43 protein-coding genes, 11 tRNA genes, 4 rRNA genes and 1 other RNA gene (2 of these 59 cut by a window edge) are annotated in these 57,671 nt (G+C 35.6%); 44 read left to right on the forward strand and 15 right to left on the reverse strand.

From position 1 onward, the window contains the following. From QJV49_RS07255 to lepB, 3 genes are all read left to right on the forward strand, one after another. Positions 1-521: the 3' portion of an ABC transporter ATP-binding protein gene (locus QJV49_RS07255; protein ID WP_225513086.1), read on the forward strand. The gene continues 151 nt to the left of window position 1, outside the view; the window shows 521 of its 672 coding nt (coding positions 152-672); the start codon falls outside the window, past its left edge; it ends in the stop codon at positions 519-521. A gap of 144 nt (positions 522-665) precedes the next feature. After that, complete coding sequence (gene rnhC, locus QJV49_RS07260) at positions 666-1,544, forward strand: ribonuclease HIII (protein WP_225513085.1); 879 nt, start codon at positions 666-668, stop codon at positions 1,542-1,544. Positions 1,545-1,555: 11 nt separating this feature from the next. After that, a complete protein-coding gene (gene lepB, locus QJV49_RS07265; RefSeq protein WP_225513084.1) occupies positions 1,556-2,182 on the forward strand; it encodes a signal peptidase I in 627 nt (208 codons plus the stop codon). Positions 2,183-2,229: 47 nt separating this feature from the next. On the opposite strand, the gene purR is transcribed toward lepB, so the two are convergent. The 4 genes from purR to rpsL all read right to left on the reverse strand — a co-directional run bounded on the left by purR (position 2,230) and on the right by rpsL (position 6,688). Next, complete coding sequence (gene purR / locus QJV49_RS07270) at positions 2,230-3,045, reverse strand: pur operon repressor (RefSeq protein WP_010906422.1); 816 nt, start codon at positions 3,043-3,045, stop codon at positions 2,230-2,232. A gap of 349 nt (positions 3,046-3,394) precedes the next feature. Further along, positions 3,395-5,524: an elongation factor G gene (fusA, locus tag QJV49_RS07275; RefSeq protein WP_225513082.1), complete on the reverse strand. Its 2,130-nt coding sequence runs from the start codon at positions 5,522-5,524 to the stop codon at positions 3,395-3,397. Positions 5,525-5,788: 264 nt separating this feature from the next. After that, positions 5,789-6,256 carry a 30S ribosomal protein S7 gene (gene rpsG / locus QJV49_RS07280; protein WP_003129876.1) on the reverse strand — a complete coding sequence of 156 codons (468 nt, stop codon included), beginning with the start codon at positions 6,254-6,256 and terminating at the stop codon, positions 5,789-5,791. 18 nt (positions 6,257-6,274) lie between these two features. Further along, positions 6,275-6,688 carry a 30S ribosomal protein S12 gene (gene rpsL / locus QJV49_RS07285; RefSeq protein ID WP_003129874.1) on the reverse strand — a complete coding sequence of 138 codons (414 nt, stop codon included), beginning with the start codon at positions 6,686-6,688 and terminating at the stop codon, positions 6,275-6,277. A gap of 326 nt (positions 6,689-7,014) precedes the next feature. Here rpsL and QJV49_RS07290 point away from each other — a divergent pair, with 326 nt between their 5' ends. Further along, positions 7,015-8,322, forward strand: coding sequence for a serine hydrolase (locus tag QJV49_RS07290; RefSeq protein WP_225513081.1), 1,308 nt, complete (start codon positions 7,015-7,017; stop codon positions 8,320-8,322). Positions 8,323-8,396: 74 nt separating this feature from the next. On the opposite strand, the gene QJV49_RS07295 is transcribed toward QJV49_RS07290, so the two are convergent. The 9 genes from QJV49_RS07295 to QJV49_RS07335 all read right to left on the reverse strand — a co-directional run bounded on the left by QJV49_RS07295 (position 8,397) and on the right by QJV49_RS07335 (position 16,309). Beyond that, positions 8,397-9,284: a GRP family sugar transporter gene (locus QJV49_RS07295; protein WP_225513080.1), complete on the reverse strand. Its 888-nt coding sequence runs from the start codon at positions 9,282-9,284 to the stop codon at positions 8,397-8,399. Positions 9,285-9,409: 125 nt separating this feature from the next. Beyond that, on the reverse strand, positions 9,410-10,000 hold the full coding sequence (locus tag QJV49_RS07300; protein WP_225513079.1) for a class I SAM-dependent methyltransferase: 591 nt from the start codon (positions 9,998-10,000) through the stop codon (positions 9,410-9,412). A gap of 130 nt (positions 10,001-10,130) precedes the next feature. Then, a complete protein-coding gene (locus tag QJV49_RS07305; protein ID WP_225513078.1) occupies positions 10,131-11,072 on the reverse strand; it encodes a TIGR01212 family radical SAM protein in 942 nt (313 codons plus the stop codon). Positions 11,073-11,167: 95 nt separating this feature from the next. Continuing rightward, positions 11,168-11,241 (reverse strand) — tRNA-Asn (locus QJV49_RS07310). Between the two features lie 36 nt (positions 11,242-11,277). Next, positions 11,278-11,349: transfer RNA gene (locus QJV49_RS07315), tRNA-Glu, on the reverse strand. Positions 11,350-11,358: 9 nt separating this feature from the next. Then, positions 11,359-11,474 (reverse strand): 5S ribosomal RNA (rrf, locus tag QJV49_RS07320). Between the two features lie 83 nt (positions 11,475-11,557). Next, positions 11,558-14,458: ribosomal RNA gene (locus tag QJV49_RS07325) — 23S ribosomal RNA — on the reverse strand. 138 nt (positions 14,459-14,596) lie between these two features. Further along, positions 14,597-14,669 (reverse strand) — tRNA-Ala (locus QJV49_RS07330). A 93-nt stretch (positions 14,670-14,762) separates the two neighbouring features. Then, positions 14,763-16,309: ribosomal RNA gene (locus QJV49_RS07335) — 16S ribosomal RNA — on the reverse strand. 840 nt (positions 16,310-17,149) lie between these two features. Between QJV49_RS07335 and dnaA the strand changes: the two genes are divergently transcribed. The 5 genes from dnaA to QJV49_RS07360 all read left to right on the forward strand — a co-directional run bounded on the left by dnaA (position 17,150) and on the right by QJV49_RS07360 (position 27,061). After that, entirely contained in the window at positions 17,150-18,517 is a 1,368-nt protein-coding gene (gene dnaA, locus QJV49_RS07340; RefSeq protein ID WP_010905022.1) for a chromosomal replication initiator protein DnaA, read from the forward strand. A 156-nt stretch (positions 18,518-18,673) separates the two neighbouring features. Then, positions 18,674-19,816 carry a DNA polymerase III subunit beta gene (dnaN, locus tag QJV49_RS07345; RefSeq protein ID WP_225512480.1) on the forward strand — a complete coding sequence of 381 codons (1,143 nt, stop codon included), beginning with the start codon at positions 18,674-18,676 and terminating at the stop codon, positions 19,814-19,816. Positions 19,817-19,920: 104 nt separating this feature from the next. After that, positions 19,921-23,220, forward strand: coding sequence for an ATP-dependent nuclease subunit B (gene rexB, locus QJV49_RS07350; RefSeq protein WP_225512479.1), 3,300 nt, complete (start codon positions 19,921-19,923; stop codon positions 23,218-23,220). Then, on the forward strand, positions 23,213-26,824 hold the full coding sequence (gene addA, locus QJV49_RS07355) for a helicase-exonuclease AddAB subunit AddA (protein WP_225512478.1): 3,612 nt from the start codon (positions 23,213-23,215) through the stop codon (positions 26,822-26,824). Before rexB ends, addA begins: the two co-directional genes overlap by 8 nt. Before the next feature lie 36 nt (positions 26,825-26,860). Beyond that, positions 26,861-27,061 (forward strand): DUF951 domain-containing protein, encoded by a 201-nt coding sequence (locus QJV49_RS07360; RefSeq protein ID WP_003132155.1) that lies wholly within the window; start codon positions 26,861-26,863, stop codon positions 27,059-27,061. A 9-nt stretch (positions 27,062-27,070) separates the two neighbouring features. Here QJV49_RS07360 and QJV49_RS07365 read toward each other — a convergent pair whose 3' ends face one another. Next, positions 27,071-27,628, reverse strand: coding sequence for a helix-turn-helix domain-containing protein (locus QJV49_RS07365; protein ID WP_225512477.1), 558 nt, complete (start codon positions 27,626-27,628; stop codon positions 27,071-27,073). A gap of 281 nt (positions 27,629-27,909) precedes the next feature. Here QJV49_RS07365 and ychF point away from each other — a divergent pair, with 281 nt between their 5' ends. The 30 genes from ychF (at position 27,910) to QJV49_RS07515 (ending at position 52,284) form a co-directional block, all read left to right on the forward strand. Next, complete coding sequence (gene ychF, locus QJV49_RS07370; RefSeq protein WP_015425597.1) at positions 27,910-29,025, forward strand: redox-regulated ATPase YchF; 1,116 nt, start codon at positions 27,910-27,912, stop codon at positions 29,023-29,025. A 111-nt stretch (positions 29,026-29,136) separates the two neighbouring features. After that, positions 29,137-29,460, forward strand: a complete 324-nt coding sequence (locus QJV49_RS07375) for a helix-turn-helix domain-containing protein (RefSeq protein ID WP_225512476.1) — start codon at positions 29,137-29,139, stop codon at positions 29,458-29,460. A gap of 254 nt (positions 29,461-29,714) precedes the next feature. Further along, positions 29,715-30,059 (forward strand): hypothetical protein, encoded by a 345-nt coding sequence (locus tag QJV49_RS07380; protein WP_012896907.1) that lies wholly within the window; start codon positions 29,715-29,717, stop codon positions 30,057-30,059. Between the two features lie 12 nt (positions 30,060-30,071). Then, positions 30,072-32,063 carry a bacteriocin-associated integral membrane family protein gene (locus QJV49_RS07385; RefSeq protein WP_225512475.1) on the forward strand — a complete coding sequence of 664 codons (1,992 nt, stop codon included), beginning with the start codon at positions 30,072-30,074 and terminating at the stop codon, positions 32,061-32,063. 1 nt (position 32,064) lies between these two features. Beyond that, entirely contained in the window at positions 32,065-32,700 is a 636-nt protein-coding gene (locus QJV49_RS07390) for an ABC transporter ATP-binding protein (RefSeq protein WP_167593264.1), read from the forward strand. 162 nt (positions 32,701-32,862) lie between these two features. Next, on the forward strand, positions 32,863-33,429 hold the full coding sequence (gene pth, locus QJV49_RS07395; RefSeq protein ID WP_003132167.1) for an aminoacyl-tRNA hydrolase: 567 nt from the start codon (positions 32,863-32,865) through the stop codon (positions 33,427-33,429). Further along, positions 33,430-36,915: a transcription-repair coupling factor gene (gene mfd / locus QJV49_RS07400; protein WP_225512474.1), complete on the forward strand. Its 3,486-nt coding sequence runs from the start codon at positions 33,430-33,432 to the stop codon at positions 36,913-36,915. Positions 36,916-37,073: 158 nt separating this feature from the next. After that, positions 37,074-37,544, forward strand: a complete 471-nt coding sequence (locus tag QJV49_RS07405) for a hypothetical protein (protein ID WP_003132169.1) — start codon at positions 37,074-37,076, stop codon at positions 37,542-37,544. A 118-nt stretch (positions 37,545-37,662) separates the two neighbouring features. Then, positions 37,663-37,932: an RNA-binding S4 domain-containing protein gene (locus QJV49_RS07410; protein WP_003132170.1), complete on the forward strand. Its 270-nt coding sequence runs from the start codon at positions 37,663-37,665 to the stop codon at positions 37,930-37,932. A 28-nt stretch (positions 37,933-37,960) separates the two neighbouring features. Then, positions 37,961-38,335, forward strand: coding sequence for a septum formation initiator family protein (locus tag QJV49_RS07415; RefSeq protein ID WP_003132171.1), 375 nt, complete (start codon positions 37,961-37,963; stop codon positions 38,333-38,335). Next, positions 38,335-38,658 carry an RNA-binding protein gene (locus tag QJV49_RS07420; protein WP_225512473.1) on the forward strand — a complete coding sequence of 108 codons (324 nt, stop codon included), beginning with the start codon at positions 38,335-38,337 and terminating at the stop codon, positions 38,656-38,658. The genes QJV49_RS07415 and QJV49_RS07420 overlap by 1 nt, the downstream gene beginning before the upstream one ends. Before the next feature lie 137 nt (positions 38,659-38,795). After that, positions 38,796-40,145: a class A beta-lactamase-related serine hydrolase gene (locus tag QJV49_RS07425; RefSeq protein WP_225512484.1), complete on the forward strand. Its 1,350-nt coding sequence runs from the start codon at positions 38,796-38,798 to the stop codon at positions 40,143-40,145. Next, positions 40,142-41,413 carry a tRNA lysidine(34) synthetase TilS gene (gene tilS, locus QJV49_RS07430; protein WP_225512472.1) on the forward strand — a complete coding sequence of 424 codons (1,272 nt, stop codon included), beginning with the start codon at positions 40,142-40,144 and terminating at the stop codon, positions 41,411-41,413. The genes QJV49_RS07425 and tilS overlap by 4 nt, the downstream gene beginning before the upstream one ends. Continuing rightward, entirely contained in the window at positions 41,394-41,945 is a 552-nt protein-coding gene (gene hpt, locus QJV49_RS07435; RefSeq protein WP_225512471.1) for a hypoxanthine phosphoribosyltransferase, read from the forward strand. The genes tilS and hpt overlap by 20 nt, the downstream gene beginning before the upstream one ends. 205 nt (positions 41,946-42,150) lie before the next feature. Continuing rightward, positions 42,151-44,238, forward strand: a complete 2,088-nt coding sequence (gene ftsH / locus QJV49_RS07440) for an ATP-dependent zinc metalloprotease FtsH (RefSeq protein ID WP_225512470.1) — start codon at positions 42,151-42,153, stop codon at positions 44,236-44,238. 221 nt (positions 44,239-44,459) lie between these two features. After that, positions 44,460-44,531 (forward strand) — tRNA-Glu (locus QJV49_RS07445). 5 nt (positions 44,532-44,536) lie between these two features. Continuing rightward, positions 44,537-44,626 (forward strand) — tRNA-Ser (locus QJV49_RS07450). 10 nt (positions 44,627-44,636) lie between these two features. Continuing rightward, positions 44,637-44,710 (forward strand) — tRNA-Met (locus tag QJV49_RS07455). Between the two features lie 3 nt (positions 44,711-44,713). Next, positions 44,714-44,786: transfer RNA gene (locus tag QJV49_RS07460), tRNA-Phe, on the forward strand. A gap of 11 nt (positions 44,787-44,797) precedes the next feature. After that, a tRNA-Gly gene (locus QJV49_RS07465) sits at positions 44,798-44,868 on the forward strand. A gap of 14 nt (positions 44,869-44,882) precedes the next feature. Further along, positions 44,883-44,956, forward strand: a tRNA-Ile gene (locus QJV49_RS07470). A gap of 2 nt (positions 44,957-44,958) precedes the next feature. Then, positions 44,959-45,074 (forward strand): 5S ribosomal RNA (gene rrf / locus QJV49_RS07475). A gap of 6 nt (positions 45,075-45,080) precedes the next feature. Beyond that, positions 45,081-45,154 (forward strand) — tRNA-Asn (locus QJV49_RS07480). A gap of 149 nt (positions 45,155-45,303) precedes the next feature. Beyond that, positions 45,304-47,127: a PTS transporter subunit EIIC gene (locus QJV49_RS07485; RefSeq protein ID WP_225512469.1), complete on the forward strand. Its 1,824-nt coding sequence runs from the start codon at positions 45,304-45,306 to the stop codon at positions 47,125-47,127. Positions 47,128-47,186: 59 nt separating this feature from the next. Beyond that, positions 47,187-49,124, forward strand: a complete 1,938-nt coding sequence (locus QJV49_RS07490) for a transcription antiterminator (RefSeq protein WP_225512468.1) — start codon at positions 47,187-47,189, stop codon at positions 49,122-49,124. A 47-nt stretch (positions 49,125-49,171) separates the two neighbouring features. Then, the gene (locus tag QJV49_RS07495; RefSeq protein WP_225512467.1) at positions 49,172-49,603 is read left to right on the forward strand and encodes a PTS sugar transporter subunit IIA; all 432 of its coding nucleotides are present in this window, start codon (positions 49,172-49,174) and stop codon (positions 49,601-49,603) included. Positions 49,604-49,740: 137 nt separating this feature from the next. After that, complete coding sequence (locus QJV49_RS07500) at positions 49,741-50,898, forward strand: mannitol-1-phosphate 5-dehydrogenase (RefSeq protein ID WP_225512466.1); 1,158 nt, start codon at positions 49,741-49,743, stop codon at positions 50,896-50,898. Between the two features lie 105 nt (positions 50,899-51,003). Next, positions 51,004-51,196: non-coding RNA, 6S RNA (gene ssrS, locus QJV49_RS07505), on the forward strand. A gap of 319 nt (positions 51,197-51,515) precedes the next feature. Then, the gene (locus QJV49_RS07510; RefSeq protein ID WP_225512465.1) at positions 51,516-51,965 is read left to right on the forward strand and encodes a GNAT family N-acetyltransferase; all 450 of its coding nucleotides are present in this window, start codon (positions 51,516-51,518) and stop codon (positions 51,963-51,965) included. 76 nt (positions 51,966-52,041) lie between these two features. Continuing rightward, a complete protein-coding gene (locus QJV49_RS07515) occupies positions 52,042-52,284 on the forward strand; it encodes a TM2 domain-containing protein (protein ID WP_225512464.1) in 243 nt (80 codons plus the stop codon). Between the two features lie 80 nt (positions 52,285-52,364). Here the strand turns inward: QJV49_RS07515 and QJV49_RS07520 are convergent, their stop codons facing one another. Next, positions 52,365-53,987, reverse strand: a complete 1,623-nt coding sequence (locus QJV49_RS07520) for a SulP family inorganic anion transporter (protein ID WP_225512463.1) — start codon at positions 53,985-53,987, stop codon at positions 52,365-52,367. 209 nt (positions 53,988-54,196) lie between these two features. Between QJV49_RS07520 and QJV49_RS07525 the strand changes: the two genes are divergently transcribed. The 5 genes from QJV49_RS07525 to QJV49_RS07545 form a co-directional block, all read left to right on the forward strand. Then, the gene (locus QJV49_RS07525; RefSeq protein ID WP_225512462.1) at positions 54,197-54,718 is read left to right on the forward strand and encodes a GNAT family N-acetyltransferase; all 522 of its coding nucleotides are present in this window, start codon (positions 54,197-54,199) and stop codon (positions 54,716-54,718) included. A 241-nt stretch (positions 54,719-54,959) separates the two neighbouring features. Then, positions 54,960-55,032 (forward strand) — tRNA-Lys (locus QJV49_RS07530). Positions 55,033-55,182: 150 nt separating this feature from the next. Then, a complete protein-coding gene (locus QJV49_RS07535; RefSeq protein WP_225512461.1) occupies positions 55,183-56,358 on the forward strand; it encodes a pyridoxal phosphate-dependent aminotransferase in 1,176 nt (391 codons plus the stop codon). 98 nt (positions 56,359-56,456) lie between these two features. Beyond that, positions 56,457-57,212: a DNA repair protein RecO gene (gene recO, locus QJV49_RS07540; RefSeq protein WP_225512460.1), complete on the forward strand. Its 756-nt coding sequence runs from the start codon at positions 56,457-56,459 to the stop codon at positions 57,210-57,212. 113 nt (positions 57,213-57,325) lie between these two features. Then, positions 57,326-57,671, forward strand: the 5' portion of a protein-coding gene (locus QJV49_RS07545; RefSeq protein WP_225512459.1) for an Rgg/GadR/MutR family transcriptional regulator. 536 nt of this gene lie beyond the right edge of the window; only the first 346 of its 882 coding nucleotides appear in the window; the start codon lies at positions 57,326-57,328; the stop codon falls past the right edge of the window.

Genomic DNA, 57,671 nt, shown 5'->3' on the forward strand with positions numbered 1-57,671 from the left:
CTATTGCCGGCGGACTACAAAGTCCTTCTTCTGGAGAAATTTGGATAAATGGGCGAGCTTTAAATGAAAAAAAGGAGAAATCACGCGCTAAGGTTCGTTTTGAAGAAATTGGTTTTATTTTACAAGCCTCTAATCTCGTGCCCTTCTTAACGGTTAAGAAACAACTTCAATTGGTCGACAAGGTAAATAAGGTAAAAGAAAATGAATCAGGCTTAGACTTACTCAAGCGTTTGGGGCTTGAAAAATTGGTGGATAAATATCCTGAGGAACTTTCTGGTGGAGAACGGCAACGGGTAGCTATTGTTCGTGCTTTATATAATGACCCTACAATCATTTTGGCTGATGAACCAACGGCAAGTTTGGATACTGAAAAAGCATATGAAGTGGTTAGAATATTAGCTAAGGAAGCAAAAGAAAAAAATAAGGCAACAATTATGGTCACTCATGATTTACGTTTGGTTGATTATTGTGACAAAGTTTATCTGATGGAAGATGGGCGTTTAAGTGAGAAAGTTGACTAACTTTGAGGTCTTCGTATTTAGAATATGAAGACTTTTTTCATTATTTTACAACATGTTTGCTATAATAGATTTTAATAAGAAATTATTTTTAATAAATGGTCGGATTCTTATTCGAGAATAGCCAATTTATGGTAGAATGTTCTTATGAATATTGTTCTAAAATTAGAGACTAAAGAACGCCAACAACTCGCTGAAAAATACAAATCCTATGAGCAAGTTTCCAAAAATCCTTACATCACTTTTTTTGCTAAGGTTGGGAAAACTTCTATCTCGGTTTATACTTCTGGAAAAGTTGTTTTTCAAGGAAACGAGGCTGAAAAATTAGCGAGTGACTTTGGTCATATTGCTCAAGTCGTTCCTCAAAAACAAACAAATCTTATTGGGACTGACGAGGTGGGCAACGGGTCATATTTTGGTGGTTTAATGGTTACTGCTAGTTTTGTCAGTGAAGAAAACTTGAATTTTCTAAAGGAAATTGGAGTCGCTGATTCTAAAAAATTAACTGACGAAAAAATTTGTCAAATTGCTCCAAAATTGATTGATAGAATTCCACATGTTGCTTTAGTGGTTGAACCTGCCAAGTATAATGAGGTGATTGCTTCTGGTTATAATGCTGTCAGCATTAAAGTTGCCCTCCATAATCAAGCCATTTATCTTCTTGAAAAAAAGTTAGGTCATAGGCCCGAAAATATTGTTATTGATGCTTTTACAACGGAAGCAAATTATAAAAAATATGTTAATAAAGAGCAAAATCGTCCGCTGACAAAAGTAACTTTACTGACAAAAGCTGAAGATCAATTTCTGGCTGTAGCTGTCAGTTCGATTATTTCTCGCTATCTCTTTTTAGAAAATCTAAAAAAATTATCTAAAGCATCAGGTTTCAGATTACCCAGTGGGGCCGGAAATTTGTCTGACAAAATCGCAGCACAAATTATCAAAAGTCAAGGAATTGATGCTCTGAATCATTTAGCAAAACTTCATTTTGCTAATACACAAAAAGCGATTAAAATCGCTCAATTATAGAAAGTAAAATTATGATGAAATTTTTAAAAGAGTGGGGATTGTTTCTCTTTATAATTGTCGCTATTCTTCTCTCCCGTGTCTTTCTTTGGTCACTTGTTGTTGTCGATGGTCATTCAATGGACCCAACTTTAGCTGACAAGGAACGTCTGGTTATTGTAAGAAAATCAACGATTAATCGTTTTGATATTGTTGTTGCCAAAGAAGAAACAGCCGATGGTTCAACTAAAGATATTGTGAAACGTGTCATTGGAATGCCCGGAGATACTATAAAATTCGATCACGACCAACTCACGATCAACAACAAAGTCTATCCAGAAAACTATCTCAAAGATTACCAAAAGCAGCTTGCTGATGGACAACTTGAAAAAACTTATGGTAACTATCCTTTAACAAATGGGCTCAGTGAACAAAATCGCAGTTTATTTGTCAGTTTAGCTCAAAGCACTAAAGCATTCACAACCGACAGCACTGGTAATCCAACCTTTACAGTAAAAGTTCCTGAGGGACAATACTTCCTGATGGGGGATAATCGTGTAGTTTCTCAAGATAGTCGAGCAGTTGGAACTTTCAAACGTTCAGCAATTGTTGGCGAAGCAAAATTACGAGTGTGGCCACTCAATAAAATTTCTTTCTTTTAAGAAATTGATAGAAAAAGTTACTGACAGATATTCTGTCAGTAACTTTTTTATTTGTCATTAAATATATTTCCCAATTGAACATCAATTGAGCGGTTAGCAATGTCAATTCGGTCAACTTTCAAAATTGATTTGTAATCATCAATCAATCGCTCACCTTTAAATGGTCCTTCAAGAAAAACGGCAACACCGGCAAGTAAACAATCAAATTCATGAACAAGACTTCTCATTCCATTGATTGTTCCTGCGCCTTTCATGAAGTCGTCAACGATCAAAACATTTTGACCAATTGAAAGGCTCCGTTTGGATAAAGTCATATTTTCAACACGAGAGCTTGAGCCTGACATATAATTTACATTAAGCGTTGCCCCTTCAGTCACTTTAGGGTCACGACGAACAATTACGAAAGGAACATCTAGAATCTCAGCAACTGACTGAGCAATTGGAATCCCTTTTGTGGCAATAGTCATAACGACATCAACTTGCTTTTCATGATACTCATGAGCAATAATTTGACCGATTTTACGAAGATTTGATGGAGTACCCAAAATATCTGACAGATAAATATATCCTCCAGGTAAAATTCGATTTTCTTCACGTAAAAGTTCAGCAATTTCCTGACTCATTTCCAACGAACGTTCGTCAGTAATGTAAGGCGTAAACCGAACTCCTCCAAGGCTACCTGGAAAAGTTTCAACCAGACCTACTCCTTGGTTTTCAAAAACACGTTTGATAAATACTAAATCTTCTGAAATAGAGGATTTGGCTACCTCATAGTGCTTACTTAATTCATTTAAATTTAGCATTTGATTGGGATGATTAATTAAAAAATTTGTAAAATCAACTAAACGTTCGTTTCTTTTCATTTATTATCTCATCTCCTATTTGATAAGCTTATTATAGCATGCCATTTCCGAACATTCAAGTTTCACATGAAACAATTTTACTGTCAGTTTTCAGATTCATAAAATATTTTTCTGTCAGTAACGTTTTATTTTAAAAGTAAATAAAAAAAGCAGTACCACTTAGATACTACTTTCTCACTTTTAGGAGTAAAGTTATGAAAAAATTTTTTTGGAATAAATATATTATAGCTTCACTGACTTAATGGTTCATTAAGTCAAGATAAAGTGAAACTAAACCAAAGAAAATCTTGTCAGTAAAAAAATAACCTGTCAGTACTGACAGATTATCTCATATTTTTAAAATTAGAGCTTAGTCAGCGTTACGGCCGTTTTTAGCAATAATTTCTTCTTGTACTGATTTAGGTACGTCTGAATAGTGGTCAAATACCATCATGAAAGTACCACGTCCTTGTGTAGATGAACGGAGAGTAGTTGCGTAACCGAACATTTCAGCAAGTGGAACGAAAGCATTAACGATTTGTGATTTACCGTGAGCTTCCATTGAGTTAACTTGACCACGACGAGCAGTCACGTGACCCATGATATCTCCAAGGTTTTCTTCAGGAACAGTGATTGTAACTTTCATCATTGGTTCAAGAATTGCTGGTTTCGCAGTTTTAGCAGCTTCTTTCATTGCAAGAGAAGCGGCAACTTTGAAGGCAGTTTCTGATGAATCGACATCATGGTATGAACCATCATAAAGTTTAGCTTTAATGTCAACCATTGGGTATCCAGCAAGGACACCATTAGCCATAGTTTCTACCAAACCTTTTTCAACGGCTGGTACGAATTCACGAGGAACGACACCACCGACGATAGCATTTTCAAATTCAAATCCAGCGCCTTCTTCGTTAGGTGTAAATTCGATCCATACGTCACCGTATTGACCTTTACCACCTGATTGACGTTTGAAGAATCCACGTGCTGAAGTTCCAGCACGGAATGTTTCACGGTAAGCAACTTGAGGAGCACCAACGTTTGCTTCAACTTTGAATTCACGTTTCATACGGTCAACAAGAACGTCCAAGTGAAGTTCACCCATACCAGAGATAACTGTTTCACCAGTTTCTGGGTTTGTTTCAACACGGAAAGTTGGATCTTCTTCAGCCAATTTTTGAAGGGCAACACCCATCTTATCTTGGTCAGCTTTAGTTTTAGGTTCAACCATCAATTGGATAACTGGTTCTGGAACTTCAATTGATTCAAGGATGATTTTAGCTTTTTCATCTGTCAATGAGTCACCAGTTGTTGTATTTTTCAAACCAACAGCAGCAGCGATATCCCCAGCGTAAACTGTTTGGATTTCTTTACGAGTGTTAGCGTGCATTTGAAGAATACGTCCGATACGTTCACGTTTACCTTTTGAAGTATTCAAAACGTATGAACCAGCATCAAGTGTACCTGAGTAAACGCGGAAGAATGAAAGACGTCCAACAAATGGGTCTGTCATGATTTTGAAAGCAAGAGCTGCAAATGGTTCTTCATCTGAAGCTGGGCGTTCGTCTTCTTCGTCTGTATCTGGGTTAACACCTTTGATTGCAGGGATATCAAGTGGGCTTGGAAGGTAGTCAATAACTGCATCAAGCATCATTTGAACACCTTTGTTCTTGAAGGCAGAACCAGCAAGCATTGGGTAGAAGTCAACATTGATTGTTGCTTTACGGATAGCAGCTTTAAGTTCTGCTTCTGGAATTTCTTCACCAGCAAAATATTTTTCCATGATATCTTCATCGAAATCAGCAATTGCTTCGATGAGTTTTTCACGCCATTCGTTTGCAAGCTCTGTGTATTCTTCTGCATTGAAATCCAAAGCTGCTAATTCAGCGTTAAATTCGTCTGAACCTACAACAGTTTCTTTAATATCTGTACCAAGGTCATTAGTGTAGATTTCAGATTTCATAGTTACCAAGTCAATGATACCGATGAAGTCATCTTCTGCACCAATTGGAATTTGGATTGGATGAGCATTAGCACCCAAACGATCTCCCAAAGTAGAAAGTGAGTAGTAGAAATCAGCACCGATTTTGTCCATTTTGTTAGCAAAAACGATACGTGGAACACCGTATTCAGTCGCTTGACGCCATACAGTTTCTGTTTGTGGTTCAACACCTGATTGAGCATCAAGAACGGTAACAGCACCATCAAGAACACGGAGTGAACGTTGTACTTCGATTGTGAAGTCCACGTGACCTGGTGTGTCAATGATATTTACGCGGTTACCTTTCCATTCAGCAGTTGTTGCTGCAGATGTGATTGTGATACCACGTTCTTGTTCTTGCTCCATCCAGTCCATTTGTGATGCACCTTCGTGAGTTTCACCGATTTTATGGATTTTACCAGTGTAGTAAAGAACACGTTCAGTTGTTGTTGTTTTACCAGCATCGACGTGGGCCATGATACCGATATTACGTGTATTAGCAAGTGAAAATTCGCGAGCCATTTTGTTCTCCTATTTGATTTTAGTCATGAGAATTTCTCATTAGTTTTATTGTATCAAATTTATGTTAAAAAATTAAAACAAAACCGAGCAGGCGAGGAGCCCAAGCCCGGTAATGTTCGTTTTTACATCAATTCGATGTTTTTCGCAATCTTTTTTTAGATTGTAAAATTGGAATTGCTAAATGGATACGAGGACAAAGGTTCCGAAACGTACTGAAGTACGCGAGGGTTCTTTCGACGAAGTAGCCATGACGCAATTACGATTTTACCAGCGGAAGTGAGCGAACGCACGGTTAGCTTCAGCCATTTTGTGAGTATCTTCACGTTTTTTGACTGCTGCACCTGTGTTGTTAGCTGCATCCAAGATTTCTTTTGCAAGACGATCTTGCATTGTGTGTTCACCACGGTTACGAGCGATTGTTACCAACCAACGAAGTCCAAGAGTTGTACGACGTTCTGGACGAACTTCAACTGGGACTTGATAGTTAGAACCACCGACACGACGAGCACGAACTTCAAGAACTGGCATGATGTTTTCCATAGCAGTTTCGAAGACTTCGAGTGGGTTGTTTCCAGTAGCTTCTTCAATTTGTTTGAAGGCACCGTAAACGATTTGAGCCGCAACACCACGTTTACCATCAAGCATAACGCGGTTGATAAGACGAGTTACGACGATTGAGTTGTACATTGGATCTGCCAAAACTTCACGTTTTGGGGCACGATTTTTACGCATTCTTACTTATCTCCCTTCTTAAGCTTTTGGTTTTTTAGCACCGTATTTAGAACGGCTTTGTTTACGGTCAGCGACACCTGCTGTATCAAGTGCACCACGAACGATATGGTAACGTACCCCTGGAAGGTCTTTTACACGTCCACCACGAAGAAGTACAACACTGTGTTCTTGGAGGTTGTGTCCGATACCTGGAATGTACGCTGTTACTTCCATAAGGTTTGAAAGACGTACACGCGCGAATTTACGAAGCGCTGAGTTAGGTTTTTTAGGAGTCATAGTACCAACACGAGTTGCTACTCCACGTTTTTGTGGGCTTGCAAGTTTAGTTTGTACTTTTTTACGGCTGTTGTAGCCAACGTTCATTGCTGGTGATTTAGATTTAGTCACTTGAGCACGACGTGGTTTGCGTACCAATTGGTTAATTGTAGGCATTTTACTGTCTGCTTTTTGTATTTTTCCACATTTTATGCGAAGCGATGAGAAATACAAAAGCATTCCTTTCTTTTTATTGGATGGCGAATCGCCAATTTTTTAGTCAGTATATGGTCGCTTAAGCCAAGTTCTGACAAGAAGTTTAGCAACTTATACAAGTTCTCCTGAGAGTCCAAAGTAAAAAGTACCGTTTAATATAATATCATTTTTTATAACAATTGTCAATCTATTTTCTAGAATTGATTTTGAAAAAATAAAACTATTTAATCATCTATCAAATTTTGAATCTATTGTACCTTACGATTAGACTATGGTATAATCGAGTCATGAAAAAAATTGCAATTATTTTTTGTAGTTTCCTGATTAGTTTGTCAGTCCTTTCGGGCTTTTCTGTCAGTGCCGCTACGACTCCAACGACAAATGACTTTACGGTTGCTGCTAAATCAGCGATTGCTATTGATGCCTCAAGTGGTAAAATTTTATACGCGCAAAATGCTGATGATGCAAGCACTCGGATTGCCTCTATCACTAAATTACTGACAGCTTATTTAGTTTACAAAAATGTAGCTGAGAATAAATTGACTTGGAATACTAAAGTTCCTATTTCAGACTACGCTTATGAATTAACTCAAAATTCTAATGCTTCCAATATTCCCCTTGCTCAAAATGGTCAATATACTGTCAAAGATTTATTGAATGCTTTACTTCTTCCGTCAGCAAATTCTGCTGCTGTCGCTTTAGCTGAAAAAATTGCTGGTTCAGAACCAAAATTTGTTGATATGATGACAAAACAAATGAAAGAATGGGGAATTACTGACAGCCATCTCGTCAATGCTTCTGGCTTACCAAATGATGATTTAAACGGTCATATTTATCCAGGGTCTGGTGCCTCAGCAACAAACACAATGAGCGCAAAGGCCGTAGCAACACTCAGTTATCATCTTATTAAAGATTTCCCAGAAATTCTTCAAATAACTAAAAAAACAGAAATTCCTTTTGATACCGGCAATGAAGCAAAGATGACCTTAACTAATACCAATCAAATGCTTAGTGGTTTTTCTACTTCAAGAACTGGTGTGGATGGCTTGAAAACAGGTTCAACAAGCTTTCAAATTGACTGTTTTGCTGGAACAACAAATCAAAATGGCTTTAGAATCATAACGGTTGTTTTAGAAGCTACAGATCCTGCTGCTGACAACTCAACTCCTTTCACCCTCACAAATCAACTGATGAACTATGTTTATGGTCATTGGCGTACGACAAGTCTTGTACAAAAAAATCAATCCTTAGATGATTTTAAAGAAATTGCTGTGACTGATGGAAAAGAAAAATCTGTTCAACTCGTTGCTCCACAAAATATCACTCCCGTTGTTCCTTATGCTACAGATGGTAGTGCAGATACAAAATCACTGACAGTCAAATTCAGCAAGAAAAAAACAGCCTCAGTTGAAGCAACTGTGACTAAAAACCAAAAACTTGTCACTCTTTCTACTACGGTAAAGGATAGTTTAGGTTATCTTCCAAATTGTACCGCAGAGCAAATTCCATTGGTTGCCAAGAAAACTGTCCCTCGCAGTAGCGCTCCAAAGGTTTTTTGGAATCATTTTGTAAATTTTGTTAATGAAAAACTCTAAAATTTTACTGACAGAAAATCTGTCAGCAAAATTAGCTCACAAAAAAAGCCGTCAATTTACTGACAGCTTTTTTGTTATCCTTTAGATTTTACAATTGCAAGTAAAATTGCACCTGTTACGAATAGAACAATCCCAATCCCAACATAAACCAATTCTTTTTTGGTTTTCTTTTCACCAAGGAAGAGAATTCCTCCAATAGTTGAAATGATGACACCTAATTGTGAAAATGAAAAGGCAATTGCGTTACCAGCAGCGCTTGCAGCCATAAGCATGAAGATATTACCTACACCCCACATTGCTCCAACAATCATATTTTGATAAACATATTTTTTCATTTTAATTTTGAAACGCCCCATCACAAGTGCTCCAAAAATCATTCCAACTGACATTGGTAAGATAATTGTCAATGTATCAAAATGAACATTGAACCAAAGTACTGCTAAGTTATTGAAAAGAATAACATAGATAACATATCCCAATGTTGAGTAAGTTAAAGCAGTCAATCCTTTAGTGTAATTACGTCCTTCTTCAACAACTGCATTTTCTGGGTCACGCTTAGCTGAGAAATAGAACCCAATTACCAAAACAGCCATCGCAATAAATCCGAGAATAAATTGAATTTGTTTTGTCCATTCGTGGAAAGCAAAAACCCCAATCAATCCACCAATTACTAATTGACTTCCTGATGAAAGTGGACTTGCTACTGAAACACCCATGTATTTCATTGAATTAAACTGACCAAATTGTCCAATTGCCCAAAGCAATCCACCAATAAATCCAATTAAGAAAATTTGCCATGTCAACGTTGGCATGCGGAATAAGAAAACAATAAGTGCAAAAACAAAAGCGCCCAAAGTCATTCCAAGTGTTTGTTGTTTAGCATCACCACCAAATTTATTAGCTACAAATCCGATAGAACCCCAAGCAAACATTGGAACAAGCGCGAGAAGAACTCCTTGCATGTGTATATTTACCTCTTTAAAATAATTTTTTACTTAAAAAATTAAGCATTTCTCTATTTTACTCTTTTTTTTGGAAAAAACAAGAGATAAAAGAATACATAAGATTCATAACTGTTCAAGTAAATTTATTTTCTTTTTTCTATTAGGACTAAAATTGGCGGCGTATGAATTTGGTTAAGAGGTGCATAAGAAGTCACTTCCCAGTCCTTTTGTGGCAAACTAGAAGTCCACTTAATAACGGCATCTTTTTCTTCCATTCCCCCCTCATGACCGTAATAAATCATAATCGCAATTCTTCCACCTACAACTAACTGATTAGTCAAAGCATCTAGAGCAGTCAAAGTGGTATCAGCCTTTGTAACCACACTTTTATCAGTTTTTGGTAAATAGCCAAGATTAAAAATAGCTGCTTTGATTGGCTCTTTGACATATTCAGAAAGATTTTCATGACCAGACAAAACTAAATTTACTGACGGCTCTGTCAGTAAATTCGAGAGATTTTTTTCAAATATTTGATTCTTTATTCCAGCATCATCTAAACGTTTTTCAGTTGCATTTAACGCTTCTTCTTGCACATCAAAAGCATATACATTCGCCCCTAATTCCGCTAAAAATTGAGTATCATAACCATTACCCATCGTTGCATCTACCACAACATCATTAGTTTTGATGATATCTTTCAACATCCAGTGAGCCATTTCTAACTGTTTTAACATTTATTCCCTCATTACTTTCTAATTATTTTTATATACCAATTTCAGTTTTACTAACAGATTTTCAATTTCTTTCCTATTATAACACCAAATTCAATAAAAAAGAGATGAATAAAAATTCATCTCCTGTTAGTTAAAATGTAATTAGATCACTAATCCGAACATCTTTACAACCTTGAACACTTCCTCGCCGTTCCATTTCAGCATCAATACTATTCAAAACTTCCCACTTTTTTAGAGACCACATGGGTCCGATAATTAAATCTCGCGGAGCATCTCCTGTTAAACGATGAATAACAATTTCTTTTGGAATCATCTCTAGTTGGTCACAAATCACTTTTACATATTCTTCTTGTGACATCAGCTGTAATTTTCCTTCATGATAATCACGCTGCAAACGAGTTTGTTTCATCAAATGAAGTAAATGTAATTTCACACCTTGAATATCAGAATCTAAAACCATTCGTCGAACATTTTCTAACATCATCTCACTAGTTTCACCAGGTAAACCATTGATTAAGTGAGTACAAACATTAATATTATGAACCCTCAATCGCTTCACCGCATCTACATATGTTTCATAATCATGAGCTCGATTAATCAAATCTGATGTTTCTTCATAAGTTGTCTGCAGACCCAAATCAATCCAAACTTCCATTCGGCGATTTAATTCTGCCAAGTAATCTACAACGTCATCTGGTAAACAGTCAGGACGAGTACCAATTGAAATACCTACAACATCTGGTTGGTTTACCGCTTGTTCAAAACGCTCTCTCAGTACTTCAACAGGGGCGTGAGTATTAGTGAAATTTTGAAAATAAACAATATATTTTTTAACTCCAGGCCACTTTTTATGAAATTGAGCCACTTCGGCAGCAAATTGGTCCGCAATTGGAGCTTCTGGCTCCAAAATCATGTCCCCTGAACCAGATACTGTACAAAAAGTACATCCACCATGAGCAACCGTACCATCCCTATTAGGACAGTCAAAACCAGCATCAATAGGAACTTTAAATATTTTTTCTCCAAAATTATTTCGCAAATATTCATTCCAAGTTGTATATCTCTTTTGCATTCTATATCATCTCTCCGTTTATCAAATTATATCAAAATTTCTTAAACAATTTCTATATTTATAATAAAAAAAGAGACCCGTAGGTCTCTTAAAAGCTGCGGATGTCAGACTCGAACTGACGACATCATGATTAACAGTCATGCGCTACTACCAACTGAGCTAATCCGCAATAACATAAAACTCGGTTCCCCGAGTTTTAATAATATAGTCCGTACGGGATTCGAACCCGTGTTACCGCCGTGAAAAGGCGGTGTCTTAACCCCTTGACCAACGGACCATACTTTAAACTTGGCCACTTGCCTATCTCCCAGGGGGCAACCCCCAAGTACTTCCGCCGTAGATGGACTTAACTTCTGTGTTCGACATGGGAACAGGTGTATCTCCATCGCAATGATGACCAAATCATTAAATGTTACCTTGAACATTCAAAACTAAATAACAATTCTTCTAACTTCTAAACCTTAAGCTTTTTATATTTGACTCTTTTGGTAAAGTCCTCGAGCGATTAGTACTGGTCCGCTCCAAGTCTCGCAACTCTTCCACTTCCAGCCTATCTACCAGATCATCTCTCTGGGCTCTTAATTCTTACGAATGGGTAATCTCATCTTGAGGTGGGCTTCGCACTTAGATGCTTTCAGCGCTTATCCCTTCCCTACATAGCTATCCAGCCGTGCTCCTGGCGGAACAACTGGTACACCAGCGGTAAGTCCATCCCGGTCCTCTCGTACTAAGGACAGATCCTCTCAAATTACCTACGCCCGCGACGGATAGGGACCGAACTGTCTCACGACGTTCTGAACCCAGCTCGCGTGCCGCTTTAATGGGCGAACAGCCCAACCCTTGGGACCGACTACAGCCCCAGGATGCGACGAGCCGACATCGAGGTGCCAAACCTCCCCGTCGATGTGAACTCTTGGGGGAGATAAGCCTGTTATCCCCAGGGTAGCTTTTATCCGTTGAGCGATGGCCCTTCCATGCGGTACCACCGGATCACTAAGTCCTAGTTTCCTACCTGCTCGAGTTGTAGCTCTCGCAGTCAAGCTGGCTTTTACCTTTACACTCTACGATTGATTTCCAACCAATCTGAGCCAACCTTTGAGCGCCTCCGTTACTCTTTAGGAGGCGACCGCCCCAGTCAAACTGTCCGTCAGACACTGTCTCCCTGGCCGATTATGCCAGCGGGTTAGAGTAACCATAAGTCAAGGGTAGTATCCCAACAACGCCTCAATAGAAACTAGCGTCCCTATTTCAATGGCTCCTACCTATCCTGTACATGACTTACAGGTACTCAATATCAAACTACAGTAAAGCTCCATGGGGTCTTTCCGTCCTGTCGCGGGTAACCTGCATCTTCACAGGTACTAAAATTTCACCGAGTCTCTCGTTGAGACAGTGCCCAAATCATTACGCCTTTCGTGCGGGTCGGAACTTACCCGACAAGGAATTTCGCTACCTTAGGACCGTTATAGTTACGGCCGCCGTTTACTGGGGCTTCAATTCATACCTTCGACTTACGTCTAAGCACTCCTCTTAACCTTCCAGCACCGGGCAGGCGTCACCCCCTATACATCACCTTGCGGTTTAGCAGAGAGCTGTGTTTTTGATAAACAGTTGCTTGGGCCTATTCACTGCGGCTGGCTTTTACACCAGCACCCCTTCTCCCGAAGTTACGGGGCTATTTTGCCGAGTTCCTTAACGAGAGTTCTCTCGATCACCTGAGGCTACTCGCCTCGACTACCTGTGTCGGTTTGCGGTACGGGTAGATATGACTTTACGCTAGAAGCTTTTCTTGGCAGTGTGACATCAGAGAGTTCGCAACCGTAGTTGCTTCCCCATCACAGCTCAATGTTAGAGAGAAATGCATTTGACACATCTCACACCTCACTGCTTAGACCAGAATCCATTAACTGGCATCTCTTAGCCTACTGCGTCCCTCCATCACGATCATATCTAGTACTGGAATATCAACCAGTTGTCCATCGACTACGCCTTTCGGCCTCGCCTTAGGTCCCGACTAACCCAGGGCGGACGAGCCTTCCCCTGGAAACCTTAGTCTTACGGTGGATAAGATTCTCACTTATCTTGCGCTACTCATACCGGCATTCTCACTTCTTAACGCTCCAGCACTCCTCACGGTATACCTTCTTCGCGGTTAAGAACGCTCTCCTACCATTGATAAAATATCAATCCAAAGCTTCGGTAATATGTTTAGCCCCGGTACATTTTCGGCGCAGGGTCACTCGACTAGTGAGCTATTACGCACTCTTTGAATGATAGCTGCTTCTGAGCTAACATCCTAGTTGTCTGTGCAACCCCACATCCTTTTCCACTTAACATATATTTTGGGACCTTAGCTGTTGGTCTGGGCTGTTTCCCTTTCGACTACGGATCTTAGCACTCGCAGTCTGACTGCCGAACATGTGTATTAGCATTCGGAGTTTATCTGAGATTGGTAATCCTAGACGGACCCCTCACCCAAACAGTGCTCTACCTCCAATACACTTACATTTCGACGCTAGCCCTAAAGCTATTTCGGAGAGAACCAGCTATCTCCCAGTTCGTTTGGAATTTCTCCGCTATCCACAAGTCATCCAAACACTTTTCAACGTGTCCTGGTTCGGGCCTCCAGTGCGTCTTACCACACCTTCACCCTGCTCATGGATAGGTCACTAGGTTTCGGGTCTACATCATGATACTAAGTCGCCCTATTCAGACTCGGTTTCCCTACGGCTCCGTCTCTTCAACTTAACCTCGCATCATAACGTAACTCGCCGGTTCATTCTACAAAAGGCACGCTCTCACCCATTAACGGGCTCGAACTTCTTGTAGGCACACGGTTTCAGGTGCTATTTCACTCCCCTCTCGGGGTTCTTTTCACCTTTCCCTCACGGTACTGGTTCACTATCGGTCACTAAGGAGTATTTAGGGTTGGGAGATGGTCCTCCCGGATTCAAACTGGATTTCGCGTGTCCAGCCCTACTCAGGATACTGCTAGGTATAAGCGCTATTTCGTCTACGGGATTATTACCCTCTTTGATTAACCTTCCCAGGTTATTCGACTATAATGCTTAAGTCCACGTTGCAGTCCTACAACCCCAAGAAGCAAGCTTCTTGGTTTGCCCTTCTTCGCGTTCGCTCGCCGCTACTTACGAAATCGTTTTTACTTTCTCTTCCTGCAGGTACTTAGATGTTTCAGTTCTCTGCGTTACCTTTACATGAGCTATGTATTCACTCATGAATAACTGCTAGTAGCAGCTGGGTTTCCCCATTCGGAGACCTAGGGATCAATGCGTACTTACTGCTCCCCCTAGAATATCGTCGTTAGTCACGTCCTTCTTCGGCTCTTAGTGCCAAGGCATCCACCGTGCGCCCTTATTAACTTTGCCATGATGATTTAAAATCATCGTTTTTCAAGTATAAGTTTGTAAATTCTTTAAAATTCACAGCTTTTGGTTTATTTATCGTTATTAGATATTGTTATTTAGTTTTCAATGTTCAAGTGATTTTAACGTCTTGTCTGACAATGGAGCCTAGCGGGATCGAACCGCTGACCTCCTGCGTGCAAAGCAGGCGCTCTCCCAGCTGAGCTAAGGCCCCACAATCAAGAAGTTGATTCTTGCTTAGGTTTATGACTAAACCCCTCAAAACTGAATAAAGTTGAATGCTCACGTCTTTGTATATATTCCTTAGAAAGGAGGTGATCCAGCCGCACCTTCCGATACGGCTACCTTGTTACGACTTCACCCCAGTCATCGGTCTTACCTTAGGAAGCGCCCTCCTTGCGGTTAGGCAACCTACTTCGGGTACTCCCAACTCCCGTGGTGTGACGGGCGGTGTGTACAAGGCCCGGGAACGTATTCACCGCGGCGTGCTGATCCGCGATTACTAGCGATTCCGACTTCATGTAGGCGAGTTGCAGCCTACAATCCGAACTGAGAATGGTTTTAAGAGATTAGCTAAACATCACTGTCTCGCGACTCGTTGTACCATCCATTGTAGCACGTGTGTAGCCCAGGTCATAAGGGGCATGATGATTTGACGTCATCCCCACCTTCCTCCGGTTTATCACCGGCAGTCTCGTTAGAGTGCCCAACTTAATGATGGCAACTAACAATAGGGGTTGCGCTCGTTGCGGGACTTAACCCAACATCTCACGACACGAGCTGACGACAACCATGCACCACCTGTATCCCGTGTCCCGAAGGAACTTCCTATCTCTAGGAATAGCACGAGTATGTCAAGACCTGGTAAGGTTCTTCGCGTTGCTTCGAATTAAACCACATGCTCCACCGCTTGTGCGGGCCCCCGTCAATTCCTTTGAGTTTCAACCTTGCGGTCGTACTCCCCAGGCGGAGTGCTTATTGCGTTAGCTGCGATACAGAGAACTTATAGCTCCCTACATCTAGCACTCATCGTTTACGGCGTGGACTACCAGGGTATCTAATCCTGTTTGCTCCCCACGCTTTCGAGCCTCAGTGTCAGTTACAGGCCAGAGAGCCGCTTTCGCCACCGGTGTTCCTCCATATATCTACGCATTTCACCGCTACACATGGAATTCCACTCTCCTCTCCTGCACTCAAGTCTACCAGTTTCCAATGCATACAATGGTTGAGCCACTGCCTTTTACACCAGACTTAATAAACCACCTGCGCTCGCTTTACGCCCAATAAATCCGGACAACGCTCGGGACCTACGTATTACCGCGGCTGCTGGCACGTAGTTAGCCGTCCCTTTCTGGGTAGTTACCGTCACTTGATGAGCTTTCCACTCTCACCAACGTTCTTCTCTACCAACAGAGTTTTACGATCCGAAAACCTTCTTCACTCACGCGGCGTTGCTCGGTCAGACTTTCGTCCATTGCCGAAGATTCCCTACTGCTGCCTCCCGTAGGAGTTTGGGCCGTGTCTCAGTCCCAATGTGGCCGATCACCCTCTCAGGTCGGCTATGTATCATCGCCTTGGTGAGCCTTTACCTCACCAACTAGCTAATACAACGCGGGATCATCTCTGAGTGATGCAATTGCATCTTTCAAACTTAAAACTTGTGTTTAAAGTTTTTATGCGGTATTAGCATTCGTTTCCAAATGTTGTCCCCCGCTCAAAGGCAGATTCCCCACGCGTTACTCACCCGTTCGCTGCTCATCCAGTCGGTACAAGTACCTTCCTTCAGCGCTCAACTTGCATGTATTAGGCACGCCGCCAGCGTTCGTCCTGAGCCAGGATCAAACTCTCAAATAAAGTATTTAAGTCACCGTAGTGACTGGCTTGTCTTTCATTATTGATTGACAGATTTTTGATGTCCTTAGACATCACATGAGTCATTCTTCTTTATTCAGTTTTCAATGGTCTAGCTTGTCGCTCTTCGACTCACGTCTCTCGCGACAACTATTATATTCTATCAAACCTACTCCGACTTGTCAACAATTAACTGTCCCTTTTACGGTTTTTTTTATTCTACGTTCGTTTTTTCCCTCCCCTGTATTCGCTTTATTTCATGCCACCATTGATTTTCATTACTTTTTATTTTTTCTTATTTTTAGTAAGATAAGGTACTTATTTTAGTCTTTCTTACCTTCTGAGAATAAAATTCTTTGATTTTTAACGTAGAAATGATGTTTTTAAGCTTAACTAAATTTTTATTATAAATAATAGAAAATTGAATTCTCTTTTATTTTGTAGCAAATAGTTCGTCTCTATATTCCGTCTTTATATAGTAGAAAACTTAAAATTTAACAATTTATTTTCAAATTCTTGGATTTTATTACATTAGAGATAAAATATCCCCAAAGATAGAACTGACTGTCTAAAAGCTGTGGTAAATTTTTCTTAATTTTTTCTTTTTCCACAGTAAATAATCTATAAATTTGACTTTTTTTGATTTGTGGATAAGTCTGTATTCATTTGATATTACTTATTTTTTTCTGTGGATAAGAAAAATTATACACATTATCCACAGTTTTGTTAATAACTTTTTCTTATGGTGGAAAACTTTCTTTTGTTAATTTCAACAGACTGTGGAAAAATATAATGTGAAATGATATAATGAGTTATCAACAAACTAAAAAGTAAAGGAGTAATATGGCATCCCTTAATGAAAATCAAAAATTTTGGGCCCGTGTAACCGAACTAGCTCAGCAGAGTATCGGGAAACAAGCTTATGATTTTTTTATTGAGCCTGCTCAATTAATGTCTGTCGAGCAAGATACTGCCAATATCTTGCTTGATAGTGGAATGAAAAAAGATTATTGGAAAAAACAGTCCGATTTGATCACAACGGCGGGATTTGAGGTCTTTGGTCGGATGATTGATTATGAACTCTATGCAAATGATGAGTTAACTGAACTGGAACTTCATCGTTTAAATAATCAATCTTCTATTGAAGAGCAGCCGCGTTCTACTGCTAAACCCGCTTCTCCTTTGGTTAGTGGTCTCAACGAGAAATATAATTTTGAAAATTTTGTGCAAGGTCCTGGTAACCGTTGGACTTTAGCTGCAGCAATTGCTGTTGCCGATAAACCTGGTGATACCTATAATCCACTATTTATTTATGGTGGAGCTGGTCTAGGTAAGACGCATTTAATGCATGCAATTGGAAATCAGATTTTGACTGACAATCCGACGGCTCGAATTAAATATGTTTCTTCGGAGAATTTCGTTAACGACTATGTTAATGCAACGCGAAAAAACCAAATGGAGAATTTTGAAAATACTTATCGTAATTTAGATTTACTTCTATTGGACGATGTGCAATTTTTCAGTGATAAAGAGGGGACGAAAAATGAATTTTTCAATACCTTCAACGCACTCTATGATAAAGGTTCCCAAATTGTTTTAACTTCTGATCGTATTCCGCAAGAATTAAATAATTTGGAAGATCGCTTAGTTTCACGCTTCTCTTGGGGTTTGACTACTGATATTACGGCTCCTGACTATGAAACTCGGATGGCTATTCTTTTGATTAAATCTGAATCAAGTCGTTTAGAATTTCCGAGTGAAACTCTATCTTATATTGCTGGTCAGATTGATTCAAACGTTCGAGAACTCGAGGGCGCTCTAAATCGAGTCGAATTTGTGGCTCGAGCAAATGGCATTGCCGTGGTCGATATTGAGACAGCAAGTCAGGCTTTGCGTTCTTTAAAAAATGCAACTCAGCAATCTTTATCAAATCTTACTATTAAAAAAATTCAAGATGAAGTTGCTAATTATTATCATATTTCATTCTCAGATCTTGTTGGTCCTAAGCGCCCTAAGGAAATTGCCTTTCCAAGACAGATTGCGATGTATCTTGTCAGAGAACTTTTAGGTACAAGTCTTCCGGCAATTGGAACTGCTTTTGGCGGCCGTGACCACACAACGGTAATGTACGCTTATAAACAAATTTCGGATAAGATGAAAAATGATATGGATGTTCAAAAAGACATCGATAGCATTAAACGTAAATTTTAAACCTGTGGAAAACTCAAGAACTTATAAAATGTTTATTCTTTAATTATCCACAGGGGAAAAGCTTATACTTCTAAGTGGATTTGTCTTATACAGATTATCCACAGGACCTACTACTATTACTATTATATTTATAAAAAGAAATTATAAAGGAATCTCATGATTAAATTTTCAATTAATAAAAATGCGTTTCAAAATGCTTTGAGAATTACCAAACAAGCAATTGGTTCTAAAGTAACAATTCCTGCTTTAACAAAGTTAAAAATTGAAGTTGAAGAAAATGGAATTACTTTAATTGGTTCAAATGGTCAAATTTCAATCAAGAATTTTTTACCTGTTGATAATAAAGATGCAAGTATGCTTATTTCAGGGACTGGTTCAGTTTTGTTAGAAGCTGCTTTCTTTGAAAATGTGGTAAGTCAATTACCAGAAGTCACTCTTGAATTTACTGAAAAAGAACAAAAGCAAGTTTTGTTAACTTCTGGTAAGTCAGAAATTACTTTAAAAGGCCTGGATTCAGAAATCTATCCGCATTTACAAGAAATTTCCGAAGGCTCTTCATTGAAAATGAAAGTTAAAGTACTTAAAGAAATTTTTACAGAAACAGTTTTTGCTGTAAGTACTCAAGAAAATCGTCCAATTTTTACAGGTGTTCATTTAGAAACCTTAGCGACTGGCGAATTAAAAGCAGTCGCAACTGACTCACATCGTATGAGTCAACGTTTATTGCCTTTAGAAGATTCAGAATTAAAATTTGATGTTATTTTGCCAAGTAAATCAATCAATAGTTTTAAGAATGTTTTCACGAATGATGAAGAAGAGATTGAAATTTTCATTAGTGGAAGCCAAATGCTTTTTAGAAATGAAACAATTAGTTATTATAGTCGTTTGATTGAAGGATCTTATCCTGATACTAATCGTTTGATTCCAAATGAAGCTGATTATACTTTAGATTTAGTTTTTGATGCTGCGCAATTGCGTCATACAATGGATCGTGCTCGTTTGTTGACAGTAATGACAACTAATGGAACTGTAAAATTGACGGTTTCTGGTGATTCTGTAGTAACCACAGCCAACTCTCCTGAGGTAGGTTCTGTCCATGAAGAATTGACAGCCTTATCAAAAGAAGGAAATGACTTAGCAATCAGCTTTAATCCTGAATATTTGATTGATGCTTTGAAAGTGATTAAAGCACCAGAAGTTCGCATACGCTTTATTTCTAACGTTCGTCCCTTCACTTTGCAACCACGTAATGAAGAATCTGGATTTGTTCAATTGATTACACCAGTACGTACAAATTAAATTTACTGACAGCTCTTTTGTCAGCTTAGATTTACTAACGAAAATGTCTGTCAGTAAATTTAGATTTTGTTATAATGGACTTAACGAAAGTTAGGTCTATTTTTATGGAAATTTTATATACTGAAATTACACAAGATTTAACAGAGGGACTATTAGAGATTTCTCTTGAAGAACTTGGAAAAAATCGAAAAGTTTATTACATTGTGCCTTCTTCAATGTCATTTGAGAAGGAGAAAGAAATTTTAGAGCGCTTGGCTAAGGGAAGTGATGCAGCAGTTTTTGACTTACTCGTCACTCGTTTTAAGCAATTGCCTTATTATTTTGATAAGCGGGAAAAAGCGACAACAAAGACAGAGTTAGGCACAGCAGGCCTTTCAATGCTTTTTCGACGTGTTTTGAGGAGTTTTTCAAAAGAAGAAATTCCGCTGTATTTTTCTCTACAGGATTCTGCTGGTTTTTTGGAAATGCTAATTCAGTTAAGAACAGAGTTACTGACAGCAAATCTGTCAGTAGAAAATTTACCTGACAGCCCTAAAAATCAAGAATTAAAAAAGATCTTAAATAGATTTGAAGAAAAATTAGCAAATGACTATGCCAACTACTCAGAATTTGGTGATTTTACTAGTCGTCTTGCTGCAGGGGAATTTGATTTTCAACTCAAAGATGTGACAATTGTCATTGATGGCTATACTCGATTTTCTGCGGAAGAAGAGCTTTTTATTGAAAGTATTCAAGATAGAGTGGCACGTTTTGTCATTGGAACGTATAGTGATGATAATTCACTGACAGCCGGATCTGAAACAATTTATATCAGTACGAGTCAAATGATTGGGCGTTTTCGCAGTAAATTTCCAGTAGAACTAAGAAAAATGGCTTCTTCATCTGTCAATGAAGTTTACAATAAGTTGACAAAATTACTTGATTTAGATTCACGATTTGCCATTTCTGATCAAAATATTGAAATAAATTCTGCTGATGCAAAATATTTCAGAATTTGGGAAGCTGAAAACCAGAAAGTTGAAATTGAAGGTGTCGCAAAGGAAATTAGACAAAAAATAAGTCAGGGAGCTTTTTTCAAAGATTTTACAGTTTTAGTAGGCGATCCAGCTGCTTATGAAATTACTTTGAAGGAAATTTTTGAACTTTATGAAATTCCATTTTTCTATGCCCAAGAAGAAACAATGAGTCAGCATCCTTTGGTTATTTTTTTTGAAAGTTTACTTTCAATTAAAAAGAATAATTATCGGACAGATGATGTTGTCAATCTTCTAAAAAGTAAGGTTTACACTGATGTAAACCTTGATGAAGAAGTTACTGATTACTTTGAATACTATGTTCAAAAATATAAAATTTCTGGTCGAAAAAAATTTACGGAAGCATTCAATGAAAGTGAGTTTTCTAAAATTGAATTAGTGAATCAACTTCGTGAAAATTTATTGGGAAATGATTCTCCTTTACAAGTCTTTTTAGGAACAAATCGGCAAAAAACAGGAAAAAAATGGGTTTCTGATTTACAAGTTTTACTTGAAAATGGAAATATAATGGCCAATATGAATACTTATTTTTCAGAAGCAGAATCTGAAAATAAGCACCAAATGGCTGATAAACATGAACAAGTTTGGCAAATGCTCATTTCAATATTGAATGAGTTTTTGGCCGTTTTTTCTGATGAAAAATTGAAAAGTCTGGAGTTTTTAGATATTTTATTAGCCGGATTGAAAAATGCGAAATATCGACAAATTCCAGCAAACGTTGATGTTGTAAACATCAAAGATTATGAACTTGTTGAACCTAAAACTAATAAATATATTTATGCCATTGGTTTGAGTCAAACTAATTTTCCAAGAATAAAGAAAAATTCAACACTTTTATCCGATGAAGAACGACTAGAAATTAATCAAACAACTGATGAAAATCAGTTTATTGAACAGTTGAATGTTGTCAACTATCAAAAAAATCAGTTTACAGTCCTTTCTTTAGTAAATTCAGCAAAAGAAAGTTTAGTGTTATCCATGCCACAAATTATGGCAAATGAGCAAGGAGAATTTTCACCAGTTTTCCAATTATTTTTGAATCATGCGGATGAAAAAATTCTTCAAAAAATTCAAGAAGTCAATCTTTTTGAAAGCTTAGAGCACATTGGAAACAGTCGTTCAGTGATTTCTATGATTGGAAAAATTGAGCGTGAACTTGTTGAAACTGAAGAAAAAAATGATGACAAAAGAGTTTTTTGGTCTAGTATTTTCCGAATCTTAGTTAAGTCAAATCCTGATTTTCAAAAAATATTATTGGATTTAGCTAAAGATATTGATACGGTCAATTTATCAAAAGAAACCTTAGACCAAATTTATGGTGATAAACTGTATGCTTCTGTCAGTTCTTTTGAACGCTTTTATAACTGTGAATATCAGTACTTTTTAGAGACCACTTTGGGTCTGGAAACTTTTGAAAATATTGATATAAATTCCAAAATTGTTGGTAACTTTTTCCATGAAGTTTTTGAAAAAGTCATGCAAGAAAAAGCCTTGTCAGCTGAAAATTTTGATGAAAAATTGACAAAAGTTTTACATGATGTTGACAGTAATTACTCTCGTTATTTTACTCAGGATGCAACAGCAAGATTTACTTGGACCAATTTAGAAGAAATTGTTAGACAGACTGCAACAGTTTTAAAGGAAACAGTTTCTACTGATGAACTTAAAACTTTACTGACAGAAAGTAGTTTTGGCTTACCAAAAAGTGAATTGGGTAATTTTTCTGTTGATGATATTTATTTACGAGGAAGAATTGACCGTTTGGACCAACTTTCTTCTGATTATTTAGGAGCTATAGATTACAAATCAAGTGCTCATTCTTTTAAATTACAGGATGCTTATGACGGTCTGAGTTTACAATTTATGACCTATTTAGACGTGATTAAAGAAGCTTTTCCTAATCAAAAAATATGGGGTGCTCTTTATTTACAATTTAAAAATCAACCAATTAACTTATCAGAAATTAATCATTTATCAGAGATTTCTGGCTTATTGAAAGAATCAATGCGTTATGATGGTTTAGTTTTGGAAGAGGCAGCTGACCAAATTAAAGCAATAGAAAATATTGCTGTAAAAAAATCTAATATTTATAATCAAGAAGAATTTGAACAGCTTTTAAAACTAAATGAAAATCATTATCAGCATGCTGGTCAGCGACTTAAAAGTGGTCAGATTGCAATAAATCCAATTATGAAATGTTCCGAAGGGATTGACCAAACAGGTAATGTTCGAGGTTGTCGCTACTGTCCGCTCAAATCTATTTGTCGATTTGAAGCAAACGTGCACATGAATGAGCATAGTCGTGAAATTGGTCAAAAATCCCAAGCAGAAATCTTAGCAGAATTAAAAGGAGAAGGGCGAAATGAGTGAAGTAAAATTAACTCCAGAGCAAAATGAAGCCATTCATAGTTCTGGTAAGAATATTCTAGTTTCAGCGAGTGCTGGTTCCGGAAAAACTTTTGTTATGGCTCAAAGAATTGTCGAGAAAGTCAAACAAGGAATTGAAATTGATCGACTTTTCATTTCCACATTTACAAAAAAAGCAGCAAGCGAATTACGGATGCGGCTTGAGCGAGATTTGAAAAAAGCCAGACAAGAAAGTTCTGATGAAGAACAAGCTCGTAGGTTGACACTTGCTTTACATAACCTATCAAATGCTGATATTGGAACTATGGATAGTTTCACCCAAAAATTGACAAAAACGAATTTCAATCGAGTAAATATTGACCCGAATTTCCGAATTTTAGCTGATCAAACAGAGAGTGATTTGATTAGACAAGAAGTCTTTGAACAATTGGTTGAGTCTTATTTATCAGAAGATGAAGCAATGAATATTTCAAAAGAAAAATTTGAAGAACTTATAAAAAATTTTTCTAAAGACAGAAATATTGCTGGATTTCAAAAAGTAGTTTACACTACTTACCGTTTTGCGTCAGCAACCGAAAATCCAAAAAAGTGGTTAGAAAATCAATTTTTAAAAGGTTTTGAAACATATAAATCACTGAAAGACTTGTCAGCAGATTTTTCAGCAGATATAAAAGAGAATTTACTGATATTTTTTGAACTTCTAGAAACTTCATTAACTAATGGAGTAATTGCTAAAAAAGGGGCTGGACGTGATAAGGCCAACCTTATTTTAGATAATAAAAATGAACTCTTAGAAGCAATAACCACTAAAGATTTTGCAACTTTCACAGAACTATTTTTATCAATAGATACAGATATTCGAGTGGGCTCTTCAAAAGATGAAATACTTTCGGCTCTGAAAAAAGATTTTTCAGCACAAAAGCAAGACTTAATCGGCTCAAAATCCAAACCTGGAGAAATTCGGAAGTTTGTTGATAAAATAAAACATGGTCAGTTGATTGAAAAATATCAAAATCAAGCATTTGAAATCGCAGAAAACTTACAAAAATTTGTTATTGAGTTTTACCAAAGTTATTTAGAACGTAAAAAGAATGAAAATGCCTTTGAGTACTCTGATATCGCACACTTTGCCATTGAAATTTTAGAGGAAAATCCAGATATACGTGAAACTTTAAGAGAACATTATGATGAAATCATGATTGATGAGTATCAGGATACCAGCCACACTCAGGAGCGAATGCTGGAACTTTTATCAAATGGACATAATCTCTTCATGGTTGGTGATATTAAGCAATCAATTTATGGCTTTCGTTTAGCTGACCCTGGCCTCTTTTTAGAAAAATATAAAGACTATGTAAAGGTAGAAAATCCAAATCAATTAATTCGCTTAAAAGAAAACTTTCGTTCACGCGGTGAGGTTTTAACATTTACAAATGATATCTTTAAACATCTGATGGATGAAAAATTAGGTGAGATGACTTATGGCAAAGAAGAAGCTTTAGTTCAAGGAAATATTAATGATTATCCAGTTGAATCTGAGAAATATTTTTATCCAGAACTTCTTTTATACAAAGAAAATACAAGTGATGAAGAAACAGATGAATCCGAAGTAAGAATTTCGGATGGAGAGATTAAAGGAGCAGCTCAAGAAATAAAAAAATTGATTGAAGCTGGAGTTGAACCAAAAGATATAGCAATTTTGGTTCGTTCTAAATCAAATAATAATAAAATTGAGGATATTCTGCTTAGTTACGATATTCCAGTGGTTCTTGATGAAGGTCGAGTTGATTTTTTGAAATCAATGGAAGTCTTAATTATGCTAGACGTTTTACGAGCAATTGATAATCCACTCTATGATTTGTCATTGGTTGCGATGTTAAGGTCTCCATTATTTGGATTTAATGAAGATGAATTAACGAGAATCAGTACTCAAGGAAGCCATGACCTTCGATTTTGGGATAAAATTCTTTTGTCACTTAATAAAGAAGGACAAAATCCAGAACTTATCAATCCTTCCTTAGAGAACAAGCTTAAAGCATTTTATAATAAGTTTACAGAATGGCGTAAACTTGTAAACCAAGTTGCAATTCATGATTTACTTTGGAAAATATATACAGAAACCTACTATTTTGACTATGTTGGTGCCTTAAAAAATGGTGAAATGCGCCAAGCGAACTTACAAGCCTTAGCGGTTCGAGCAGAATCATATGAAAGTTCTGGTTATAAAGGATTATTTAAATTTGTAAGATTGATCAACAAATTTATGGAACAAAATAATGATTTAGCTTCTGTTAATATAAAACTCCCTCAAAATGCTGTTCGAGTAATGACCTTCCATAAATCAAAAGGATTAGAATTTGATTATGTCTTTTTAATGAATTTACAATCTCGCTTCAACGATCGTGATTTGAAAGAAGATGTTATCCTAAGTCGTGAAAATGGCTTAGGAATGAAGCTTATTGCTGATTTAAAGGATGAAGCAGATGTTATAACTGATTTCCCTTATGCTTTAGTGAAAATGGAAACATTCCCTTATATGGTGAATAAAGACTTAAAACAAAGAGCAGCTCTCTCAGAAGAAATGCGTGTTTTATATGTTGCATTTACACGAGCAAAGAAAAAACTTTATCTTGTCGGAAAAATAAAAGAAACAGATAAAAAATCAGGACTTGACCTTTACGATAATGCAAGTTTAGAGGGAAAGATTTTAGAAGATAAATTTCGTAATTCAAGTCGTGGTTTTCAACACTGGATACTGGCGCTTCAAAATGCCACAAAACTTCCGATGAAACTCAATGTCTACACAAAAGAAGAATTAGAAGCAGAAAAACTTGAATTTACAAGTCAACCTGATTTCAAAAAATTGGTCGAAGAATCGGAAAAATTTGATAATATCATGGCTTATTCTGATGAAATACAAAAAGCTCAAAAAATTATGAATTATGAATATCCACATCAAGCAGCAACAGAGCTCTCAAGTATTCAAACACCAAGTCAGGTTAAAAAGCGAAGCTACGAGAAACAATTACAAGTGGGTGAGATTCAACCGATGAGTGAATTTACTCGGGTCAAAAAACTAGATTTTTCTGATTTTGGTCCTAAGAAAATTACTGCTGCAGAAATCGGTTCGGCAACACATAGTTTTATGCAGTATGCAGATTTTTCTCAAGCAGATTTATTTAGTTTTCAAGCGACACTTGATGAAATGGGATTTGATGAAAAAATAAAAAATCAGATTGATATTGCTAAAATTTTAACTTTGTTTGATACAGAGTTCGGTCAGTTTTTGTCAGAAAATGTTGATAAAACAGTTAAAGAAGCACCATTTTCAATGTTGAGAACAGATGAGTTTGCTAAAGAGCAGTATATTGTTCGGGGAATTTGTGATGGATTTGTTAAACTTACTGATAAAATCGTCCTATTTGATTATAAGACAGATAGATTTACAAATTCTTCAGCTATTACTGAAATAAAAGAGCGTTATAGAGATCAGATGAATCTTTATAGTGAAGCTCTGAAAAAAGCCTACGATGTCAACCAAGTTGACAAGTATCTCATTTTATTGGGAGGCCCTCAGCAAGTTTTTGTTGAAAAACTAGATGATTAGATTATAATGACAGGAATTGTATAGAAAGGATAGATAATGCTGGAATATGAATTAGGTTCGATTGTCGAGATGAAGAAACCTCATGCCTGCACTGTTAAGGCGACTGGTAAAAAAGCAAATGCTTGGGAAATCACTAGATTGGGTGCAGATATCAAGATAAGATGTACAAACTGCAATCATGAAGTGATGATGAGTCGTTTTGACTTTAATAAAAAAATAAAAAAGGTGCTCAAGTGAGCCCTTTTTTTAATTATAAACCGATTTGAGATTAAATTTGAGGTATTTAATAAGGCAAAAGTAAAGTAACTTTGTAAAGCGCCAAATCAAAGGGCTAACAAGAATCATCAGCGAACAAGCGATAATTGCAACTAGCCAATACCACCAGTCAAAACCTGTTGCTCCATTCGCATTGCCAAAAGTAATATGTGGATTATGAGTAGCAACAGCGAAAATCATAATAAATGGAGCAATGAATAAAGCAAATATAATAGCATAAAGGGCCAAAAGAATCAAAGCAGTAGTAATTATCAACCAGAAACCAAGAACGAAGTTAAAAAAGACTAAGCCAAAACCAGCAAATAGGTTGATATGTTTCTTTCTTTTTTGTGGTTCAATTCCTTGAGCAAAAGCTGATAAATCTGATTCATATAATTCGGCTAGGGCAATCAATGTTTCAAAATTTGGTTCAGTTTTATTGGATTCCCAACGTGAAATGGCTTGTCTACTAAAATAAAGTTCTTTTGCAACTTCTTCTTGTGTGAGCTTCTGGGCAAGACGAGCTTTTTGTAAATTTTCTCCGAGCATTTTTTCTCCTTAAATTTAAATGGGTAATTTAGTGATTTATTTCTGATTTCATTATCAACTAAAGCGAAGTTAAAAGCAAGAACATAGGTGGTATTTTAGGGTAACATTTTGTGGCAAGCCTTTAAAATAAAGGCTAGTGATGACATGCTCTATTGTTTACGAGCCTTGTGTAAACTTGTAAACTTAGAGATTTTCTATGATTTTCCTTGCCTTTATTGTGTTTTTAGGCGATTTACAGTATAATTAAAACTAATTAATCTTAATTTTGGAGAATATAAAACATGGCTTTAACAGCAGGTATCGTTGGTTTACCAAACGTTGGTAAATCAACTCTTTTTAATGCAATTACAAAAGCAGGCGCAGAAGCTGCAAACTATCCTTTTGCAACAATTGACCCAAATGTTGGGATGGTAGAAGTACCGGATGAACGTTTAAACAAGTTAACAGAGTTGATTAAACCTAAGAAAACTGTTCCGACAACTTTTGAATTTACAGATATTGCTGGGATTGTTAAAGGGGCTTCACGCGGAGAAGGTCTAGGAAATAAATTTCTTGCCAATATTCGTGAAGTAGATGCCATCATTCACGTTGTTCGAGCTTTTGATGATGAAAATGTAATGCGTGAAAATAATCGTGAAGATGCTTTTATTGATCCAATGGCAGACATTGAAACAATTAATCTTGAACTAATTTTGGCCGATTTAGAATCAGTCAATAAACGTTATGCGCGTGTTGAAAAAGTTGCTCGTACAGCAAAAGATAAAGATGCGGTCGCAGAATTTAATGTTTTGAAAAAGCTCAAACCGGTTCTTGAAGATGGTAAATCAGCACGAACAATTGACTTTGACGAAGATGAAACAAAGGTTCTTAAAAGCTTGTTCTTATTGACAAGTAAACCAGTTCTTTATGTGGCTAATGTTTCAGAAGATGAAGTTGGTGAACCTGATAATATTGAATACGTGAAACAAATTCGTGAGTTTGCGGCGACTGAAAATGCTGAAGTGGCAGTGATTTCTGCTCGTGTTGAAGAAGAAATTTCAGAGTTGGAAGATGATGAAAAAGCAGAATTCTTGGAAGCAATTGGCTTAAAAGAATCTGGTGTTGATATGTTGACTCGTGCAGCTTATCACCTTCTTGGCCTAGCCACTTACTTTACTGCTGGTGAAAAAGAAGTCCGTGCTTGGACCTTCAAACGTGGAATGAAAGCTCCACAAATGGCAGGAATTATCCATACAGACTTTGAAAAAGGCTTTATCCGCGCAGTAACTATGTCTTATGATGATTTGCTTAAATACGGTTCAGAAAAGGCTGTTCGTGAAGCCGGTCGCTTGCGTGAAGAAGGAAAAGAATATGTTGGTCAAGATGGCGACATTATGGAATTCCGTTTCAACGTGTAAACCTTGTAAATGAAATGAAGAAATGCACCGAATCGGTGCATTTTTGCAACCTAAAAATGCTTGAGTTGAAGAATAAAAAACGATACTCTTAAAGCATGAAAGGAAGGCAACATGGAAATCTCTCAGATAATCAAAGAAAATCGTAAAATGAAAAATCTCAGTCAGGAAGAATTGGCGAAAAAAATGCATATTTCTCGTCAATCAATTTCAAAATGGGAGACAGGAAAAGCACTACCAACAACAGACCAAATTATCTTACTTAGTGAAATTTTCGATTGTTCTTTGGACATGTTGCTCAAAGGTGACAAAAAGATGGAAGAAAAAGCAAAACATGAGATTGATGACAAACGGACTTTGAAGTTAATCTATAAGGTGGGTTGGGGATTTATCATTCCATTTCTCTTTACTTTAAAATTTATTTTACATTTATTTTGATGAAAATAAAAAGGCCATTTTGGTCTTTTTTTGTTTAGCGAAAGTAATTGATTGAATACTACACTTGTTCATAAATTACATTTAATAAATAAAAGTGTTTATAAAGTTAAAATATTGACAAACAAGTTAATTAAGACTATAATCACAATAAAGAAAGCGTAAACAAAAAGTGTTACATTGTCTTATCAGAAAAAAAGCACTAGCGCTCTGATGGAGACTTTAGCTAGCTTATTAATATTTAAAGGAGGAACACAATGGAACTTACAATGACACGCGCTCTGATTAGACGCAGAAATCTAAAGAGAAAAGTATCGGTTTTAGTACTGGGGACTGCACTTATCTCTGGAACAGCTTTTGCTTCGGCACAGGTTTTCGTTTCTGGTGGTTGGAATACGAATTATATCGAACGATTTAATCCGACGATTACTAAAGCTACTGCGCATGATAATGCCCAAATAAATCAAAGACATTATAGCTGGGCAAAAGTCGGAAAAAGTGCAACAGCTTTTAGTAATACCGTATCAGCTAACAAGATTGCACAGGCGAAAGCTATTGGGGCATGGAATGCTGGTTATAGTGGTTGGTTTGTCAAATTATAATAGGGAGTTAATATGAATAAGGTTATTAAGTTTGTTCTTCTTGTTCTATTTATTGTTATTTCAATATCTTCTGCCAATATAGTAAAAAATAATTTTGTAGATAAGCAAATTGAAAAAAATTATGATGTTCAAGATTTTACACAAATTTATCTTCCTTCATCCATTAGTAGCGACAAGAATTTAATTTCCCTTGTAGAAGGTGTGTCAGCTAAAACTGGGGCATCTTTTATTTTTAGGAGTACGTATGGTGGAGTAAAGAACGATGGGAAAGGTCATGCGGATTTGCTTAAAATGGATAGTAAAGCGGTGTTTTACAAGACAAACTATCAAACATCTGATAAAAAAACTTTTGTATCTCACGGTTTTAGCTGTCAATTATGGAGTGAGCCTCTTAAGAATATTACGACTGTAGAACAGGAAAATAGTGATGTTTATATAAAAAATAAAAATATCCAAACTTCTCTCCAAGACTTTTTAATAGCTCTTAATCAAAAATATGGGACTCATATTACTTCTAAAAAATTAACGACTCGTCCTAGTGATTTTTATCCTAATAATTATACTAGTTTCATTGGTTTAACTAATGATAATTTATCTTTATTTATAGGAATTTCGATAGTTTTCTTTGCTATCTTTTTATTTGTTTGGTTAGTTGGAAATAATAAAAAAATTGCTACTTATCGTTTGAATGGCGTCAGCGCTCATAGGATAGGCTTGCGTTTATTTTTGAAAGAATTTTTTATAGTGACATTGCTGGCTTATATATTTTCAAGTTTTTTAGTTTTCAGAGGATTTAATCTTCAATTTAGTTTGCAAATGTTTATTATGCTGTTACTTGTTATCATAGTTTCCTATATCTCCATAGTACTTGTATCTAGCTTTTCACTTGCCAATCAGATTAACTCTAAGTCATTTTTTAAGTATAGTCACTATGTTCTCTATGCGGTCAAAGCATTTGTATTTTTGATTACAGTTTCTACAACAGCAACTCTACTCTATTTTGTAAATGCTAAGCTAGAAATAACTTCCAAAATTGGGCAAGAATATGCCGTACTTTACCCAGAATTTTCAGGCTATGACGGAGGTCAGCCCCTAAATCTATCATGCATTGATTTATTTGTTTATGCTGAGGAACATGATGGACTTTATATTTCTGATTCAAGCATTGATATTGTAGAAAATGATAGTCTGAATGACTTACAAATTAATGATAACTATCTTTCAAAATTTGCTATATACTCCCAGGACAATCAAAGAGTAGAAATAAATCCTGATACAAATTCGGGGATTATTTTGGTTTCGGAAAAATATAAATCTCAACTTTCTAAGATAAAAAAATATTATGCTTCTTCTGATTCATTGGCATTTTTTAAAGGTTCAACTATAAAATACTATTTCATAAAAGATGCTCAAAAGTTAGACTTACTAGACGAAAATAGTACCAAAATATCTCCAGATTTAGTAGAAGTTTATACGAGAAAAAATTTTACTGATAAGGGAAATATTACTTTTCAACACAATACTGTTTTGAAATTTAAAATTAGGGGAACAATAGAAAAAACATATCAACCACTTATTCCTATTTTGAAGAAAAATAGTGCTCTTGAAACTCACCCTTCCATGATTAAGATAGACGATATAAGTAAAACGGATAATTTGAGTACGGTTGGAAATCCCTATAATTATGCTGTTACTAATGGTTTAGTGATTCTTATATTTTTATCAATGATTCTGACAACTACGGTTTTTTATTTTGAAACATACAAAAAGAAGATTGCAGTCAAAAGATTATATGGAATTTCTTTCTTCGTAACTTATAGATCTCTTTTTACAATAGTTTTTGTGCAGGGACTTTTATACTTTGCCTTTGCTTTAACTCGAAGTAACGTTAACATTACTTTGGAAGCATTGGGAATTTATTTTGTCTTAGAAATTTTGATTATTATTTTGATATTGCTAAAACTACAAAAAGGACTATTTTTGAATGTCTTGAAAGGAGAATAGAATGATTGAGATTGAAGAACTGACAAAAGGTTACAAAGGGCATATTATTTTTGATAAATTAAATTTAAAAATTCCGGAAGGAAAAATGACCGCAATTTATGGGACAAGTGGTGCGGGAAAGTCAACACTTTTGAATATTATTGGTTTAATTGAGGATTATGATGATGGGAAATATTATTTTAACGGTCAGTTTGCACCACCTTTTAATAGTTCCTTAGCTTTAAAGATGAGGAGAAATAAAATTTCCTATCTTTTTCAAAACTTTGCTTTATTGGAAGATGAAACAATCGAAAAAAATTTAGAGATAGCACTGATTTATTCTAGAATTTCAAAAAAAGAAAAACGAAAAAAGATGAAGAAATTGTTACTCCAAGTAGGCATAAATCATCGATTAAATACAAAAGTTTATAGTCTTTCTGGTGGAGAGAAACAAAGAGTAGCAATTGCACGGGCTTTATTAAAAGAAAGTCAGCTGATTTTGGCAGATGAACCAACAGGTTCGCTTGATACAGAAAATAGAAATGAAGTGATTGCTCTTTTGCGTCAAGAAGTTGATAAGGGAAAGACGGTTGTCATTGTGACACATGATTCTTACCTGAAAGAAGTTAGTGATTTGGTTATTGAGATTGGTGAATAATGAATTATCTATGATAAAAGTTAATAGGCTCAATAGAAATATTGGGTCTTTTTTTTGCTCCTCTAGGTAAATAAACATGTTATAATAAACTTAATTGCTGATTTTTATAAATCGGCCTTTTGGCATTTATTAGACAAAATAAGGAAAAGAAAATAAGAGAAAATGACAAAAATGATTGTTGGCTTGGGAAACCCAGGCGATAAATATGAAAAAACAAAACATAATATGGGCTTTATGGCACTTGATTTACTGGCAAAAGAACTGAATGTTGATTTTAAAGAAGAAAAACCTTTTATGTCGCTTGTCGCGTCAACGTTTGTGAATGGTGAAAAATTGTTTCTCGTGAAACCTCTGACTTTTATGAATGAATCTGGGCGTGCGGTGGCGCCACTTTTGAAATATTATAATATAGACGAGGCAGATTTAACGGTCATGCATGATGACTTGGATTCACCAGTCGGGCGCGTGCGTCTAAGACAAAAAGGGTCATCAGGTGGACAAAATGGAATAAAATCAGTCATTACACATGTGGGAAGTCAAACTTTTAACCGTGTAAAAATTGGGATTGGCCGTCCAAAACATGGAATGACAGTTGTGAATCATGTACTCTCTGGTTTTGACAATGAAGATAAGGAAATCGCTCAAGATGGAATTTTCAAAGCTGTTGATGCAATGAAATTCTATCTTGAAAATGGTGATTTTCAAAAGACAATGAATAAATTTAACTAAATGAATATTATTGAATTTTTTGACCAAAATTGGCAACTACAAAAATGGCAACAAGGTTTTTCAAAGCGTGAGCGAACTTTACTGACAGGATTGTCAGGAACAGCAAAGAGCTTAGTGATGGCAAATGCTTATGAAAATGTTGCTGACAAATATATTATTGTTACTGACAGCCAGTTTCATGCGAATGAACTTTATGATGAACTGTCAACTTTGCTTGGTGAAGAGAAAGTTTTTCAATTTTTTTCTGATGATAACATCTACGCAGAGTTCGCACTTGCATCTAAAGATCGAGTTGCTTATCGACTTGAGGCACTTAATTTCCTACTTGACGAAAAGTCAACAGGATTTTTGGTTGTGCCTTTTTTGGCATTACGGAGCTATTTACCAAGTCCCGAAAACTTTTTAGAAAATTATCTTTTACTGACCTCTGGGTATGAGTATGATTTATCAAATTTAGTTAATTTATTATCAAAAGCTGGTTATGAAAAGACACAGCGCGTGATGACGCCAGGTGAATTTTCAATGCGAGGAGATATCGTTGATATTTATCCTTTAGATGCGGAAAATCCGGTACGTTTAGAGTTTTTTGGTGATGAAGTAGATACGATTCGCTCATTTGATGTGGAGAGTCAACGTTCACTGACAAGCCTTGAACGTTTGGAAATCTATCCGGCCAGTGATTTTATTTTGACTGACAAAGAATTTGACAAGGGTGCAAAATCACTGACAGAAATGACAAATTTACTGACAGACCCATCAGCAAAATCATATATGGAAGAAGTGATTTCAGCAGCTCAAAATCACTATTATCACAAAGATTTACGAAAATTTGCGGAGTATTTTTATGATAAAAAAACTTCACTTTTAAATTATTTTCCAAAAAATGTTCAAATATTCATTGATGATTTTCAAAAAGTAAATGAAATGAATAATAAGTTAGAAATGGAATTAGCAGATTTTATTTTATCTGAAAAAGCAATGGAAAGAGGATTTGAAGGGCAGACTTATTTGCTAGATACAATGGCAAAAGTTAGAAATTATAAGCCTGCTACCTTCTTTTCAAATTTCCAAAAAGGGCTTGGAAATCTCAGATTTGAACAACTTTATAATTTCAAACAACATTCAATGCAACAATTTTTCGGTCAATTAGAACTTTTTTACACTGAAGTTGAACGATTTATTAAGCAAGAGTTTACAGTTGTTTTAGCTGTATCATCGGAAAAACTCCGTAAATCACTCCACGAATTAGATTTAAGTTTACAAGAGGTTGACAGAGAATCTATTCAAGTGCGTAAAGTCAATCTGATTGATTTGCAATTATCCAATGGTTTTAATTTCCTTGATGAAAAATTAGTCGTCATGACTGAGCATGAAATATTTGGTAAAATGCGTAAGAAAAAGGCACGCAAACTGAATATTACAAATGCAGAAAGACTAAAAGATTACAATGAACTCGCTGTTGGTGATTTTGTTGTCCATAAGAATCATGGGATTGGGAAATATTTAGGTTTACAAACGCTTGAAGTAGGCGGAATGCATCGTGATTATCTGACCATTCAATATCAAAATGGGGATACAATTTCTGTTCCAGTTGATCACCTAGATTTGCTCAGTAAATATACAGCTGGTGAAGGAAAAAGCCCTAAAATCAATAAACTGAATGATGGGCGCTGGCGTAAAACCATGTCTTCTGTCAGTAAACAAGTTGAAGATATTTCGGATGACTTGATTAAACTTTATGCTGAACGTCAGGCGAAAAAAGGATTTGCATTCTCTCCGGATGACACCAGTCAAGAAGAATTTGATTCTGGTTTTTCATATGTTGAAACTGAAGACCAGATTCGTTCAATCAATGAAATTAAGCATGATATGGAACTTGAGCGTCCAATGGACCGCTTGTTAGTCGGTGATGTTGGTTTTGGTAAAACCGAAGTTGCAATGCGAGCAGCCTTCAAAGCCATAAATGATGGGAAACAAGTCGCAGTTCTTGTGCCAACGACCGTTCTTGCTGAGCAGCATTTTAATAATTTTACTGAACGTTTTATCAACTTTGGCGTAAATGTCGAGGTTCTCAGTCGTTTTCAAACGAAAACACAGCAAACTGAAATTCTAGCCAAATTGAAAAAAGGACGAGTTGATTTAATTATTGGAACTCACCGTTTACTCTCAAAAGATGTTGAATTTTTTGATTTAGGTTTGATGATTATTGATGAAGAACAACGTTTTGGAGTTAAGCATAAAGAACGTTTGAAAGAATTAAAAACCCAGGTTGATGTTTTGACATTGACAGCAACACCTATTCCTAGGACTCTACATATGTCAATGCTGGGAATTCGTGACTTGTCAGTTATTGAAACACCACCAACAAACCGTTATCCGGTGCAAACCTATGTCATGGAAACAAACTATGGTGTGGTTCGGGATGCAGTGTTGAGAGAAATCTCTCGTGGTGGACAAGTTTACTATGTTTACAACAGGGTTGACACGATAGAACAAAAAGTTTCTCAATTAGAAGAATTAATTCCTGAAGCAAGAATTGGTTTTATACACGGTCAAATGACTGAAGTACAACTTGAAAATACTTTACTTGCCTTTATCGCAGGTGATTATGATGTGCTTGTTGCAACGACAATCATTGAAACTGGGGTTGATATTCCAAATGCGAATACGCTTTTTATTGAAAATGCGGATATGATGGGCTTGTCACAACTTTATCAATTAAGAGGCCGAGTGGGGCGTTCAAATCGGGTGGCTTACGCCTACTTTATGTATCGTCCTGAAAAAATATTGTCTGAAGTTTCGGAAAAACGTTTGGAAGCTATTAAAGGCTTTACAGAATTAGGATCAGGTTTCAAGATTGCCATGCGTGACTTGTCTATCCGTGGTGCTGGTAATTTACTGGGAAGCGAGCAATCAGGATTTATTGATTCTGTTGGGTTTGATTTGTACTCACAACTGTTAGAAGAAGCCATTCACGCTAAACTTGGTACAAGTAAGCAAAAACGGACTTCAAATGTGGAAATTTCTTTGGAATTGGATGCCTTTATTCCTGCTTATTATATTTCTGATGAACGTCAAAAAATTGAAATTTACAAACGAATTCGTCAAATTGATAGTCGTGAGATTTATGAAGAACTACAAGAAGAATTGGTTGACCGTTTTGGAGAATATCCAGATGAAGTCGCTTATCTTCTGGAAATTGGTCTCTTAAAACACTTTGCAGATAATGCCTTAGTTGAAAAAATTGAAAAATCGAGATTTGAAGCAACTGTTACTTTGGAAAAAGTGGCTAATACTACCTATGACCCACAAGATTATTTCAAAGCCTTGGCTAAAACAAGTATGAAAGCTTCTGTCGGGGAAAAATATGGCAAAATGACATTCCGTTTTAAAATTGAAAATCGAAATTCAGTTGTTCTTTTGAGCGAAATAATGAATTTTATTGAAGAATTATCAAATATACGAGATAATTACGAAAATAGGTAATCTTTTTGTAAAAAAAGATAAATATGATACAATACTTTTATATAAAACTATAAAAAATAGAGTTTAATAATTTTTTGGAAATAAAAAACATGAAGAGAAAAAATTCTCAAGATGTAATTTATAAAATTAAACTCATATCTTAAAGGAGATTTATAAAAGTGGATTTAAAAGCAGCAAAAGCGGAGTTGAGAGAAAAAAGCCGTCCCTATCAAACTTATTCTTACTATCTTATCATTCCAATCTTTATTATTCTTGTTTTTCTATTATCTCTAGTGGGGTACAATAAAGGAACTTTTGGAACAATCGTTTTTGTTTTTGTGATTTTTGCTCATGTTTGGGCAAGTAAACTGGATTTAGTAAGAAAAAGAAAACATGTGGCACCAATTTTAATGTATGTAACTCAAGGCTTAGGAGTTGTTCTTATGGTTTTATTAGTTACTGAAGTTTCAGCGGGTGGTACAGGAAATATTGCTTTAGGACTTTCAAGTCTAATTTTACTTCCAATTGAAATTATTGCGATTGTTTTTTTCTTTATCTCAGCTAATGATATTAAAAAAGCTTATCCAACAATGAAAGAAGATGCCAAAGCAGCAAGGCTAGAATATCAAGAACTTAGACGTTCAAAATAATAAAAAAATTACTGATGGGTCTGTCAGTAAATTAATAAGGTTCTGTCACTAATGATGGAGCCTTATTATTATAAATAAAGGCATTTTCAAACAAAATGAAATATGTTATAATCAAACCATGAGATTAGATAAGTTTTTAAAAGTTTCGCGCTTGATTAAACGTCGTCCAGTTGCGAAAGAAGTTGCCGACAAAGGTCGGATTAAAATTAATGGAAAATTAGCGAAATCTTCATCTGATGTAAAATTTAATGACACAATTGAAATTCGTTTCGGAAATAAAATTGTTGAAGTTCGGGTTGCTGAATTAAAAGAGTTTACACGTAAAGAAGATGCTGATAAAATGTATGAAATGATTAGCGAAACTCGTATCACAGAAGAAGTTGAGTAATTATCATCAAAATAGATTGGAGGTTGTCATGGCAAAGCAAGTGATTCAACTAAATAATAAGTACACTCAGAAGCATAAAAAAAGAAATTTAAACCCAGTACCAAAAAGAAAACATTTAGGGCTTATTTTGATCGTGGCAATTTTACTTTTTAGTTTAGCAAGTATGAGTTTGATAAAATCATATGAAACTTTGCATAGTCAAGTAGCTTTAGAACAAAGTGCAAAGAAACAATATGAGAGTCTTTCTAAAGAAGTAACGATTAAAAAAGAAGAAATATCAAAACTTCAAGATCCTAACTATCTTCAAAAATTTGCTCGTAGTGATGGTCAAGAATATTCACAAAGCGATGAAAAAGTTTTTACTACTGACAGTCCTTTGATTGGAAGTAACGGGTCAAAATAATGATTGGACAAGTTGAAAACATTACAAGATTTGGACTTTTTGTAAAAATTTCTACTGACGAACTTGATGAAAGTACAGAAAAACCTGCTGACAAAGCTGTCAGTAAAAATAGAGGACTTTTGCGTTGGTCACAAATCCCTAAAAATGTACCCAAAGTGCATATTGGAGATTTGATTGGTGTTGAAATTTCAAAAATACACGAAGATGGTAAGATTGATTTAAATTATCAAGAAAAAAAATTTAAAGATGTCTATGCCGAATTTTTAGAAACAAGTCACCAAAGACTTACAGAGCTTGAGCAAAAAAATCGTGAATTGAACTAAATAATTAAAAAGAAAAAATATTATTTAGTTTTTTCTTTGACTATTCTATTGACTAAAAATAGCACCTATTTTATGAAAAATTCTAGGAATTAAAAAGATAAAGATTACAACAGAAATTATTCTATGGAATGGATAAGATGTTGGGCAAGGTTTTAATCATGCAAAAACAGAGAACAAAAATTAATAGTGGAGTGGCCTTGGTGATGCTTTTAATGATTATCCCAGGCTTTTTTGCTTTTTCACAAACAAGATATTTTGCTGACAAAAAGGTCAGTAAATCAAAAAATATTGTTGTAGCTGACAAAGTTACAGACAAAGAAAAAGAAAATGAAACTTGGACTTCAATCCCCCAAAGACCAGTGGCTTATCAAGAATTAACAACTTATGAGGACTCAAACCTTACCAAATCAGTTGGTAAAATTGCAGTTAAAACACAATTAGATATTGCCGAAATTGTTGGAAAATCCTTTAAGTTAAAGACAGGAAAGTATATTTCTACTGACAAAAAAGTTGTGATATCAGATATTACAATTTCTAGAGAGTCAACAAATACAACAATATATACTGATAAAAGTGTCAATGTATTTTACAATCCCGAAACCACTTATGATAATCAAATAATGACAAATTTAAGTGGTAGGCATCAACTTTCTGCTGACAAAATCGCTAAGACTAACTGGGGAACTTACTACGAAGTATCATTAGATAATGGCCAAACGGGTTGGGTTTCAGAAAATGATATTTCTCTGGAAAATCCCAAAATCAAACAAGTTCAGGCATTATTGAATCAGAAATATAACAACAAAAAGTATTCAATTTATGTCAAAGAACTTGACGATAAGTTTACAGCTGGTGTAAACCAAGAACAGAAAATGTATTCAGCGAGTCTTTCTAAAATCCCCATTCTTTATTGGACTCAAAAACGACTTAATGAAGGTTTGGCTTCACTTGATGACAAACTATTGTACACCCCAGCCATTAATACTTTTTATGGAAGTTATAAACCAGAAGGAACTGGAAATTTACCAAAAACAGCAGATAATAAATATTACAGTCTTCAGGATGTCATCAATAGAACAGCCAAACTCTCAGACAATGTCGGAAGTAATATGCTCGCCTATTATGAAACCCAGGAGTTTAACCCAAACTATCAAAAAGAAATAAATAGAATTGCTGGACAAGAGTGGAATCCAAAAGAACGAAATGCCTCAGCTCAAATGGTAGGTAGAATGCTAGAAGCCCTTTATAATGCAGGTGGTGCTTCCTTTAACGCTTTATTTGATACCTCTTTTGATGATGTTAAAATTAGAGCAGGCGTTCCTAAAAACATATCGGTTGCTCACAAAATTGGTGGTGCAGATACAGATAATCATGATGCAGCCATTGTATTTGCAAGTAAACCATATCTTTTGGTAATTGAAACTGATGGGGCAACTGATGATGAAATAAAAGCAATTTCTCAAGATGTTTATGGAGTTATGAAATGACACCAGCTCAACGTAAATTTTTAAAAATAGTCAAAGATGAACACTATTTTGATAAAGGTTCAAAAATATTATTGGCTTTATCAGGTGGTAAAGACTCAATGACTCTTTTTAACTGGCTCTATGATTTAAAAGAAGTGCTCGGTATTGAACTGGGACTGGCTCATATTAATCATGGATTACGAGAAGAGTCAAAATTTGAAGAAATTGCTCTTCGAAAAATGGCAACAAAACTTAAAGTACCCATTTATGTTGACAAGTTTACAGGAGAGTTTACAGAAAAAAAGGCACGTGATTTTCGCTATCAGTTTTTTGAAAAGTTAATGATAAGTGAAAAATACAATATTTTGCTAACAGCTCATCATCAAGGAGACCTTGTTGAAACGGTATTAATGCGTCAAATTACAGGACGTCCTTTGAGAAGTCTGCAGGGCATTGCTGATTGTCAACCTTTTGCAGGTGGGCAATTAATCAGACCTTTATTGAAATTTACAAAAGAAGAACTTGATGCAGCAACCTATTATGAAGATTCAACAAATCAAGGACTAGATTATTTTAGAAATAGAATACGTAATCAACTAATTCCAGAATTAACAAAAGAAAATCCTCAATTTTCACAATCAATCAGTGATTTGAGCTCGGAAATTAAAATGGCTTTGGCAGTAATTAATCAAAAAATTTCGGAACTTAAAATTGTTGATGAAAAAATATCATCTGAAAAATTTATCTCCCAAACAAAAGAATTACAACATTTTATCTTACAAGAATTTTTCGCTCAATATCCAGAAATAGAAGTAAGTAAGAAAAAATTTGCCGAATTACTTCATATTATCAATCGTCCTCAACAATATTTCGCAAAATTGAATAAGGAATTTTATTTTGTGAAGACTAAAGATTTCTTTTATCTTGAAAAAATTCAACTTGAAAGGGAGAATTCAGTAGAAATTGTAAGTGAAAATCCACACGATGAATCATTTATGGAGGTTTATTTGCCTCTTGAAGGGGAAATTGAAATTCGTAAACGCCAGCCCGGAGATCAAATTCTAATCAATGGTCATCATAAAAAATTACGCAAGTTTTTTATTGATAACAAAGTTCCATTAAAGGACCGAGAGAATCCACTTATTTTCGTTGATAAAAAACTCTATGCCATTGTCGGTCTTGCGTGTTCTGATTTGAGTAAAACGCTCAAAAATGATAAAATTAGAAGAATATTATGGGTCAAACCCAGTATAGGAGAGGAAATCAACGATGCTCGAAAAAAATCTTGATAAGGCCATTGAAAAAGTATTAGTTTCAGAAGAAGAAATTATAGAAAAATCCAAAGAACTTGGACAAATATTGACAAAAGAATACGAAGGGAAAAATCCATTAGTCTTAGGAATTCTTCGTGGTTCAGTTCCTTTCTTAGCTGAATTAATCAAACATATTGATTGTCACTTAGAAACTGACTTTATGACTGTATCAAGTTATCACGGCGGAACAAAATCTTCTGGTGAAGTAAAATTAATCCTAGATGTTGATACAGCAGTCAAAGGTCGTGATATTCTGATTGTTGAAGATATTATCGATACTGGTCGTACTTTAAAATATCTCAAAGAACTTTTGGAACATCGTGGAGCAAACGTAAAAATTGTAACACTTCTTGACAAACCAGAAGGACGAATTGTTGAAATTAAACCAGATTATTCAGGTTTTACAATTCCTAATGAATTTGTTGTTGGTTTTGGTTTGGACTACGAAGAAAACTATCGTAATCTTCCATATGTCGGAGTTTTAAAACCAGAAGTTTATAATAAATAATTCGTTGATTTTAGTCATCTAAAATTTTTCTCAGACTAAAGTATGAAAAAATCTCTGACCAATACTTACTATTAGCTTTCCAAAAGGAAATATGCTATAACTAGGTATAGCTGTTATTGACTAGCCTGTATCCTTTATTACCAGTGATACTAAGAATTAAATTCTTGGCTTTTCTAATAATAAATAAACAAAAGATAAGGAAAATATGAATAACAACAAACAACCAAAACAAGGAAATTTTGTAAAAAATATCTTGATGTGGGTGATCTTGGCTATTGTTGTTGTTGTCGGTTTCAATTTCTTCTTCAGTAGTAATCAATCAAGCGTGGATAAAATTAGCTATTCACAATTGATGACGAAACTTGACGGTAACAAGATTGAAAACGTCACAATGCAACCTTCTGATAGCCTAATTACTGTAACAGGTGAATATAAAGAACCTGTAAAAGTAAAAGGAACAAATAATTTCCCACTTTTAGGTAATTCTAGTAGTGAAGTTAAAAACTTCCAAGCTTATATTATTCCAACTGACAGTGTTGTCAAAGATATCCAAAATGCAGCTAAAAGTAATGATGTAAAAGTGAGTGTCGTTCAAGCTTCGTCAAGTGGTATGTGGGTTCAAATTCTCTCATATATCATTCCAATGCTTTTATTTGTTGGTATCTTCTGGCTCATGATGGGCGGAATGGGCGCTCGTGGCGGAGGCGGCGGTGGAAACCCAATGTCCTTCGGTAAATCTCGTGCTAAACAACAAGATGGTAAAACATCTAAAGTTCGTTTTGCTGACGTTGCCGGTTCTGAAGAGGAAAAACAAGAGCTTGTAGAAGTTGTTGATTTCCTTAAAAATCCGAAAAAATATCATGATTTAGGTGCTCGTATTCCTGCAGGTGTTCTCCTTGAAGGCCCTCCAGGTACAGGTAAAACATTGCTTGCTAAGGCTGTTGCTGGTGAAGCAGGTGTTCCTTTCTATAGTATCTCGGGTTCGGATTTCGTTGAAATGTTTGTCGGTGTTGGTGCCTCACGTGTCCGTGACTTATTCGAAAATGCTAAGAAAACTGCACCATCAATTATCTTCATCGATGAAATTGATGCTGTTGGTCGTCAACGTGGCGCAGGTCTTGGTGGTGGTAACGATGAACGTGAACAAACCCTTAACCAATTGCTCGTTGAAATGGATGGGTTCCAAGATGATGGCAACTCAGTGATCGTTATTGCTGCAACTAACCGTTCAGATGTGCTTGACCCAGCGCTTTTACGTCCAGGTCGTTTTGACCGTAAAGTTTTGGTCGGAGCTCCAGATGTTAAAGGTCGTGAAGCTGTTCTTAAAGTTCATGCTAAAAACAAACCTTTAGCAAGTGACGTTGATTTGCACAATGTTGCTACACAAACTCCAGGCTATGTCGGAGCTGATTTGGAAAATGTTTTGAATGAAGCTGCACTTGTTGCTGCACGTCAAAATAAAAAAGAAATCAATGCTGCTGACATTGATGAAGGAATGGACCGTGCAATGGCTGGTCCCGCTAAGAAAGATCGTATTCAATCAATGCGCGAACGTGAAATCGTGGCTTACCACGAAGCAGGTCACGCTATTGTTGGACTCGTTCTTGAAAATGGATCTACTGTTCGTAAAGTTACCGTTGTTCCACGTGGACGCATCGGTGGTTACATGCTTGCTCTTCCAGATGAAGAAATCATGCAACCAACTAATTTCCATCTTCAAGACCAACTTGCCAGCCTTATGGGTGGACGACTTGGTGAAGAAATTGTCTTTGGTGTAGCTACTCCAGGGGCATCAAATGATATCGAAAAAGCAACACACATTGCTCGTTCAATGGTAACTGAATATGGGATGTCTAAGAAACTTGGTATGGTATCTTATGAAGGAGATCATCAAGTATTTATTGGTCGTGACTATGGTCAAACTAAGACTTACTCAGAAGCAACTGCTGTTATGATTGATGATGAAGTGCGTCGCATTCTCGGTGAAGCTTATGACCGTGCTAAAGAAGCAATTGAAACACATCGTGAGCAACATAAAGCAATTGCGGAAGCTCTGCTTAAATACGAAACACTTGATGCGAAACAAATCATGTCACTCTTTAAAACAGGAAAAATGCCTGATGAAGCAGCGGCAGCAGAAGTACCAGAACCAAAAACATTTGAAGAATCTCTCAAGGATGCAAATGCGAATGTTGATGATTTTTCAAACATTAATATCTATAATGGTGATGAAAAAACAGAATCTAAACCAGAAGAAAATAAGGAAAAATCAGAAGATGAAACAGCCGAATAAGGCTGTTTTTTCTTTTTTTTATGTTTTAGAATAAGTGGTCTAGTTTATTCTTGACAAAAAATAATATTTTGATATAATTAAATAGTTGTCGTTTGAGACGACTGACTTTCTTATTATTCATCTCAAATATTATTTTGAAAAGATAACACAGTTTATTCTTGACAAAAAAATATAAAAGTGTATAATAGAAAAGTACTGTTTGAGACAGCACAACAATATATGGTCCGTTGGTCAAGGGGTTAAGACACCGCCTTTTCACGGCGGTAACACGGGTTCGAATCCCGTACGGACTATATCTGGAGGATTACCCAAGTCCGGCTGAAGGGAACGGTCTTGAAAACCGTCAGGCGTGTAAAAGCGTGCGTGGGTTCGAATCCCACATCCTCCTTTTTAATTATCGCGGGATGGAGCAGCTAGGTAGCTCGTCGGGCTCATAACCCGAAGGTCATAGGTTCAAATCCTATTCCCGCAATTTGGCTCGGTAGCTCAGTTGGTAGAGCAATGGATTGAAGCTCCATGTGTCGGCGGTTCGATTCCGTCTCGCGCCATTCCTTATTTAGCGGATGTAGTTTAATGGTAGAACCCCAGCCTTCCAAGCTGGCTACGCGAGTTCGATTCTCGTCATCCGCTTAACTTAATATTTTGGGAGTTTAGCTCAGTTGGTTAGAGCACTGTGTTGATAACGCAGGGGTCCCAGGTTCGAATCCTGGAATTCCCATATTTGGTATTTATTGCATAGGAGATATACCTGTTCCCATGTCGAACACAGAAGTCAAGTCCTTTTGCGCTGGAAGTACTTGGGGGTTGCCCCCTGGGAGATAAAGACAATGCCAAGTTTACATTGCGGATTAGCTCAGTTGGTAGTAGCGCATGACTGTTAATCATGATGTCGTCAGTTCGAGTCTGACATCCGCAGTAACTAAGTCACCTAAGGGTGACTTTTTTTATTTTATAAATATCATCAATAAATCTTGGCACGCCTTTTTGTGTCAAGGTTTTTATTTACAGCTTTATTGGTAGCGGTTACAATATAACTATACTAGTTACTATGTAAAGGAGTCTGAAATGACTAATACTGTAAACTTAAAAGTACGAGTGCAAAAACTTGGTACTGCATTATCAAATATGGTAATGCCAAATATTCCTATTTTGATTGCCTGGGGAGTGTTGACGATGTTCTTCATTCCTGATGGTTTTACCCCTAATAAAACATTTGCAGCAATGGTTAGTCCGATGCTTGCTTTTCTTATTCCCCTAATGATTGGTTACACTGGTGGGAAAAATATTTATGAACATCGTGGAGGAGTGGTTGGTGCAATTGCGACTTTCGGTTCAATTATTGCTACAGCTAGTCTTTCTCTAGGAGGTCTAAACGCTAAAGGAAATGTTCCTATGATTTTAGGTGCAATGATTTTGGGCCCTTTTGGTGCTTGGGTAATAAAAAAATTTGATGAGTATGTTCAACCACATATTAAAGCAGGTCTGGAAATGTTGGTTAATAATTTCTCAGCTGGTTTAGTTGGATTTGGACTTGCCCTTTTTGCTGTAAAAGTGGTTGGTCCACTTGTGGCTTGGCTAACCGATGTGATGGGACATGGGGTCGATTTTTTAATTGCTAATCATTTGATTCCCCTTGCTAATCTTTTTATTGAACCAGCAAAAATATTATTTTTAAATAATGCAATCAATCAAGGGATTTTATCTCCATTGGGAATTCAGCAAGTTTCTGAAAATGGAAAATCACTTCTATTTTTACTAGAAGCGAATCCTGGACCAGGACTTGGAATTCTGATTGCTTTTATGCTTTTTGGTAAGGGTTCAGCTAAAGCTACGGCACCTGGTGCGATTTTGATTCAATTTGTCGGTGGTATACACGAAATCTATTTTCCTTATGTCATGATGAAACCGGCGCTCTTTTTTGCTGTGATGGCAGGTGGAGTATCAGGAACCTTGACAAATAATTTACTGGGTTCGGGTCTTGCGGCTCCTGCTTCACCTGGTTCAATTATTGCAATCACGGGGATGGCATCAGGTAAATCAGCGGGTGGTTTTGTAAATGTCTTATGTGTCTGGTCAGGAATAGCTGTGGCAGCAATTGTTTCGTTTCTAGTTGCATCTTTTATCTTAAAACGGGATAAATCAATGATTGATGATTCTGCTTTTGAGAGTGCAAAAGTAGGTGTAGCTGCAGATAAAGCTGTCAGTAAAGGACAAGTTTCTGTCAGCAATAATATTACTGACCAAGTCGATTTCTCTACGATTAATCATATTATCTTTGCTTGTGATGCAGGAATGGGTTCATCAGCAATGGGAGCCTCTATTTTGAGAAATAAAGCTAAGAAAGCAGGTTTGCTACAGGATGTTACTAATGTCGCTATAGCTAACTTAAAAGCAGGTTCTGACACAATTGTTGTGACACAAGATGAACTTGCTCCACGAGCTGCGACAATGGCTCCTGAAGCAATCAGATACTCAGTGGCTAATTTCCTTAATTCACCTCGTTATGATGAAATTATCAGTAATTTATTGTCTACTGCCAATGCTATAAATCAAACAATAATTACTGACAGACCTGTCAGTAAAAATGAGATAGACTTGAACCAAATTGATGAAGTTGTCTTTGCTCATGATGATTTACATATTGGTTCAAATACAATGGGCAAAGAAACATTAAAAGCAATATTCCAGATGCATGGTGTTAAAATTCCTATTTCTGATGTTGAATTTATTGGTTTAGGAGCATTTAATGCCAAAAATATCATGATTGTTTCAACAAAAGAATTTACGACAAGTGTAAAAAACGAAGCTCCAAATGCTCAACATCTTTTTGTTGAGTCATTAATTACTACTCCTGAATACATCAATATGGTGAAACGGATGAACAAATAAAAATACTAGCTGTTAATTGGCAGTCTAGTTATGAGTAGAATTTTAAAAAAGGAATTTTTATGTTTTTAACAAGTCGTGAGCAAAAATTAATCCAGACATTTTTGAAACGTGGAAAGCTTACGATAGCAGAAATGATGGAAATTACAGATACAAGTCGCAGAACGCTTTATCGCGATTTGAACAATTTACAAAAGTCTTTACCAGAAAATCTCAGTTTGGAAAATACTGATGAAGGCTATTTTTTGAAAGGGGATATCAATCAACTTGCTCAAGTCCATGAATTAATAGACTATTCAATAAGTGAACGTTTGTATGGTGAATTGCTTTTATTAATTGAAAATAAAGCCTCTATCGCCTCTCTGACAGATTATTTTGGAATTAGTCAACCGACAGTAACTAGTGATTTGAGGCAAATTGAGCAAGCTCTGTTTGAAAATGAACTAGTACTAATCCGTGATCGTGGCTTAAAACTTAAAGGGGCAGAAGAAAATATTCGTCCAGTATTTGTGGCAGTGATTTATAATTCAGCAAGCATTCAGGAACTACTTCTTAATCAACTTTCTAACAATAAAATTTTAAGAATAATAGATTTAAACAAATTTAAGAAAGTTAATGAGGCTTTTAAACGTATAGATTTACCTGAAAAAATGACTGATAAAGTCAAAGTTTTAATGCAACTTTTTTGCTTAGTTGTTTTGCTGCGTTTGGATGAGGGATATTTTGTCAGTAGTGAAACTCTGGGCAGACCAAGTAAGCAAGCCTTAAACTTTGTCAATAAGTTACTGACAGAGTTGTCAGCAACAAAATTTGTTGTTTCTGAAATCACTTATCTTGCATCAGTTTATGATATTTTATATTTTGGCTTTGGAAGAGAGCTATTATTTATGGAAAAATTTGATACCGATTTTTCTTATAAAATTCGCCAACTCATTGATAAAGTTTCAACAATTCTTGAGATAGAGTTTGGGAAAGATGACCGTTTATATGGTTTACTATATGCTCATCTCAAAGAATCAGAGATGTTACCAGTCCTCTTTCCCAAAAAAGAAAATGATTTTATCAAAAAGATAAATAAGGATAATCCTGAAATTTACAAAACAGTCAAAGAATCATTAAGGGAAGTTTTTGATAAGAATTTTTCAGAAATGGAAATTGCTTTTATAAGTCTTCACTTTGTGGCGACACTTGAACGCAGTGACCTAGTTTTACCTTTACGTGCGGCACTTGTCAGCAGTCGTGGACGAATTTCTTGCGAATTTATCATGAGTAATTTAAGAAAGAATTTTCCCTTCTTAAAAAAGATAGAACTTATTCAAAGTTCAATCCATATCACTCAAGAAAGATATGACGTCATTTTTACAACAGAGAAAGATTTAGATTACCTCTACATCAATCCAATGTTAGATCAAAAGAATTTGGAAAATATTCGTCACCAACTGAGGCTAATTCAACAAAAATCACGAGCACTTACCTCTGATTCAGAAAAAGAAAAGAATTTTTTAAATCTCAATGACTTATTTTCAATAGGCAATGAAATATTAAAATCTTTTGAAATTCTATCTCTTGAAAATAAGACAGAATTACATGATACTGTAAAACAAATTATTCATCGTGTAAACTCAGAGGATAGTGGAGAACTTGTCCATTTGGTGGAAGAAAGATTTAAAGAAACACATCTAGCAATTCCAGAAACAAAAATTGCTCTCTTTCACGCAGTACATTCATCAATCTCAAGTCCAATCTTCAAAATCTTTGACTTAAGTCAGCCAATTGAAGGAGTAGCAATGGATCATCAACCTATTCAAATTGGACGAGTTCTATTGTTATTAGCGCCTCCAGAAGTTCCAGAGTATGTTTCCTTTTTATTAGGTAAAATATCAAGTTCAATTATTGAAAACAAGCTTTATACTAGGATATACGATTCCGGAAATTATGAAATTGTAAGTGAGTTACTAAGAGAGATAATCATCGAAGCTGTTAAACATTATGATGAATAGGTTTACAGAAGTTGTAAACCTAGTAAACCAAGAAAGGTAGTTTTTAAATGGAAATTCAAAAAAGTCTGATTAAAATTAATCAAAACTTTTCAAATAAAGAAGAGGCCATAAAATATTGTGGAAGTTTGTTGGTTGATGGAGGTTATGTCAACCCTAATTATGTCTCAGCAATGATTGAACGAGACAGAGAATTGTCAGTCTATATGGGAAACTTTATTGCAATTCCTCATGGAACTGATGAATCAAAAAAAGAAGTTTTAAAAACAGGAGTAGCCATTGTTCAAGTTCCTCGTGGTGTAAACTTTGGAACAGTAGAAAATCCTAAGATAGCAACAATGCTATTTGGAATTGCGGGTATTAAAGAGGAGCATCTTGAGCTGATTCAAAAGATTTCAATTTTTTGCTCGGATGTTGACAATGTTGTAAAACTTGCTGATGCCCAAACAATCGAAGAAATTGCAAAATACTTTGAAAATTAATAAAAAAATGGCACAGCTTTTAGTGCCATTTTTTATATTTACCAGCATAATGTAAAAGCTTACAATTGCTTATATAGAAGGATTTTAGAGGATTCTATTTGAACTTTTACTTTCTAAATAAAGGAGCAGTAAGTAAGATGAAAAAAGCAGTACATTTTGGTGCAGGAAATATTGGACGTGGTTTCATAGGTGAAATTTTGAGTAAAAATGGATTTGAGATTCACTTTGTTGACACAAATAAGTCTATAATTGACGAACTTAATAATCGACATTCCTATGAAATTGGGATTGCAAGTCCTGCCCATGAAAAAATTTCTGTAAAAGCTGTCTCTGGTATTAACAATAGTGAAAATCCTGAGGCAGTAATTGAGGCAATTGCAAAAGCTGATATCGTAACAACAGCTATTGGTCCTAATGTCTTGCCTTATATTGCTGAACTTATTGCAAAAGGACTTCAGAAACGTAAAGAAGAAAAGGTTCAGAGTCCGTTAGATATTATTGCCTGTGAAAATATGATAGGGGGCTCTGAATTTTTGGAAGAAAGAGTGTCCGATTATCTGTCGGAATTTGATAAACTTTATCTTTCTAAATTTATTGGTTTTCCTAATGCTGCAGTTGACCGTATTGTCCCTGCTCAAAAACATAAAGATGTTCTCTATGTTGAGGTAGAGCCTTTTAGTGAGTGGGTAATAGATGCAAGTCATTTAAAAAATAAAGAAATCAAACTTGAAGGAGTTCATTATACAACTGACCTCGAACCATTTATTGAGCGTAAACTTTTTTCTGTAAACTCAGGACATGCTGCAGTTGCCTATTCTAGCGCATATAAAGGTTATAAAACAATATTAGAAGGTTTACAGGATGAAGAAATTTTGAATATCCTAAAAGCAGTTCAAAAAGAAACACGCGCTTTACTTTTAGCAAAATGGGCTCAATATTTTAAGCAAGATGAGTTAATTAAATATCATGAACTAATCATTTCTCGCTTTTCTAATCCAGAAATTATTGATGAAGTGTCACGCGTAGCAAGAACACCTATCCGGAAATTAGGATATAATGAACGTTTTATTCGTCCAATAAGAGAATTAAGCGATCGTAACCTTTCTTATCAAAATCATCTAGATATTGTTGGAAAAATTTTTGCTTACCATGATGAAAATGATGTTCAAGCCATTCAACTCCAAGAAAAACTAAAAAAAACAGAACTCTCAATGCTCATTGAAGAAGTGACTGGTTTAAGCAATCAAAAGTTAATTTTGGAAATTGAAAAGGTTATTAATCACTATAAAAAATAAAATTTGGGAGAGATGATGATTTTTTATTAATACAATTTATGATTCAAAATTTAACCGCTTTCTATTGAAAAAAAAGTTAAAAAGTGTTATTATAGAATCATAGAAAAAGCACTGGAATGTGCGAGCTCTTTCATTTTTTTGACCGACTATATTTGTATTGCATAGGGGTTCATGAGACATTCGGTAGCGTAATACCTCGAACGAAAGTAGGGGAAGCTGATGCGAAGCGAGAACACCCACCTGGCGTTTTAGCGGGTTCAATACACGGAAGAGCATACGGCATTCAATCAGTGTTTTTTTGTGTAACAAAAATTAGACAAATCAGTAATAAATCTGGAGCTATGGGACTATATATTTAAAGAGAACTGCTTTAGAGCTTTAGATTTGTTTTTGCATTCATTTGTTAACAATTTTTGTTAATTTATTCGTTGGATAATTTTTGTAGAATAAAGATACCTCAAATGTGTAGACCTTACACGAATAATAAAAGGTCAGTCTAACTTTGTTTGTACCTAGATATGTACTTCAAACTATCTTTCGATTTTGAAAGCCCATAGTTTAACTTCTATGAGTTTTTTGTTTGTAAAAGGATATGAATCTAAAAGGAGTAAAGATTTATGCTGATTAGAAATTATGAACCAAAAGATTTAGATGAAGTTATTAATCTGTTTAAAAACACTATTTTTGAAGTAAATATTTCTGATTATACTTTGGAACAAGTTAAAGCTTGGGTTGACGTTGACACAGAATTATTTGATGATAATCTTGCCAAAACCTACGCCAGAGTCATTTCTAATCATGAGCAGATAGTAGGATTTGGTAACATTGATGATAAAGGATATATTGATTTATTTTATGTCAGTGCAGATTATCAAAGGCAGGGAGTAGGGCAAAAACTTCTAAATGATTTAGAAAAAAGCTCAAATTATACTAGCTTTATGGTTAATTCATCTATTACTGCTAAGCCTTTCTTTGAAAAAATGGGCTATAAAGAAACAAAAAAGAATTGTGTACACTTGCGAGGGCAAGATTTTGTTAATTTTACTTTAAAAAAAGTTGTTGAATAAAGTTGATTTTATTTAACAAATTAAAATAACGTGCAGGCACTGAGCCACGTAAAAAGCTGATAGGAGTATTGTTATTATGACAACGAAAACAGTTAACAAACATTTGTTTGTATGGCTAGGTAGTTTTCTATTTGGGGGACTTGGGGTTGACCGTTTTATGCGAGGACAAATTGGAGTGGGAATTTGTAAATTATTATTCAACTGGGCTACTTTCGGCATTTGGTCTTTTGTCGATTGGATTATAGCCTTGGTCAAGGCTTATAGTACTTACAACGATACTGAAGATATTACATTTATTAATGGTGGATATTCTAGATAATAGCTCACCTATTTGAGTTATTTCTCAAATTTCTTTTAGGAATTTATAAATAAAAAATAGACCAATCATTGGCCTATTTTTTATTTATTTTTATCAACTAAATTTAAAAGGAATTCATTAACACTTGGGTAAATGGCTTCTTCACCAACCATGCTAATAAGTCCAGTTCTCTTAAATGATTCTTTTAATTTAGGATTCATTGAGGCGAAGACGATTTGGCGTTCTTCCTTATGAAAAATACTGTAAATATCAATCAATAGTTTTATAGAAGTAACGTCAATCATCGGTACACCTCTTAGAGAAAGAACAACATTAGTATTTGCTGGAAGTTCATCAATTGCTTGTTTTAACTTGCTACTATTTAAAAAGAAGAGCGGGCCAGAAATATAAATAACTGTCCAATCAGTAAACACTTCGTGATGATTTTGACTGATTCGTTCGGGTTCAATTTGTGAACTATTAATTTCAATTTGGGAAATTTTTACGATAAAAAGTAAGAAACCAACGATAATTCCTGCTAAAATTGCTGTACTTAAATCAAAAATAACAGTGATAATCATCGTTACAAAAAATTCGATGATTCCACTTTTTAATTTATTTTTGAATAAGAAACGAATGGCTTCCCACTCGTTCATTCTTACGGCGGTCATGATAAGAACACCAGCAAGAGCACTTAGTGGAATATGAGTCATAAATGGTGCAAATAGAAACATTGATAGGAGAAGAATAAGGGCGTGAATAATACCGGTTAAGCGAGTTTGAGCACCTGCTTTTATAGCTACACTTGTTCGAGCAATTGCGGCTGTTGCTGGAATTCCTCCGAAAAAGGGAATGAAAATATTTCCGATTCCTTGAGAAACGAGTTCTTGGTTATTGTCCATTGGGTGATTGGTTGCACGACCTGCTGAGGCACCACAAAGGAGACTTTCGGTCATTCCAAGTACGGTAATGCTTATAGCTGGGATAAGCAGGGTTTGCATGTCTTGAAGGTTCAATTCAGTCAAACGTAGATGAGCTTGGGGAATAAGGGTGGTTGGAATTTTTCCTACTAAAGGAATATCTAGTTTTAGGGCAAGGACTGCTAAAGTTGACAGAAGGATAGCCAACAATGAAGCCGGGAATTTTTTACCCCATGATTTAGGATAGAAAATCATTAATAAGATTGTTAAAAGTCCAATAATTGTTGAAGGATAATCAATGTGTAAGCCAGAGATAAATTTCATAAAATCAAAAAAAGAACCTGTAAAATGTTCTATTCCGAAAAAGTTTTTAATTTGTCCGCTGGCAATGATGATCGCAATCCCAGAAGTAAAACCTGTGATTACTGGTGAGGGAATAAGTGAAATTAAATTTCCTAAACGGAAAATTCCTGCGAGTAATAGAAAGATTCCTGCCATAAAAGTAGCAATAAATATTCCATTCATTCCGTATTTACCAATGAGTGAAATTAAAATAGCCGCCATTGCTCCTGTTGGACCAGAAATTTGATAGAAAGCTCCAGAAAGTGAGCTAATAATTATACCTGCAACAATGGCTGTTATGAGTCCAGCTGCGGCTGTTGTACCACTTGATACACCGAAGGCAAGGGCCAGAGGGAGTGCAACGGCAGCTACAGTAATTCCCGCCATCAAATCTTGTAAGAATTTTCGTCGGTTGTAGTCTTTGAATTCTGAGTTAATAATACCTAAAAATTGTTTAATCATAATAATTCCTTTAATTTTTTATCACAATATTCTATGATAACAGAGATGAGTAATCATATCAAATAATTATCGCAATCGAAATGAAATCAAGATTAGGTAAATTTCTTGTAATCAAAAAACTAGAAAATAAATTTATTACTAATATCTAATGAAAAATAGAAGAATAACTGTTAAAATAATGATAGAGATTTTATTAGGAGAGGAAGATAATGATAATTAAAACAATAAATTTGGAAAACTATAAAGAAGTTACTGAACTTATTCGTGAATCTTTTAGTCAGTCAGAACATGGTTATGGTAATGAGGCTGAACTTGTTGATAAAATTCGTAATGAAGAAGGTTATATCAAAGATTTGGAAATTGTTGCTTTTGAAGATGGTAAAATCGTTGGTCACGGTCTTTTGAGTGAGGTAGAGATAGTAAGTGACTCACAAAAATTCAAAGGTTTGGTCTTAGCTCCTCTTGATGTTTTAACTACTTACCAAGGTAAAGGAATTGGGGCAGCAGTATTATTGGAACTTGAAAAAAGAGCAAAAATTTTGGATTATCCGTTTATTAGTATTTTAGGACATGAAACTTATTATCCGAAGTTTGGTTATGTACCAGCAAGTCAATATCAAATCAAAGCACCTTTTGAAGTTTCTGATGAGAACTTTATGATTAAAGAATTAAGTGACGGTGGCTTAGAAGGAAAATCAGGAGTAATTCAATACTCAGAAGCCTTTAACTAAGTAATAATTGAGTTTAAAACTCTTTGTTAGTAACTCTATATTTAAGACTTAAATAATAAAAATTCTTGCATTTTGCTCTATAAATCGGTATAATAAGCTAGTAAGTTGACCTGGTAGCTCAGTTGGCTTGAAGCACTGCTTCAAGGTTGCGGATAGAAAAATTGCGAAGCAATTTATCATTACTACCACAGAATTTTAGAATTCTAGAAGTGGTCACAAAATATTCAACTTTTTATAAGTTGGCCCGGTAGCTCAGTTGGTAGAGCAGTAGACTCTTAATCTATGGGTCCAGGGTTCGAGCCCCTGCCGAGCCATAAATAGTAAAAGCACTCTAAATTTTTAAAAGTTTAGAGTGCTTTTTTTATTGACAGAAATCTGTCAGTAAAGTAAATAGTCTGAAAATAGTGTATAATATTGTCAAAAGATTTCTGTCAGTAGAACAGGATGTAAGTAGAGGATGCTTTATGGATTTATTAAAAAAATTTAACCCTAATTTAGATAAAATTGAAATTTCATTGATTCGTCAGTTTGACCAACAAGTTTCATCTATTCCTGATATTATTAAGTTGACTTTGGGAGAACCTGATTTTTATACGCCTGAGCATGTTAAACAAGCAGGGATTGTGGCGATTGAAAATAATCAAAGTCACTATACTGGAATGGCTGGTTTACTAGAACTACGTCAGGCAGCTAGTGAATTTATAAATAAAAAATATGGTTTATCTTATAAAGCAGAAGATGAAATTTTAGTTACTGTTGGAGTAACGGAAGCCATTTCTAGTGTTTTGTTATCAATTTTAGTTGCTGGTGATGAAGTTTTGATTCCTGCGCCTGCATATCCTGGTTATGAGCCATTAATTACGCTTGCTGGCGGTTCTTTGGTCGAAATCGATACAAGAGCTAATGATTTTGTTCTCACACCTGAGATGCTTGATCAAGCGATTATCGAGCGTGAGGGAAAAGTTAAGGCTGTTATTTTGAATTATCCAGCAAATCCTACAGGGGTAACTTATAATCGGGAGCAAATTAAGGCTTTAGCTGAAGTTTTGAAAAAGCATGAAGTATTTGTGATTGCTGATGAAGTTTATTCTGAACTAAATTATACTGACCAACCACATGTATCAATTGCTGAATATGCACCTGAGCAAACAATCGTTCTTAATGGTTTATCAAAATCGCATGCGATGACTGGTTGGCGGATAGGATTAATCTTTGCGGCGCGTGAATTAGTGGCACAGATTATTAAGACTCACCAATATTTGGTGACTTCGGCTTCAACTCAGTCACAGTTTGCAGCGATTGAAGCTTTGAAAAATGGTGCTGATGATGCTCTTCCGATGAAAAAAGAATATCTTAAACGTCGTGATTATATTATTGAAAAGATGTCAGAACTTGGCTTTAAAATTATTGAACCAGATGGAGCTTTCTACATTTTTGCAAAAATTCCAGCTGATTTAGAACAAGATTCATTCAAATTTGCTGTGGATTTTGCAAAAGAAAATGCAGTTGCCATTATTCCTGGTATCGCTTTTGGACAGTACGGTGAGGGTTTTGTCCGCTTATCTTATGCGGCTTCAATGGATATGATTGAGCAAGCAATGGCAAGATTGACTGATTATGTGACTAAAAAACGTGGCTGAGAAATCGGTCAGTAAAATTAAAAATCACTGATAACAATTGCAAGAGTTGTCAGTGATTTTTTTGGTATAATGAAATAAAATATCGAAAGGAGAAAATCATGCGTGATGCCGAAACTCAAGGTTTAGTGCTTTACAGTCGTAATTACAAAGAAAAAGATAAATTGGTCAAGATTTTTACAGAGTCTTTTGGTAAACGGATGTTTTTTGTCAAAAATTTTGGAAAATCTCCTTATGCCAGTTCCTTACAAGCTTTTACTGATGGAAAATTGACGGCAACGATTAATGACGGGGGATTTTCTTTTATCGAGGATGTCAGTGAAGTGGTCGTTTATAAAAATATTAGTGCAGATATTTTCATCAATGCTCATGCTTCTTATATCATAAGTTTGGCTGATGCGGCCATTTCTGATAATCAATACGACCCAGGGCTTTATGGATTTTTAAAGCGAAGTTTAGAGCTTTTAGATCAAGGATTTGATATGGAAGTCGTGACTAACATCTTTGAATTACAAGTTCTTCATCGTTTTGGGATTTCTTTGAACTTCTCAGAATGTGCATTTTGTCATAAAACCGTTGGCCCCTTTGATTTTTCTTATAAATTTAGTGGCTGCCTTTGTCCCCAACATTTTGATGAAGATTTACGACGGAGTCATCTTGATCCAAATGTGATTTATTTGGTCAATCTTTTTCAAGAAATATCTTTAGATGAACTCAAAAAAATCTCGATAAAAGCAGATATGAAACTAAAAATTCGTCAATTTATTGATGGGCTTTATGATGAATATGTCGGAATTCATCTCAAATCCAAAAAATTCTTGGATGGAATGTCTGGATGGGCAGATATTATGAAATAAATCTGTGGATAAGTCGCTAGAAGTTCTGTCAGTAAATTTATCCACAGTGGAAAACTTAAAATTACTGACAGAAACCTCTAAATATTTCTGTCAGTAAAAAATGAGGATAATTTATGGACTCAAAATCATGGGGAAGAGTTTTTCGTGAAATTCGCGAGATGAAAAATTTGTCATTAGCCAAAGTTGCAGGAGATTATGAGAATTCACCAAATTTTATTACTTCAAAGCAACAAGTTTCACGTTTTGAACTTGGTAAATCTGATATCACACTCACAAAAATTTATGAGTTAGTTGAAAATATGGGACTTTCTTTTGAAGAATATCTTTATCATGTCAGAAATTATGAGCTTCCGAGTGGACGAGCACTTTTTGAAGAACTTGGACGACTACAAGAGCTTAGTAATTTGTCTGAAATTGAAAATGTTTATCAGAAATTACAGATGAGATTTATAGAGAGTC

The sequence above is a fragment of the Lactococcus sp. NH2-7C genome (assembly GCF_029953655.1).
Taxonomy (GTDB): domain Bacteria; phylum Bacillota; class Bacilli; order Lactobacillales; family Streptococcaceae; genus Lactococcus; species Lactococcus lactis.

Bases quoted from the DNA above. Each gene is read 5' to 3' on its own strand.
- rnhC (WP_225513085.1), top strand. From the start codon at position 666: ATGAATATTGTTCTAAAATTAGAGACTAAAGAACGCCAACAACTCGCT.
- lepB (WP_225513084.1), top strand. From the start codon at position 1,556: ATGATGAAATTTTTAAAAGAGTGGGGATTGTTTCTCTTTATAATTGTC.
- purR (WP_010906422.1), bottom strand. From the start codon at position 3,045: ATGAAAAGAAACGAACGTTTAGTTGATTTTACAAATTTTTTAATTAAT.
- fusA (WP_225513082.1), bottom strand. From the start codon at position 5,524: ATGGCTCGCGAATTTTCACTTGCTAATACACGTAATATCGGTATCATG.
- rpsG (WP_003129876.1), bottom strand. From the start codon at position 6,256: ATGCGTAAAAATCGTGCCCCAAAACGTGAAGTTTTGGCAGATCCAATG.
- rpsL (WP_003129874.1), bottom strand. From the start codon at position 6,688: ATGCCTACAATTAACCAATTGGTACGCAAACCACGTCGTGCTCAAGTG.
- QJV49_RS07290 (WP_225513081.1), top strand. From the start codon at position 7,015: ATGAAAAAAATTGCAATTATTTTTTGTAGTTTCCTGATTAGTTTGTCA.
- QJV49_RS07295 (WP_225513080.1), bottom strand. From the start codon at position 9,284: ATGCAAGGAGTTCTTCTCGCGCTTGTTCCAATGTTTGCTTGGGGTTCT.
- QJV49_RS07300 (WP_225513079.1), bottom strand. From the start codon at position 10,000: ATGTTAAAACAGTTAGAAATGGCTCACTGGATGTTGAAAGATATCATC.
- QJV49_RS07305 (WP_225513078.1), bottom strand. From the start codon at position 11,072: ATGCAAAAGAGATATACAACTTGGAATGAATATTTGCGAAATAATTTT.
- dnaA (WP_010905022.1), top strand. From the start codon at position 17,150: ATGGCATCCCTTAATGAAAATCAAAAATTTTGGGCCCGTGTAACCGAA.
- dnaN (WP_225512480.1), top strand. From the start codon at position 18,674: ATGATTAAATTTTCAATTAATAAAAATGCGTTTCAAAATGCTTTGAGA.
- rexB (WP_225512479.1), top strand. From the start codon at position 19,921: ATGGAAATTTTATATACTGAAATTACACAAGATTTAACAGAGGGACTA.
- addA (WP_225512478.1), top strand. From the start codon at position 23,213: ATGAGTGAAGTAAAATTAACTCCAGAGCAAAATGAAGCCATTCATAGT.
- QJV49_RS07360 (WP_003132155.1), top strand. From the start codon at position 26,861: ATGCTGGAATATGAATTAGGTTCGATTGTCGAGATGAAGAAACCTCAT.
- QJV49_RS07365 (WP_225512477.1), bottom strand. From the start codon at position 27,628: ATGCTCGGAGAAAATTTACAAAAAGCTCGTCTTGCCCAGAAGCTCACA.
- ychF (WP_015425597.1), top strand. From the start codon at position 27,910: ATGGCTTTAACAGCAGGTATCGTTGGTTTACCAAACGTTGGTAAATCA.
- QJV49_RS07375 (WP_225512476.1), top strand. From the start codon at position 29,137: ATGGAAATCTCTCAGATAATCAAAGAAAATCGTAAAATGAAAAATCTC.
- QJV49_RS07380 (WP_012896907.1), top strand. From the start codon at position 29,715: ATGGAACTTACAATGACACGCGCTCTGATTAGACGCAGAAATCTAAAG.
- QJV49_RS07385 (WP_225512475.1), top strand. From the start codon at position 30,072: ATGAATAAGGTTATTAAGTTTGTTCTTCTTGTTCTATTTATTGTTATT.
- QJV49_RS07390 (WP_167593264.1), top strand. From the start codon at position 32,065: ATGATTGAGATTGAAGAACTGACAAAAGGTTACAAAGGGCATATTATT.
- pth (WP_003132167.1), top strand. From the start codon at position 32,863: ATGACAAAAATGATTGTTGGCTTGGGAAACCCAGGCGATAAATATGAA.
- mfd (WP_225512474.1), top strand. From the start codon at position 33,430: ATGAATATTATTGAATTTTTTGACCAAAATTGGCAACTACAAAAATGG.
- QJV49_RS07410 (WP_003132170.1), top strand. From the start codon at position 37,663: ATGAGATTAGATAAGTTTTTAAAAGTTTCGCGCTTGATTAAACGTCGT.
- QJV49_RS07415 (WP_003132171.1), top strand. From the start codon at position 37,961: ATGGCAAAGCAAGTGATTCAACTAAATAATAAGTACACTCAGAAGCAT.
- QJV49_RS07420 (WP_225512473.1), top strand. From the start codon at position 38,335: ATGATTGGACAAGTTGAAAACATTACAAGATTTGGACTTTTTGTAAAA.
- QJV49_RS07425 (WP_225512484.1), top strand. From the start codon at position 38,796: ATGTTGGGCAAGGTTTTAATCATGCAAAAACAGAGAACAAAAATTAAT.
- tilS (WP_225512472.1), top strand. From the start codon at position 40,142: ATGACACCAGCTCAACGTAAATTTTTAAAAATAGTCAAAGATGAACAC.
- hpt (WP_225512471.1), top strand. From the start codon at position 41,394: ATGCTCGAAAAAAATCTTGATAAGGCCATTGAAAAAGTATTAGTTTCA.
- ftsH (WP_225512470.1), top strand. From the start codon at position 42,151: ATGAATAACAACAAACAACCAAAACAAGGAAATTTTGTAAAAAATATC.
- QJV49_RS07485 (WP_225512469.1), top strand. From the start codon at position 45,304: ATGACTAATACTGTAAACTTAAAAGTACGAGTGCAAAAACTTGGTACT.
- QJV49_RS07490 (WP_225512468.1), top strand. From the start codon at position 47,187: ATGTTTTTAACAAGTCGTGAGCAAAAATTAATCCAGACATTTTTGAAA.
- QJV49_RS07495 (WP_225512467.1), top strand. From the start codon at position 49,172: ATGGAAATTCAAAAAAGTCTGATTAAAATTAATCAAAACTTTTCAAAT.
- QJV49_RS07500 (WP_225512466.1), top strand. From the start codon at position 49,741: ATGAAAAAAGCAGTACATTTTGGTGCAGGAAATATTGGACGTGGTTTC.
- QJV49_RS07510 (WP_225512465.1), top strand. From the start codon at position 51,516: ATGCTGATTAGAAATTATGAACCAAAAGATTTAGATGAAGTTATTAAT.
- QJV49_RS07515 (WP_225512464.1), top strand. From the start codon at position 52,042: ATGACAACGAAAACAGTTAACAAACATTTGTTTGTATGGCTAGGTAGT.
- QJV49_RS07520 (WP_225512463.1), bottom strand. From the start codon at position 53,987: ATGATTAAACAATTTTTAGGTATTATTAACTCAGAATTCAAAGACTAC.
- QJV49_RS07525 (WP_225512462.1), top strand. From the start codon at position 54,197: ATGATAATTAAAACAATAAATTTGGAAAACTATAAAGAAGTTACTGAA.
- QJV49_RS07535 (WP_225512461.1), top strand. From the start codon at position 55,183: ATGGATTTATTAAAAAAATTTAACCCTAATTTAGATAAAATTGAAATT.
- recO (WP_225512460.1), top strand. From the start codon at position 56,457: ATGCGTGATGCCGAAACTCAAGGTTTAGTGCTTTACAGTCGTAATTAC.